Origin of the sequence: Bradyrhizobium sp. BR 10289 (assembly GCF_019455385.1) — a bacterium.
GTDB lineage: Bacteria > Pseudomonadota > Alphaproteobacteria > Rhizobiales > Xanthobacteraceae > Bradyrhizobium.
The window spans coordinates 1-47,581 of sequence record NZ_JACOFR010000040.1 but is presented as its reverse complement, the minus strand read 5'-3'; the positions used below and the strand labels follow the sequence as shown (position 1 = coordinate 47,581).

Sequence of the window (47,581 nt, the reverse complement as noted above, 5' to 3'; positions counted from 1 at the left end):
AAATTTACTTGTTTGTCCGCTTCGGGACGCGGCCGGAGTCTGCTTCTGGCCCATCGCTGCCGCAGCCCAAGCCCAAGGATATGTCGGCAGACGGAGGTAGACCGGACCTAACTTAAACCGGGCCCGACCGTCGCGATTGACCCAGAGCAGTCATTCGCTCTCTGAGCCCCGATGCCTCTTAGCAATCTATTCATGTTACGAGAGCATCCGTTTGGTCCGTGGGCACCCAAAATGGAACGAAAGTATGTTGGGCATCGCTGATCTGAAAACAGTGCTTCTGCTTGCAGCAGCCGTCTCGATCGCAAACGCTTCGCATGCTCTTGCGGCGAGTGAAGCTGCCAAAAAGGCGGCCGAGGGTGCACGAAACACACTTGGGGCGAAGGCTGGAGCGGCTTTCTTGGATTGCTTGCTCATCCAAGTGGAAAAAGCGAAGCAGATCAATCTGTCGGAGACCGAATTTAGGAAGATACTCGCCAGTGCTTGCCCGGAGGAGGCGCAAAAAGCCCGCCAAGCGGTCATAGAAACTATGCGCGGCGCGAACCCGAACAAGCAGTGGAGCGCCGAGGATGAGAGGGCCGTAGAATATGGCGTTTCCCTCATGCGGGTGCGCGCTTATCAGATCTTGACCGGCGTGGCCAAAGTTCAGAAGGACGCGAAATGATTAGGGCTTTCGCACTCACGGCGATCCGTGCCGTAATCGGCCGACTTCCGCTCTTGCCTTGAGCTGTCTTTGGACGCCGTCCCGGTCAAAGTCCGCTTCTGGCCCATCTCGGAAGTCCGACAACGTCCGCCTTCGCGCCGCTGCTGGAGGACAAGCGGACATCAGGTACGCCTACTCTCAGCGGCAGATTTTATGAGTACGCACCCTAGGATTCAGACACGGTGGCAAACATCGTGGACGCTGCCACCTCAGCGGCCGCGGAGACGCTCAGGCCAGATCCGGCAGCGGTCGCAGCAACAACAAACGAGCAGGTCTACCTACCAGAAGCCACGGGCGCAGCGGCCCGTCCGATTCCACTTAGGCGAACCAAACGCGGTCCTGCCCCTCTAAGAGTCAACAAGAGAGTGTCGGCAAGGGCCAGGAAGGGAGCATCCCCCTCCCAAAATGCTGCCAAGCGACGTGCGAAGGCCCCGAAGAAGACCGCGAAAAAAGCCGCTCCAAAAAAGTCGGCTAAGCGTGCGCAGTCCGCAAAGAAGGCTGCAAGAAAGACGCCCGCGAAGACGGGCAAGAAATCGATGCGTTAGTTGCCGCCGCTTTGAAATTCAGCGCTCTTCTCTTTCGAAGTGCGTATTCTCGCGAAGAAAGTAGAAGGGCCGAGGTGGCAACTGCCTCCGGTCCATCAACTGTCATTGCGAGCAACGCGAAGAAACCCTCCGCGGAAAGATCTCTGGATTGCTTCGCTGCGCTCGCAATGACGGTGTGGAGAGAGCGCGCCTCGATTTTCCGGTGCGTGCCCCGGACGCTGCGCAGCAGCGTTGCCGGACGATGCTACGCATCGCCTAGGCTGCAGCGCGTCCGGGACACGGAAGGCGCCGAACTATTCCTGGTCGACGAGATCGTCTTCGAGGATCGCCATCTGGAACTGGAACGAGCGATCATCGTCCTCGTCGTCGACGAACAGAACGCCGATGAACTCCTCGCCGATATAGACCTCGGCGGAATCATCCTTCTTCGGCCGCGGCACGACGCGGATCTTGGGATTGCCGAATACGCGCTTCAGATACGCGTCCAGCTTTCTGACTTCTTTGACGTCCACGGCAAGTCTCCGATCGAAATTGGCTGGCGGGCTTTTAGGACGAGACGCGGCGAACCGCCAGCATGAATTGCCAAAGAATTTGGGGACGAACAGGGCCGGAGAATCCGGCCCTTAAAGCGCGATGAGATTGGGAAGAATCGTCATCGCGCTTTAGGTTGTTGTTTGCGCATGATCTTTCCGGAAAACCGCTTCGCACTTTTCCGGATCATGCGCGAGCTCAAAGCCCCATGGCGTTGATCATCTGATCCATGGTGCGCGACGGCTCGGCGCAGCCGGCCTCGCCGACGATCTTGGCGGGCACGCCGGCGACCGTGACGTTGTGTGGCACGGGCTTGACCACGACCGAGCCGGCTGCGATGCGCGCGCAATGGCCGATCTCGATATTGCCGAGGATCTTTGCACCGGCGCCGATCAGCACGCCGTGGCGAATCTTCGGATGACGGTCCTCGTTCTCCTTGCCGGTGCCCCCTAACGTGACGCCGTGCAGGATCGAGACGTCGTCCTCGATCACGGCCGTCTCGCCGCAGACGAAGCCGGTGGCATGGTCGAGGAAGATGCCGCGGCCGATGCGCGCGGCAGGATTGATGTCGGTCTGGAACACCGCCGACGCCCGGCTCTGCAGGTAATACGCAAAGTCCTTGCGGCCCTTGAGGTAGAGCCAGTGCGCGAGGCGATGGGTCTGGATGGCGTGAAAACCCTTGAAGTAGAGCAAGGGATCGATGAAGCGCGAGGTCGCGGGATCGCGGTCGTAGACGGCGACGAGATCGGCGCGGAAGGCGTTGCCGAGGTCGGGATCGTCGCGCAGCGCCTCGTCATAGGTCTGGCGCACCAGATCGCCCGACAGCGCGGAATGATCGAGCCGGTCGGCGACGCGATGCACCACCGAATCTTCCAGGCGGCTGTGATGCAGCACCGTCGAATAGATGAAGGTCGCAAGCTCGGGCTCGCGATGGACGATGTCCTCCGCTTCGCCGCGGATCCGATCCCAGATCGGGTCGAGCGTTGCGAGCTTTCCTCCCGGATTGACCTGATGCACTGCCATGGATTTTCTCTCTGGGATCTGCTCTTCGAATGGGCCGGTTTTGTTGGCTCTATAACACAGTCTAGGCGACAAAGTCCTGACGGGCTTGCCTGAGAGTGAACAGGGCCTTGCCCCGCGAAAGCAAGCCAACGCGTTGAAACACAACGGTTTCCCAGGACGCCCCCAGACGGCAAGGTTGGCTAAAAGTGGTCAGGGTTTTGGCAAATTCAAGCCGGACCGCGTCAAACTATTGGTGAATTCTCTGCCGACCCTTATTGCGGGCATGGTCGCGAGCGACGACGGAGCGGATTTGACCACCACCACGGACCATTTGCGCGTGCGCGCCGCGGAGAGCTTCTGGCTGTGGCTCGCCGCTCTCACCCTGCCCCTCCTGATGATCGCGCCGGCGCTCTGGAACGGCTATCCGCTGTTGCAATGGGATACCGGGGGCTATCTGGCGCGCTGGTACGAGGGCTATCTCGTCCCCAGCCGCTCCACCGTGTTCGGCCTCTATCTGCACTATGGCGAGGCTTTCGGCTTCTGGATCAACATCGCGGCGCAGTCGCTGGTGACGCTGTGGCTGCTGCAGCTGACCTTGCGCGTGCTCGGCCTGATGCAGACGTCCCGCTTCGTCGCCATCAGCCTGGTCCTGATCGTGTCGACCGCGCTGCCCTGGCTCGCGAGCATGCTGCTCACCGACATTTTTGCCGGGCTCTCGATCCTGTCGCTGTTCCTGCTGGTCGTCGGCGGGCAGCGAATTTCGACGCTTGAAAAGATCTCGCTGTTCGTCTTCACCGCCTTTGCCGCTGCGACCCACAGCGCCACGCTTGGCGTGCTGTTCGGGCTCTGCGTTGCCGGCTGGATGATGCGGCCGTTGCTCGGACCTCGCCTGCCCCTCGCCGGATTGACGCAGGCGAGCCTGACCATCGTCGCCGGTGGGCTGATGCTGGTGTCAGCGAACCACGCGCTGTCGGGCCAATGGGCCTGGACGCCAGGCGGCACTGGCGTCGCCTTCGGCCGCATGATGCAGGACGGCATCGTCGCGCGCTTCCTCAACGACCACTGCCCGCGCGAAAACCTCAAGCTCTGCCCCTATCGCGACGAATTGCCGGCGACCGCCGACGAATTTTTGTGGGGCCACAGCATGTTCAACACGCTCGGCCGGTTCGATGGCATGAACGACGAGATGGGCACCATCGTGGTGCAATCGCTCAAAGACTATCCGGCCTGGCAGGCTGGCGCGGCGCTGAGGGCCATGGGCCAGCAATTGCTGCGTGTGGCGACCGGCGAAGGCACCAATGGCTGGATTCCGCACACCCGCGGCATCATCGAGCGCTATATCCCGGCCCAAGCCGCGCCGATGCGGGCGGCGCGGCAGCAGAACTGGCAGCTCGACTTCACCGTCATCAACTGGCTGCACGTGCCGGTCGCGCTCGCCTCGCTGCTGGCGCTGGTCGCGGTGCTCGGCCATGCGCTGGCAAAGCGCCGACTGGACGATCTGACGCTGCTGGCGGCGACCGTGACGCTGGCGCTGCTCGGCAACGCCTTCATCTGCGCCGTCATCTCCGGCCCGCACGATCGCTATGGCGCGCGCATGGTGTGGGTCGCGACATTTGTGGTGCTGATGGCGCTGGCGCGGCGGTTTGGGGAGGACGGCAAAGCGCGATGAGACTGGGATGAAAAGTCAGCCTGACGGGGGTGATGAATGCGAAACGCGACAGTCGCTGCGCTCATATACGAGTTCCTGTTCGACGTTTACCAGAAGATGGACCATGATCGACGGCAAGGTTGGAGCCAATCTTCTCCCGACAAGAGCAACTCGCCGCGTGAGGTGTTTGACCATGACTTTATGGGAGGTCGGGAATGGACCAGTGGCGTGTTGGAGAGCGTCGGTGTCCTTGAAGCCCTCAGGCCGGATTCCGGCTATCGGGGCGCTTTTCATCCGTTGATTACGTTGGACGAATGTGCCGCTGCGGATTTCTCCAAGTTCGAGTCGTTCGACAACTATTGCGTTGCGATGTTTTCCTTCGAGTATCAATTCGTGGACGCAGTGAAGATCAATCCCAGCATGTTGTCGCCTCGCTTTGTGGACGCGATCGCGCTCCAGGATGACATCTTCTTCATCAAAGAAGACGGCAATGTCGTCTTCGACAAATCCCGTTTCGAAGAAAAAGTGATGGCGCGTTGGCGGAGCATGGATGTTCGCGTCATTCATCCCAAAGAAGGATGAAACGTCAGCCACGGCGCGACAGAAACTCCAGCACTCCCGTGTTGTAGACCTTGTCGCCAACGGCGCGCATGTGGTCGCGGTTCGAAATGTCGAGCACTTCAGCTCGGTAGCGAAACTCATCAATCCGTCCGCTGACAACGAAGCATGATGGGTTTCGCAAGGGCTCAACCCATCCTACGCGCTGCCGGTCCGCACGTGTGCTCGTGATCCTCGATGCGTTCACGTCGGCTTGGCGAGCGCGATCAGCCGGAAATCCTCCAGCGCCGCGTGCCGATGCGGCGCGACTTCGCGCCGGTAAGTTTCGGTCTCGACGATCGAGCGGAAGGTGGCGAAATCGCCGTATTCATTGATTGCCGCTTCGTCCCAGCGTTCGCCTGGCGAGCCGACGACGCTCGCAAGCACCGGCACGGAAAACATCCGCACGAGCGGCTTACCGGCCGCGAGACGCCGGAATGCCGGCCTATACCGCTCATTGAAGGCTTCGCGGCCCGAGCAGGGCGCGGCGTCGAATCCGTCCTCGTAATGCGCAGACGTGCGGTAGCGCAGCAGGTTGAGCATATAAATCGGCTGCCCGGGAGGGATCGCGCGCTCGGCGGCGTCGAGGGCTTGCAGGGTGATTTCGATGGGGTTCATGGGACTTCCAGCTTTTCCAGCGCCGCAGAATGCGCGCTGACGCTGCCTGTCTAGCCGTTCGGAAATTGCCCTTGTAGTGACTGCACAGCCATGATGATGTGGACTGCATGTCCACAACGGCTTTACCTCCCGACCTCTCGCGTCTCCTCGCCTTCGTCCGCGTCGTCGAGGCGGGCTCCTTTGCCGAAGCGGCGCGGCGGGCGGGGACGACCACATCGGCGATGTCCAAGGCGGTCGCCCGCTTCGAAAAGGCTCGCGGGTTGCGGCTTCTACATCGCTCCACCCATTCGCTGGCTCTGACCGAAGAGGGCGACAGGCTGATGGTGGCGGGACGCGCGTTGGTCGAAAGTCTCGCCCGAGTCGAATCCGCGCTCGGCGAAGTCGCGGGCGACGATGGCGGACGGGTGCGCGTGACCGCCCCCGCCTCGTTCGCGCACGCCTGCATCCTGCCGCGGCTGCCCGCTTTCCTGCGGGAACGGCCGGAAATCGAGATCGAGGTCAAATTCCGCAACGAGATTCTCGATCTCGCGGCGGAAGGCGTCGACATCGCGATCCGCTCAGGGCCCCTCGATCGCGTCCCCGGCCATCAGGCACGGCGGCTTTGCAAGTTCTCCTGGATCGCTTGCGCCTCGCCTGCCTATCTGAAAGCGCGCGGCGCGCCGGCGACTCCCTTTGAGCTTTCTGCGCACGACCACGTCGGCTTCCGGAATCCCGCGAACGGTCAGATCCTGACCTGGCGTTTCGCCGACCCGCGCGGCAAAGAGTCCATTCGCGTCACGCCGAAGCCCAAGCACATTTGCGACGACGCGCACGCCTCGCTCGCTTTGGTCGCGAATGGGTTTGGGATCGGCTGGGGGCCGGCATGGCTCATCCACGAAGACCTTCGCGCCGGCCGGCTGGTCGAAGTGCTTGCGCCCTGGCGCACCTCCGGTGAACCCCTGTGGATGCTGCGCACCTCCGACCGCCGCCCGCCCCTGCGCGTACAGCGCGTCATGTCGTTCCTCAGCACGCTTACCGCCGCGTTCAGCGACAAGGCGGTGTGACGCATCGGTGATGATCGCCTCGAGCGCCCGAGGCAACCTCGCCTCAGCCGCGGCGTGAGAGGAAGTCGAGCACGCCTGTTTTGTAGACCTTGTCCCCGACCGCTCGCATGTGGTCGCGGTTCGGAATGTCGAGCACTTCCGAGCCCGGAATGATCGCGCCGAGCGCGCTGGCGGAGCCCGCGACATCGTCGGTCGAGCCGACCGCGATCAGCACGGGCACGTCGATGCGCGCGGCCTCTTCCCGCGTCATGAGATCGCGCGTGCCGCGCAGGCACGCGGCGAGCGCGACGCGGTCCGAGCGGGTTTGATCCGCAAATGCACGAAAGGTGCGGCCGACGGGATCGGTGACGTCGTCGAGCGAGGGCGCCTCCAGCGCCTTGGCGACGTTCTCGCCGGGGCCGGTGCCCTCGATCAGGCCCCCGATGCCGATGCCGCCGAGGATGGCCGAGCGCAGCCGCTGCGGCTCGTTGAGGCCGAGCCAGGCCGTCATCCGGCCGCCCATCGAATAGCCCATGATGTCGGCCTGCGGGATGGCGAGATGGTCCATCAGCGCGAGCACGTCGCCGGCCATGGTGGGGATGGAGTATTGAGCAGGCTCGTAGAGTTTTGCGCTGTCGCCATGGCCGCGATTGTCGAGCGCAATGACGCGGCGGCCGTTCTTGCGCAGTTCCGAGACCCAGGTCGGATAGACCCAGTTCACGTTCTTGCTGGAGGCAAAGCCGTGCACCAGGATGATCGGGTCGCCCTCGCCTTCGTCGAGATAGGCAATTTCAACGGCGCCGTTGTGAAAGCTCGGCATCAGCGGTTCCGGAAGTCGTTGTGGGGGAAGGTTTGACCTTAGAGCACGATCAGCAAAATTGTGCAGCGCTTTTCCGGCAAGATCGTGCCCAAACAATAGCCCAAGGCGCGGCGCGCTTCAGGCGGCGGCCGGGTTCGCCAGGGCCGCCTCGGCTGCAATCCGGGCTCGGCGCAGCCGCCGCACCCGCCTGCGATCGCACCAAGCCTGGGTCAGCCGCTCGGTCGTCGCCTTGATCGAGGACAGCAGGCCGAACAGCGTGAGCGCCGCGCCGAACAGCCACATTGCGAGATCGAACGCGCCGCCGATCAGCAGCAGCGCGCCGCGGCCGAGCAGCTTCATGATCGCACGGGTCTTGCTGCCCTGCGCCTCCGCAAGCCGCGCGGCGCGCGCGACATCCTTCGGACCTTCGGCGATCCGCAGCGTATCCATGGCGCCGCGCGTGCCGGTCTTCTCCGCGACGCGGGTGACGTCCTTGCCGAGCCGGACCAGCGCGCCGGCCTTCTCGGCGCGGAACGCGGCCTTGATCGCACTGACGGTCTCGCCGGGGCGAAACACCGAGCCCTTGGCGACCGCGTTCTGCAGCATCGGTGCATCGACCACCTCGCGCGCGGACCGGCCGGCCCATTTCGCGAGGCCCTCGCCGAGCCGCCCGACTTTCCTGGCATCCTTCACCAGCGTCAGCCCGGCGCGCACCGGCGCAGCACCGCCGACGGAGACGTAGGTTGCCGCCGTCACCGCAAGACCGGCGGTCGCAAGGCCGAGCACCAGATGGTCGGTGTCCTCGCCCATCGCGAGATGCTTGCCCTCGCGCACGACGTCCCTGACATCGCCGATCACGAAGAGATCGCCGGCGACCGTTCCCGAGAGGCTCGCGACATCATCGGCGGTGCCGGTGACGAGGCCGGTGGCGAAGCGCTTGGCGAAGTGTGACGTGGAGTTTTCGTCCTTCACCGCATCGCTGACGCGATTGAGCAGATCGTCGGGCAGCGCGATGTTGCGGTCGCGCGCCAGCGCAACGAAACTGTCGGCGAGGTCGGCGTCGCCGGACGCAAGCGCGGCCTCGATATTGTCCTGGACCACGCGGTCGTTCTGCCGCAACAGCCCATCGAGCTTGAGTTCGGACAGCGCGGCCGGATCGTCCTGGGCCGCAAAGATCGCACCGGCTTCACGGGCCTGCGGTACAATCTGCGCGAGCACAAAGCTGCATGCAGCAATGCCCGTCAACGCCGTGGTGATTCGCAGCCACTTCATGCTCAAAGTCCGGACGATCCTGAGATCATTTGCCTGATGATTCGTCTTTCGTCGCAAATGCGCGCGTCCAAAGACATAGTATGCCAAAATTGCGACACAACGTCCCCGACGAAAGAAGGGCTTCTCTCAGGCCGCAAGATTGTGTCGAATTTGCATGAGCAAATGAGCATGGGGCAATGCGGACCTTTCGGTTCCGCTGGACTAGCAATCATCCGTACCCCCCAGTATGGTCCGACGCGTCTCAAAAGATACCGCGTCAGCGTTGATTGTGTCTGCCGCCATTGCCACTCCAGGATGAACTACGATGTCCGACCATGTCGTCCCGCACTTCCATAACGATGCCGGTGTTCCCGTCATCGAGATCGGCTCGCAAGAGTTCATGTGCGTGGGCGCCAACCCTCCGTTCGATCATCCGCACGTCTTCCTCGACCTCGGCAACGACAACGAGATCATCTGCCCCTACTGCTCGACGCTGTACCGCCTGGCGGCGGACCTGAAGGCCGGCGAAGCCCGCCCGCCGGAATGCGTCCTGAAGGACAAGGTGGCCTGACCGCGTCCATCGGTCAGGGGTGGCGCTCTCCCGAACGATTGTCATTGCCGGCGCCGGCATCGGTGGACTGACCGCCGCGCTGGCGCTCGCCGCCCGCGGCTTCCGCATCGTCGTGCTGGAAAAGGCCGAGCGGCTCGAGGAGGTCGGCGCCGGCCTGCAGCTCTCCCCCAATGCCAGCCGCGTGCTGGTCGATCTCGGCCTTGCCGACCGCCTCAGGCTGCGCGCCGTCGTCCCCGAGGCGGTCTCGATCATGAGTGCGCGCGCCGGCGGCGAGCTCGTGCGCATGCCGCTCGGCGACGCCGCCGCGACGCGGGCCGGCGCCCCCTATTGGGTGGTGCACCGGGCCGACCTGCAAACCGCGCTGGCCGGCGCGGTCGCCGACCATCCCGATATCGACCTGAAGCTGGGGGCGACCTTCGAAGACGTCGCACCGCATGCCAAGGGACTGACCGTGGTCCATCGCAGCGGCACGATCCGCCGCAGCGATCTCGCCAGCGCCCTGATCGGCGCCGACGGCGTCTGGTCGACGGTGCGCCAGCATCTGTTTCCGGAGGTGCAGCCGCGCTTCTCCGGATTGATCGCCTGGCGCGGCACGCTGGATGCCACGCAGCTACCGAAGGATTTGACCGCGGGGCGGGTGCAGCTGTGGATGGGCGCGAACGCCCATCTGGTCGCCTATCCCATTGCCGGCGGCCGCCAGATCAATTTGGTCGCGGTGCTGCCGGGGAGCTGGAACAGGCCGGGCTGGAGCACATCAGGCGATGCCCGCGAGGTGATGGAGGCCTTCGCCGCGCCGCGCTGGCCGCCGGCGGCGCGGATGATGCTGGCCCCCGTCGACAACTGGCGGAAATGGGCGCTGTTCGGCGTGCCTGACGGCTGCCCCTGGAGCAACGGCCCGGTGGCGCTGCTCGGCGATGCCGTGCACGCGATGCTGCCCTTCGCCGCGCAGGGCGCCGGCATGGCGATCGAGGATGCCGCCGTGCTCGCGCAGCTCTTGAGCCCCGAGACCGCCGAGAGCACCGCCGGCATCAGCGCAGCGCTGAAGCAATATGGCCGTGCGCGCCAGGCGCGGGTGCGGCGGGTGCAGCGGACGGCGCGGCAGCAGGGCCGCATCTATCATCTCACTGGCCCGCTCGCGATCGCGCGCGACCTTGCGATCCGCGCGCTCGGCCCGGACCGCATGCTGGCGCGGCAGGACTGGATCTACGCCTGGCGGCCCTGACGCGGACCCATCGGCATTCAGCGCTTCGGCGCCGGCTTGATGTCCGGTCGCTGCGGCCCGGAGGTCACCGGCGCGGCATTCGGCGGCGTCTCCCGGCACCTGTTACGGCGCCATGCGTCGTCAGCGAGCTGCGCCCGCCCGCGCACCGCGACATAGTCGTTGCGATAGGCGAGCTCGGACACCACGGCGCCGCCGGTCCCGGTCTCCGCCTTCTCCATCAGCTTCTGCAACTCGGCGGTGCGGGCGGCGAGCTGCTTGCGCTCGGTCTCGAGCTGCTTGCAATCGTACAATTCAAAGGCCGCGGGATCGGCAAAGGCGGGGGCGATCGTCTCGCTCACGCCGGCGCAGCCGGACAGCGCGGCGCCCGCGAGCAGCACGAGGAGCGCGCCGCAGCAGCGCAGGCGGTGGATAAGCGAAGCAGCCATGCCGGATGAATAGTCCCCGTGGATTGAGAATGCCTAAAGCAGCAACAGATGTCCGGATTGAGGCTTTGCCTTGTGCGGCCGGCTCGCTTAAGGAAGAACGACCCACCCGGCCCGCGAAGCGCCAATTCCAGACGGCCGGGGTGCGGTTTAAGTGTTTGATCTCGTTGGATCAAGCGGGCATGGCGGAATTGGTAGACGCAAGGGACTTAAAATCCCTCGGTGCGCAAGCGCTGTGCCGGTTCGACCCCGGCTGCCCGCACCAATGGAGTTGACGGCACCCGGTATCGCAGCGGGATGCGGGTGCAGGTTCGTTGCCTGCTACGCGCATTGCTCGCGCAATCATTCGTTTACCAACACGCCGCCCCACTTGAGGAACCCTCACGTAGCGCCCAACCTTTACTCCACCTTAGATCGTCCTCCCCTAAAGCAACCGAGGTCCAGCGCCCCTCGCCGCTGACCGCTGGCAAACGCGGACCCCGGACCGACCTTGCTTCGATGGTGAGAGCTCTCATGGACGCGCGCGAGAATTGGTCCCGTTCCGGGATTGGCGGGGCGCCCGCGGCGTTCGGACGCCTCGTGCACGGGCGCGAGGTCTACCTGTTCCTGATCGCGTTCCTGTCCGTGTTCTATCTGTCGAACGGGCCGATCCAGCTCAGCCATTACGATCTCGGCTGGCACATCGCCGCCGGCGATCTGATCCGGGAGCGCGGCGGGGTTCCTTATCAGGACCCGTGGGCGTTCACGCTCGGCGACAAGCGCTGGTACAATCTGTCGTGGCTCTGGGACGTGATCGCCAGCGTGCTGTATCAGCACACAGGCTTTGCCGGGATCGTCCTGCTGGTCGTCGCCTGCGGCGCGATCATCGTCGGATATCTGACGTTCGCGGCCTTGCGCAGCGGCGCGTCGGCCGCGGCGGTCGGCATCACCGTGTTCGCCACCTGTCTGCTGTACCCTTGCTACGAGGCGGCGCCCAACACGTATCTGGCGGCTTCACCCAACATCGCGACCATGCTGTTCGCTGTCGTCTTCTACGGCGAATGCCTGCGGCGGCGCCGATGGTTTTTGCTGCCCGTGATGATGGTACTGTGGGTCAATCTGCATGGCGGCTTCGTGCTCGCCTTCCCGATCATCGGAATCTTCGCCGGGGTCGCCCTGCTCCGCCGCGACTGGACGAGCTTCACGAAGTATTGCCTTGCGGGCATCGGATGCTTCGCCGCGATCTTCGTCAATCCGCTGGGCTGGCACATCTATGACGGCGTGATGGCGACGATGGGCCATTTCATCCAGGCCAATATCGGCGAATGGAAGCCTTATTTCCACAACATGGAGCTGCCGGGCAGCATCCCCGGCATGACCTATGCGCTGGCGTTCGTTGCGCTCGAGCTGCGATATCGTAACTCAAGGCCCATTCCATTGCAGCCGCGCCTGCTCGCATGGCTGTTCCTGGCGCTCGGCCTCTACCAGTTCAGATACGCCGCGTTCTTCTTCATCTTCTCGACGGTCCCGATGGCGCTGCACATCGACCGCCTGTTGCCCGAACGCCTGTCGCGGCCCGATATCCGGCGCGCGATGATGGCGGCCGGTCTCGTCGGCGTGCTGGTGCTGCCGCTCGCCTTCATCCATGTGCGGCCGGCGCTGGCGCTGCCGGAGATGCTGTCGGAGGAGGACGCCGGTTACCTGCTGGCGCATTCCACGCATTCGCGCGTGCTGAACCACTGGAATTCCGGCGGCCTCCTGATCTTCCGGACGCATGGAGCGGTGCCGATGTTCGTCGACGGACGGGCGGCGACCGCCTATCCGGACGAGCTGCTGCGCGATTATCTCAAGCTGGTGCGCTGGGAGATCGATGAGGCCGCCTGGGACAATGTCATCGGCAAATACAAGGTCGACGCGGTGCTCTGGATCAGAGGGCACGAACAGCTGAGGCACTTCCTCGTCAGCCAACGCGGCTGGAAAGAGGACTATACCGGCACCTATATGAGCCTCTACACCGCGCCGCAGGCAGCCGCGAAATAGGGTCAAGTCGGCTGCGATGCAGCCTCGCCCGAGGGCTCGCGCGGCAGCAGCAGCCAGAAGCAGATCAGCGCGATCGCAAGCTGGCCGAAGCCGCCCAGGAATGCGCCGCCCAGGATCGACGCCAGCGCCGGAATGGCGACCGCAATCGCGAGCACCGCCGCCATCGTCGCCGCCGGCAGATTGACCACGAGAACGGCGGCGTAGAGCGCCAGCTCGAAGAAGGCGTATTCCTTCAGCCGGGGCGCGCAGAGATAGAGCGCGTACATCGCGAGCACGGTGATGCGCATCGCGGCCTCGGGATAATGGATCAGCCAGTCGTCGAACGCCTGAAGCAGCGAGACCTTGGCGGCCGGGCGCTCCGCGCCGATCATGCGCCATACGGAGATCGCGAGCGGCGCCAGCACGAGCGCAATGGCGATGAGACCGTAGAGCACGGCGACGACCGGCTTGCTTGCAGCGAGCCCGAAATGATCGGCGAGCATCAGCGACAGGAACAGCAGCGACGGATTGACCTCGTTCCCGGGGTAATGCTGGTCGGGAATCTGACCGGAGAGCGCGGCGAGCCAGCTCTTGAACAGGTCCGGATAGATCATCAGCGAGCCCAGGATCGGCAGCGCGAACATGCTTGACGCCACCGCGAGCAGGATCAGCTTGCGGGCCCTCGGCAGCGGCAGGAGATAGAGTGCGGCAAGGACCGGGAAGAACACCAGCTTGAACGAGGTGACGAGACCGAGCAGTGCGGCACCCGCGAGCTGCGGCGTGACGCTCGCCGACTGCGCGGGGCGCAGCAGCAAAGCGAGCGATGCGGCCGTCAACAACCCGCTCAGGATCGCGAAATTGCCGGTCGCGATGATCCAGTCGAAGCCGAGGAAGCCGCCGAGCGCGAACACGAGGCGCAGCGCGACATCCTGCCAGTCGCGGCGCGCCGTGCCCGGAACCGGCAGCAGCAGCGCGCAGATCACCGCCAGGACCAGAAAGATCGGCTTGTAATGCGCGACGAGAAAGCCGCCGGCGCAGAGCGGCCGAAAGGCGTCGAGGGTGACGGGAAGATAGGGATAGGACAGCTTGGTGTCCTTCAGGTTCTTGACGTAATAGGGATCGAGCCCGGCGACGTGGGCCTCCACCGCAGCGCAGTTCACCCGCGCATCCCAGCCGAAGGTCTCGTCGGCGCAGAGATCGATGGCGACGGCCGTTGCGACCAAAATGGCGACGGCGAGGATGAAGCGGGTCAACCACGTCTTCCCTGACGCCTCCGCAGCAAGCGAGCTTTGTTGTCCGGCATCTGCGGAGCTAGCGAGACTTGTCATGAATGGACGCCTTCAGCTTGTTACGTCCGGACCTGGCGCGAAAATCGAGCAGCAGGATCCAGAAGCATGTCAGTGAAACGATGAGGAGAGTGAAGGTGCCTTCGATCGCATGCCCCGTCATCGAGATCACCGCGGGCGCGAGCAGCGCGACGGCGAGAAAGGCGGCGAGCGCAAGGACAGGAAGATCGACCACGAGAATAGCAGCGTAGAGCGCAAGCTCGAAGAAGGCATATTCCTTCAGGCGCGGCGAAGAGAGATAGAGGGCAAACATGGCCAGCACCGTGACGCGCATAGCCGTGCGGGGGTGATCGATCAACCAGCGATCGAGCCGCGCCAGCAGCGAGCCCCCTGCCCGGGCCGGTTCGCTCCCGACAGCCCGCAGCACGGACAGGGCGAACGGCACCAGCAAGAGCGCGAGGACTGCGAGCGCATCGATCGCGAACATGAGCGGCTTGCTGTCACCAAGGCCCATATGCTCCATGAAGCTCCGCGCCAGCAGCAACAGCGAGGGGTTGGTCTCGACGAGGTCGACGGTGTGCTGGCCCGGAATTCGTCCTGAAATCGCAAGCTGCCAGCTGGAGAACAGATCGGGATAGAACAGCCGCGAGATCAGGATCGGCAATGCGAAGCTGAATGCCGCCGCGGCGATCAGTGTCAGTTTTCGCGCGCGCGGCAGCGGAAGGAAATAGAGCGCCGCCAGCACGGGACAGAACACCAGCTTGAACGAGGTCACGAGGCCGAGCAGCGCAGCACCGACGACGCGCAGGGAAAAGCTCTCGTCGTCCCATGCGTCAGGTGTCGGCGGACGAAGCAGGAGATTGAGCGCGATTGCAGTCGCGATCCCGTTCAGGATCGCGAAATTCCCGGAGGCAGCGACCCATTCGAAACCCACGAACGCGCCGACCGCGCAGAGCACCTTAAGCCCGACATCGCGCGCGCTCGCGCGTGACCTGGCGAGGCCGGGCAACATCAGGCCGCAGAGCACGGCGAGGACGAGGTAGATGCCTCTGTAATGATCGACGACAAAGCTGCCCGCGCAGACGGGACGAAAGACATCCAGCGTCACCGGCAGATAGGGATAGGAGAGCCTCGTACCCTTCAAATTCCGAACGAAGTAGGGATCGAGCCCGTCGGCATGCGCCTCGACCGCCGCGCAATTGACGCGGATGTCCCAGCCGTATTTCACGTCGAGCGTGGCGTCGGTAACCAGATTGGCGAGCACCAGCAACGCGGTCAGCGCGATCAGGCCGGCAAGCCAAATGTTGCCCCTCACGGCCATACCGCCCGAGGGTCCCAACCATCGTGCTGTACCGGTGACGTCGGACACCGCAAAATACCTTGTTGCCCTGGTTGCCGTTCCGGGTTGTCGGCATCCCGCGCTGCGCAGCGCCGGGTCGGGCCACCATGGACAGGATGGGTTGCGGATTCATCTCCCTGGCGCAGTTCCCGCAATCTTATGGTGAACAGCTGGTTGCCGGCGGGTCACCACGGCGGAAAACCCCGCCGTCGTGCCCCCCAGGACAACGCGCCTAGCGCGGCGCGCGGGCGGCCAGCCAGGCATCGAGCGCCTCGCGCGTATCCGGCGTCGCGGCCATGCGCGCGAACTGCTCGCTCTCGATGGCGAGGCCCTCCGCGATCGAGACGTTGAGGCCTCGCGTGGCCGCCGCAATGACGCGCGCGACCGCGAGCTGCGAATGCCGCGTGATACGATCGGCCATGGCAAAGGCTGCGTCGAGGAGCTGCGTGTGCGGCACGATGCGGTTGACCAGGCCCATATCGAGGGCTCGCTGGGGTGAAAAGGTATCGCCGGTCAGCAGGTACTCCAGCGCGCGCTTGCGGCCGGCGAGCCGCGGCAGGTGCTGCGTGCCGCCGAAGATCGGGGTGATGCCGATGGCGATCTCGGGTTTTGCGAAACTCGCCTGCTCGCTCGCGATCGCCAGATGCACGGCAACAGCCCAAAGTAGAAATTGCGTGTAAATCTTCCTCGACATGATATGATGAACAACGGCCGTTATCCTATAACTGGCGCTACAGAACGGGCTCGCGCGACCAAAGCAGCACAAACAATAGGCGCGATCGCAAAATATTCCAGTTTCGTATTTTCCGGAGAAAGATTTTATGCCGTTATCCGATTATCATGTCATCGAGGCAATCAAGAAGACGAATTCGGAAGATATTGAAAAAAGAGTCTACGACAAAATCAAAGGCGACTTGCTCAAACTGAAATTTGCGGGCGGCATCGGAGCAATCGTCATTCTGTTGTTTGGTCTGTTTCATCAAGCTGTATTCAAACTAGTCGTTGAGCAAGGCAGTGACGGACTTAAGAAGGAGATCAAGACCACCGTCGATCAGGACCTCAAGAGACTCGATGAACTTCGCATGAAGATAACCGCAATGACTGAGATCACGCACAGAGATATGGACACTATCTTGGTCAGCGTCGCGAAACATCACAGCGATGTAGTAGCGATCGAGGATCGTTGGAAGAACAAGGTCGACGACACAAACAATTTGGTAGATCTACTAACAAAAAGGGCGATTGAATTCGCAGAGAGAACTAAAGTTCTCGACGAGAGAATAAAGACGGCTCAATCAACAGCCGAAACTTTGGAAAGCAGCTATAAACCGGTCATTGAAGCACTGACCAGGAACCAAGATGAAATATTCAAGAATCAGAAGGCGGCGACGACACAGCTAAAGACTTCAATTTTGCCCGTTCCACCGATCGAAACATCAAAGAAGGGCATCGTCTATTTTCAGTTCGCTGGCTACACCAAGGATGACGTAGAGGAAGTTCGAAAACGGATCAGTGACGCCAAATGGATTGTTCCTGGCACCGAAAACGTTCAAAAAAATAGCTCAACCGAGATTCGCTACAATCCCGCGGACGAAGCGAAAGCCACAGCCCTCAAAGCTGATGTAAAAGATGCTTTGCGGAAGCTTGGAATAACTGACTTACCGCTGAGCAAAGAGCCGTTGGTGAAGCCCGGCATACTTGAGCTGTGGATTGCCAAAATCACGGGCTAGCCGTGTATTCCATCGGCTTGTCTCCCAACCGTTGTTTCGGGGCTGCTTGGGACTGCGGGTTAGTTTCGTCTACTTCATCGAAGTAGATTCGGGCTGTCTCACCATACCATCGACGCGGCGTTGCTGATGCAACGCCCCCTTGCGCACAGCTCCAGCTCGACGGCCGGGCAATTGGCCTCCGCCCAGTCGAGGCCGCCCAGAAGACCGGCCGCGCTTAAGCTGCAATTAACCGTCTCCGCCTGCCAGCCATCCCGAAACATGGGTTGTGCGACGCAGCATGGGCGATAGATAAAGCCTCTCAATGTCAGAGGTGAGCTGCTTGTCCGACGTCAATGCCGACGATTGGGTGTCCTCGGGACACCGCCCCATGGGTTTTCCCGAATTCGTCATCGTGATCGCGTCCATCATGGCGCTAAATCCGCTTGCGATGGACATGATGCTGCCGGCGCTGCCCAATATCGGGGCGGCCTTCAAGATTCCCGTCGCCAACCATCTCCAGCTGGTGCTGTCGACCTTCCTGATCGGCTTCGGTGCCGGCCAGTTCATCATGGGGCCGCTGTCGGACCGATTCGGCCGGCGTCCCGTGCTGCTCGGCGGCATGACCGTCTACGCAGTCGCGAGCGTGCTGGCGATTGCCGCGCCATCGTTCGAGACGCTGCTGCTGGCACGCGCGCTCCAGGGCTTCGGCACCTCGGCGACGCGCGTGATCGCCACCTCGATCGTGCGCGACTGCTATGTCGGCCGCCGCATGGCGAGCGTGATGTCGCTGGCGATGATGATCTTCATCGCCGTCCCCGTGGTCGCGCCCTCGTTCGGACAGGCGGTGCTGCTGGTGACGACGCAGTGGCGCGGGATCTTCGTCGTGCTGATGCTCTACGGCCTGCTCGCGCTGGCGTGGTCCGTGCTGCGGCTGCCGGAGACCCTGCCCGAGAGCGAGCGCAGGTCGCTTGCGCCGCGTGACGTCCTCTCGGGCTACTGGCAGACCGTGACCCATCGCCAGACCATCGGCTACGCCCTGGCCGCCGGCGCCGTGATGGGCGCACTGTTCGCCTACGTGTTCCTGGCCCAGCAGGTTTTTGTCGGCATCTATCACCTCGGCCATTACTTCCCGCTTGCCTTCGCCGCGATCGCGGCCGGCACCGCCGTTGCCGGATTCCTCAACGCCAGATTCGTCGGGACGCTCGGCATGCGCGTGATCTCGCACGGTGCGCTGACACTCTACGCGGTGGTGGCGGGCGTGATGCTGCTGACGGAGAGCCTCGGCATGCTGCCGCTTCCCCTGTTCATGGTGCTCTCGGCGCTGATGATGTTCTCGTTCGGGATGATGGTGGCGAACTTCACCGCGCTCGCCATGGAGCCGCTGGGCCACATCGCCGGCACCGCCTCCTCGCTCTACGGCTCGATCACGACGCTGATCGGCATCGTGGTCGGCATGGCGATCGGCCAGAGCTTCGACGGCACGCTACTGCCGTTCTCGGTCGGCTTCTTCGCATCGACGCTCGCGGCGCTCGCGATCGTGCTGGTGGTGGAAAAGGGACGGCTGTTCAAGCCGCATCATCGCCCGATCGCGTGAGGAACTTCCCAGGGGCCGCGATGTTGTATTGCAGCAATTCGAGAGGTCGCTGCCATGGAACTGGAACTCCGCGAAGACCACCGTGCCCCGGAGCCGACGGACCCGAAGCGTCCCGAGCCGGATGCGGATCAGGCCACGTTCACCCCGCCTTTTGCGAGCGAAGGCCTCGAGCGCGTGCGCGACAGCCATTGCTGAGGACTGGTGCTACTCTGTCGGCCTTTTGCTGGCGCTGAAATCCTCGGCTTCGCTCTCCGGCGTCGCATCTCGTCCGCCCGGCGGCACGATCAGGACGATCACATCTCGCCTCAAGCCGGGCTGGCCCCATAGCTTTGCCTGCACGGTGAACTCGCGCTTGACGAAATGCTCGGCGCGCGAGGACACCCATTCCATCCAACGGCTGCAATAGTCCTGGCCGCGGAAACACAGCGCGGCCCAGCCGCGCTCGAGCGTCGTCTTGCGCGGCAGGCCCCAAGTGTATTGGTATTCGAACGGCCGCGCATAATTCGGGTGATCCGGGCTGTAGAACGCCGTCGCGAACGCCAGCGAGTCATCGCCGCTCACGGCGGTGAGCGGCTCGTTCGTCAACTCGTGCCACTGGCGCGTCAATTCGATAGCCGCCTGCGCGTAGAAATTCCGGCCCTCTTCATAGCCATGCTTGTTGCGATAGACGGCATGGATCGGCGCGACCACCACGACGGCCGCGAGCGCGACGACGGCCACGATGACCGTGACGTTGACGGTGTGGAAGCGCTCGAGCGGATATCGTGTGCCGCAGACGATGAGAATCGCGAACAGGAACAGCCCCTGCAACGCCCACAGCGAGGGCAGATCGGTTCCCATCACCAGCGACGTCAGGACCGGCAGCACGATCGTGCCGATCGCAACATAGAACAGAAGCCGCAAGCCCGGATTCATGGCGGCGAAGTCGGCCGGAAAATGCCTGAGCCGCGTGCCGGCGATGAGCACCCAGAGCACGGCCGACACGCTCATCGCCGCTGCCAGCCCCAGCAGAAAATTCTTCACCTCCCCGAGCGAGCTCGCGGCGTTGCCGTTGGCGTGCGCCAGCGCATAGGTGAAGGCCGATGCCCCCGTCGTCGCCAGCCACCAGACATGCGGCGACAGCACCGCGAGCCCTGAGACGGTCGAGATCCAGGGCGACGCGGAGGTGAAATAGGCCCGCCGCGCCGGATGCGCCAGCGCGGCAAGAACAAAGCTCGTGACCAGGAAGATCGAGTAATACTTGCCGACCATCGCCAACGCGGTCGCGCATCCCGCCGCAACCGCCCACGACGCACGGCGCGTCTCGAACGCGCGCAGGAAGCACCAGGTTGCAAGCGGCCAGGTCGCCAGCAGCACCGCATTGGCGTTGAAGCGCTGGGCATGGAATTGATAGGCCGGCGTCAGCATCAACAGCAGCAGCACCAGGACGCGCTTGTGCCCGGTCACGAACTGACGCGAGATCAGATCGACGAAGAACAGCGCGAGCCCGGCATTGACCATCGCCATCAGCTGGAGCGACCAGTCGCTCAGCGGAAACAGCGAGGTCCAGCTCGCGGCGACCCAACCCATCAGCGGCGGATGCTTGTGATAGCCGAAGGCGAATGTCCGTCCCAGCGTCCAGGCCTCGAGGGTATCGGGATGCAGGCCGGCGCCAGCATAGGCGATGATCAGATACAGCGTCCAGATCGCAACGAAGCAGACAATGAGAAGCGGCACCGCCCAGCCCGCCTCGATGCCGTCGAGCCAGCGCAGAAACGGACGGCGCCATCGCGCCGGGGCGCGATCGGACCGCTCGGCCATCGCCTGAAGTGCAAAATCGAAAGCCACGGGAATCAAAGGGAGAAAGGGAAACTGATGCGCGAAGACAAACCATCTATTTCAGATTGGAAATAAATAGCAATGATTGGAAGCTGGAAGAGTTAAAAGCTCCCCGACATTCGCTGAAGCAGAGACGCAAAAGACAACGGCGCCGCTGATGACTACCGCGCCGTGTGGTGATGGGGTGCGGAACGCACCCTTCGCTTGTTCAGACCGACCTACTCGGTCTTGTCGATATTCCAGAACACCGGGGTCGCCGGGCCGTCGAGCACACCGGTCAGCGACTTGCGCCAGGCGCTGGGCACCTGATACTGGCCGAGCGGCATGTACAGCACCTGATCGTAGGCTTCCTTCTGGATCTCGGTCGCGATCTTCTTCTGCTCGTCGAGCGAGATTGCGTGAACGAAATCGTCCTTGAGCTTCTCGATCCTGGCGTCCTCCGGCCAGCCGAACCAACCGCCCTTCTTGCCCTGCCCGCCGACGGCGACGTTGGAGATCGGGTTCGACGCGTCGGCGCTGACCCAGTTGGTGATGAACATGTTCCAGCCGCCCTCCTTCGGGGGCTTCATGCTGGCGCGCCGGCTCACCACGGTCTGCCAGTCGGTGGCCTGCAGGTCGACCTTGAAGCCGGCGTCGCGCAGCTGCTGGGCCACCACGATCGGCTGCGCCTTCAGCGTCAGCACGTCGCCCGGCGCCATCAGCACGACGGGCGTGCCGTCGTAACCGGATTCGGCGAGCGCCTTCCTGGCCGCAGCGATGTCGCCGCCCTTCGCTAGCGTCTCGCCGCCGACCTCCGTCGCGAACGGGGTGTCGCAGATGAAGGCCGCCGCGCAGGTCTTGTAGTATTTGGGATTGCCGATCATCGCATCGAGCACGTCCTTCTGCTTCATCGCCAGGAAGGCCGCGCGGCGGACCTTGACGTTGTCGAAGGGCGGATGAAGGAAGTTCATCCGTGCGCCGGTCTGGAATCCGAACTTGTTCAGGATCTCGACCTTGAGCTCCTTGTCGGCTTCGATGGCGGGCAACATCTCGATGGCGGGATTTTCCATGAAGTCGACATCGCCCGACTGCAGCGCGTTCAACGCCGTCTGCGCGTCCGGCATGGTGATCCATTCGACACGGTCGACCTTCACCACCTTGCCGCCGGCGGTCCAGCTCGCCGGCTCCTTGCGCGGCACGTAGTCGGTGTTCTTGACGTAGATCGACTTCACCCCGGGCTGGAACTCAGCCTGCACGAACTTGAACGGGCCGGAGCCGATCTGCTCGGGGATCTGCTTTTCCACCGGCGTCTCGGCGAGACGCTTCGGCATCATGAAGGGCACACGCGAGGACGGCTTGCCGATCGAGTCCAGCACGAGCGCGTAGGGCTCCTTCAGCTTCAACGTGATGGTCCTGGGGTCGGTCGCTTCGAGGCTCGCGGTGAACAGCATCATCTGCTGCCCCATGCCGTCGACGGCGGCCCAGCGCTTCAGGGAGGCAACGCAATCTTCCGCGGTGACGGGCGTGCCGTCATGCCATTTCAGGCCGTCGCGCAGCGTGAAGGTGTAGGTCAGCTTGTCGTCTGAGATTGTCCAGTCCGCCATCTGCGGCTGGACCTTGAAGTTCGAATCCGTCGCAAGGAGCGTGTCGTAGACCATGTAGCCATGGTCACGCGAGATATAGGCGCTGGTGAAGATCGGATCGAGGACGCGCAGATCGGAATGCATCACCGCGGTGATGGTCTTGCCGGCGGCGAGAACCGGCGAGGCCGGAGCGGAAAAGACCAGGGGCGAAAGCACCAGGATCGAAAGCGCAAATCTGGAGGCGAACGCACGACGCACGAATGGGAACATCGAAGCTCTCCTGCTGAAGGTCGCCTGCCAAAACCCTGTTGCGGGCGGCGCCGCTGACGACAGCGGCGCCGCGAGATGATCGAGACGAAAGGCGCGGGACGCGCGCCCTTCCGTCACTCCGACTTGTCGACGTTCCAGAACAGCGGCGTTGCGGGGCCGTCGAGCACGCCGGTCAGCGATTTGCGCCAGCCGCTCGGCAGCAGATACTGCCCCAGCGGAATGTAGAGCACCTGATCGTAGGCTTCCTTCTGGATCTCGGTCGCGATCTTCTTCTGCTCGTCGAGCGAGGCAGCGCGGACGAAGTCGTCCTTGAGCTTCTCGATCTTGGCGTCTTCCGCCCAGCCGAACCAGCCGCCCTTCTTCCCCTGCCCGCCGATCGACAGGTTGGCGATCGGGTTGGAGACGTCGGCCGCGACCCAGTTGGTGAAGAACATGTTCCAGCCGCCCTCCTTCGGCGGCTTCTGGCTGGCTCTACGGCTCACCACCGTCTGCCAATCGGTCGCCTGCAGGTCGACCTTGAAGCCGGCTTCGCGCAGCAACTGGGCCGAAACGATCGGCTGAGCCTTGAGCGTGGTGACGTCGCCGGGCGCCATGATCGCAATCGGCGTACCGTCATAGCCGGACTCGGCGAGCGCCTTCTTGGCTTCCGCCATGCCACCGCCCTTCACCAGGGTCTCGGCGCCGACTTCGGTCGCGAATGGCGTGTCGCAGACGAAGAACGCGCCGCAGATCTTCTGATATTTCGCGTTGCCGACCAGCGCGTCGAGCACGTCCTTCTGATTCAGCGCCAGGAAGGCGGCACGGCGCACCTTCGGGTTGTCGAACGGCGGATAAAGGAAGTTCATCCGGCCGAGCGTCTGGTAGCCGAACTTGTTCAGGACCTCGATCGTGAGATCCTTGTTCGCTTCCAGCAGCGGTAGCATGTCGTACGGCAGGTTCTCCATGAAGTCGATGTCGCCCGACTGCAGCGCGTTCACCGCGGTCTGCGAGTCCGGCATGGTGATCCATTCGACGCGATCGACCTTCACCACCTTGCCGCCCGAGGTCCAGTTCGCCGGCTCCTTGCGCGGCACGTAGTCGGTGTTCTTGACGTAGACCGCCTTCACGCCGGGCTGGAATTCGCCCTGCACGAACTTGAAAGGACCGGAGCCGATCTGCTCCGGGATCTGCTTGTCCGGCGGCGTTTCGGCGAGGCGCTTCGGCATCATGAAGGCGACGCGCGACGACGGCTTGCCGATGGAGTCGAGCACGAGGCCGTAGGGCTCCTTCAGCTTCAACGTGATGGTCTTGGCGTCGGTCGCCTCGAGGCTCGCGGTGAAGTCCATGAGCTTCTGGCCCATGCCGTCGACCGCGGCCCAGCGCTTCAGCGAGGCGACGCAGTCCTCCGCCGTCACCGGCGTGCCGTCATGCCACTTCAGGCCGTCACGCAGCGTGAAGGTGTAGGTGAGCTTGTCGTCGGAAATCTTCCAGTCCGCCATCTGCGGCTGGATCTTGAAGTTCGAATCGGGAGCAAGCAGCGTGTCGTAGACCATGTAGCCATGGTCACGGGTGATGTAGGCCGTGGTGAAGATCGGATCGATGATGCGCAGATCCGAATGCATCACTGCCGTGATGGTCTTGCCGGCCGCGAGCACGGGCGAAGCCAGTGCGGTCGAAAGCGCGACGACCGACAGCGCAAGTTTGGAGGCGAACGCGCGACGCCCCCGGCGCATTAAGCTCAACATTAAAGTTTCTCCTGACGTGAAACTGGTCAAAGGCGGGTTATTGGTTGAGCATCCGGTTCGTTCTTTAGGCGACCTAAGCTCATGCAATGCCTTTATCTTTTCGAGACTTGCAGACAGTCTTGAGCGCGTCAATCCGGTTTCGGTGCAGCCCATGGCATCGCGCGCACGGGCTCCACAAAGATCGGTTTGGCTCTACAACGCTCTCCGCTCGTCCTGTCCGCGCCAATGCAATGCGCGTTCCACCTTTCGCAGCTTGAGAGACATTGAGATGAATCCAGCCAACCTTCCCTTCGATTCCGAGGCCATGCTTGAAGGCCTGCGCACCTGGGTGGAATGCGAAAGCCCGACCTGGGACGCGGGTGCCGTGGACCGCATGCTCGATATCGCAGCGCGGGACATGGCGATCATGGGTGCGACCATCGAGCGCATCGCCGGTCGCCAGGGCTTTGGCGGCGTCATCCGCGCGCGTTTCCCGCATCCGAAGCAAGGCGAGCCGGGCATCCTGATCGCCGGGCACATGGATACCGTCCACCCGGTCGGCACCATCGAGAAGTTGAAGTGGCGCCGCGAAGGCAACCGTTGCTACGGCCCCGGCATCTACGACATGAAGGGCGGCAATTACCTCTCGCTGGAGGCGATCCGGCAGCTGGCGCGCGCGTCCTTCACGACGCCGCTGCCGATCACCATCCTGTTCACGCCGGACGAGGAAGTCGGCACGCCCTCGACGCGCGACATCATCGAGGCGGAAGCGGCGCGCAACAAATACGTGCTGGTGCCCGAGCCCGGCCGCGCCGACAACGGCGTCACCACCGGACGCTACGCGATCGCGCGCTTCAATCTCGAAGCGACGGGCCGGCCGAGCCATGCCGGCGCAACGCTGTCGGCGGGACGCTCGGCGATCCGCGAGATGGCGCGGCAGATTCTTGCGATCGACGCGATGACGACGGAGGACTGCACCTTCTCGGTCGGCGTCGTGCATGGCGGCCAATGGGTCAATTGCGTTGCCACCACTGCCACCGGCGAGGCGCTGTCGATGGCCAAGCGCCAGGCCGATCTCGACCGCGGCGTCGAGCGGATGCTGGCGCTGTCGGGCACGGCGAACGACGTGACTTTCAAGGTGACGCGCGGCGTGACACGGCCGGTGTGGGAGCCGGATGCCGGCACCATGGCGCTGTATGAGAAGGCGCGCGGCATCGCCAAATCTCTCGGCGCGGAATTACCGCACGCGAGCTCCGGCGGCGGATCCGACGGCAACTTTACCGGCGCGATGGGCATTCCGACTCTCGACGGCCTCGGCGTGCGCGGCGGCAACGGCCACACGCTCGAGGAGTTCATCGAGGTCGAGAGCCTGGTCGAGCGCGGCCGGCTGATGGCGGGACTGCTGGCGACGCTGGACTAATTTGAATCAATTTCGCACTGCACAATACGTCGGCAGAAGCGGTCGAAATTTAGCCTTGTCTAAAAATGAGGCGCATCGTACTGCTCGCTGGTCCACGCGACGATGCGGGAGAGATCGCAACGAGGGTTTTGGCCCTCTTTGCGGCGCCGACGGAGCAACCGCCCCGGAAACTCTCAGGCAAAAGGACTGTATCGTCAGGACGATCTGGAGAGAGACGGCACGAGCTGAAGGTCGTGACGTCCACCGAAGGGGATAGTCCGAAGGCTGACCTCCCGAGGTCCGCAGCGGATCAAGCTCTCAGGTAACCGTGACAGATGGGGCGCCGCCAACGGCCATGTGGCCGGCGGTCAGCCGTCTCTAACTCACGGGAGCCCCGAAAGTCTCATGACCCATATCGCCATCATCGGCGCCGGCATCACCGGCGTGACGACTGCCTATGCCCTACTCGAACGCGGCTTCGAAGTGACGGTGCTCGACAAGCACCGCTACGCCGCGATGGAGACTTCCTTCGCCAATGGCGGACAACTCTCCGCCAGCAATGCCGAGGTGTGGAACTCGACCGCGACGATCCTCAAAGGCCTGCGCTGGATGTTCCGGCGCGATGCGCCGCTCCTGATGAACCCGCGGCCGAACTGGCACAAATATTCGTGGATGAGCGAGTTCGTCGCCAATATCGGCAATTACCGCGCCAACACAGTCGAGACGACGCGCCTTGCGATCGAAGCCCGCAAATATCTGTTCGAGATCGCGGAGCGCGAAGGCATCGACTTCGATCTCGAACGCCGCGGCATCCTCCACATCTATCACGACAAGAAGGGTTTTGACTCCGGCCTGCGCGTCAACGCGCTGTTGCAGGAGGGCGGTCTCGATCGCCGTCCGGTGACGCCGGACGAGATCCGCAGCATCGAGCCGACACTGCGCAAGGATTATTACGGCGGCTTCTATACGCCCTCGGATGCGACCGGCGATATCCACAAGTTCACGCGCGGGCTGGCGGAGGCCTGCAAGCGCCGCGGCGCAACCTTCATCCACGACGCCAACATCGATTCCATCGCGCAGGCCAGCGGCGGCTTCGTGCTTGGCTGGACGGATCTTGCCGCCAGCGATGCCGCAGCGTCCGCGCGCGGCACGCTGAAGGCGGATGGCGTCGTCGTCTGCGCCGGCGTTGCCAGCCGCCACTTTGCGGCGATGCTCGGCGAGCGCGTCAATGTCTATCCGGTGAAGGGCTATTCGATCACCGTGCAGCTCGACACGGACGCGAGCCGCAACGCGACGCCGACCGTCAGCCTGCTCGACGAGGCCGCCAAGATCGTCACCAGCCGGCTCGGCGCGGATCGCTTTCGTGTTGCCGGCACCGCCGAGTTCAACGACTTCAACCGCGACATCCGCGCCGACCGCGTGCAGCCGCTGGTCGACTGGGTGCGCAGCAATTTTCCTTCCGTCGAAACCTCGCGCGTCATTCCGTGGGCCGGACTGCGTCCGATGATGCCGAACATGATGCCGGTGGTGCGCGCAGGCCGGATGCCGGGCGTGTTCTTCAACACCGGTCACGGCCATCTCGGCTGGACCCTGTCGGCCGCAACCGCTCAGATGATTGCGGGAACCGTCGACGGCTGGCGCGGGCTCAACGCGCCGCCGACAGCACCTTCACTCAGGGTTGAGCGCGAGTACCGACATGCATCCTGAGTGGCCGATGCCAACGCCGGGCGGCCCCTTGCGACTGCCCCGGCCTTGGCACACTATTTGCCCCGAAAAGCCGGCATCTCCGGCCGGCTTTCCCTGCCCGAATGACAGGCGCGCATGATAGACACGATCGAATCCACGGGCGCCTTGCGGCGCCACATAGTCCGCAGCCGGAGATAGGTGCATGCTAGGTTATCTCATTCGACGCGTTCTGGCCGCGGTGCCCGTGATGGGCGTCGTCGCGCTGTTCGTGTTCCTGCTGCTGCGGCTGACGCCGGGCGATCCCGCCGCGATCCTCGCCGGCGACAACGCGACGCCGGAACGGCTGGAGCGCATCCGCGAGTCGCTCGGCCTCAACGAGCCCCTGATCGTGCAGTTCATCACGTGGGTGAACAAGCTGCTGCACGGCGATCTCGGGACGTCGCTGATCTCCAACCTGCCGGTCATCAAGATGATCGGCCAGCGCGTCGAGCCCTCGATCTCGATCGCGCTGTGCACCATCATCCTCGCCGTCATCGTCGCGGTGCCGCTCGGCGTCATCGCGGCATGGAAGCACGGCACCTGGATCGACCGCTTCGTGATGGGCCTCTCCGTGCTCGGCTTCTCGGTGCCGGTGTTCGTGGTCGGCTACATCCTGATCGAGATTTTCGCGATCGATTTGCGCTGGGTGCCGGTGCAGGGCTTCCGCAGCATCTTCAACGGCTTTGGCCCGTTCTTCGAGCGCATCATCCTGCCGACCTGCGCGCTCTCCTTCATCTATATCGCGCTGATCGCGCGCATGACGCGCGCGGCCATGCTCGACGTGCTGGGCGAAGACTACGTCCGAACCGCGCGTGCGAAGGGCATCAACGAGGTCGCGGTGATGATGCGGCACGCACTGCGCAACGCCGCCGTGCCCGTGATCACCGTGATCGGCACCGGCTTTGCGCTGCTGATCTCCGGCGTCGTCGTCACCGAGAGCGTGTTCAACATCCCCGGCATCGGCCGCCTCACCGTGGATGCGGTGCTTGCGCGCGACTATCCGGTGATCCAGGCGATGATCCTTTTGACCTCGCTGATCTATGTCGTCGTCAATCTCCTGATCGACGTCGCCTACACGCTGCTCGATCCCCGCATCAGGTACTGAGGCAAGGATAACAAGAATGTCGGTCGATAGCCTCCCCCAGTCCTCGATTCCGATCACGTCGCCGCTGCGGCCGCGTTTCGGCTTCCTCACTTCGACGCCGATCATCGCGGCGGCCACGATCCTGCTCACGCTGATCGTGCTGATCTCGCTGCTGGCGCCGCTGATCGCGCCGCATGATCCGGTCCAGCTCGCGCCCTCGCAGCGGCTCAAGCCGGCGTCGGCGCAATTTCTGCTCGGCACCGATGCCTACGGCCGCGACCTGCTGTCGCGCGTCATCTATGGCGGCCGCATCTCGCTGCTGGTCGGCATCGGCTCGGCGATCCTCTCGATCGCCATCGGGCTCGCAATCGGCCTCGTCTCCGGTTTCTTCAAGCTGGTCGACTCGGTCCTGATGCGTGTCATGGACGGCCTGATGGCCATGCCGAGCATCCTGCTCGCGATCGCCGTGGTGTCCTTGTCCGGCGCCAGCATCTGGACCGTGATGGTGGCGATCACCATCCCAGAAATCCCGCGCGTGGCGCGGCTGGTACGCTCCGTCGTGCTGTCCGCGCGCGAGGAGCCCTATGTGGAAGCTGCGATCTCGGTCGGCTCGTCCCTCCCCAAGATCATGTGGCGGCACCTGATGCCGAACACGATCGCGCCGCTGATCGTCCAGGGCACCTATGTCTGCGCCTCCGCGATCCTCACCGAGGCCATCCTCTCCTTCCTCGGCGCCGGCATCTCGCCGGAGACGCCGACCTGGGGCAACATCATGGCCGAAGGCCGCCAGTATTTTCAGCTCAAGCCGACGCTGATCTTCTGGCCGGGCCTCTTGCTCTCGATCGCCATCCTCAGCATCAACCTGATCGGCGACGCCGCCCGCGACGCTCTCGATCCGCGCATGAAGCAGCGGGAGGGCAAGTGATGAGCGATCAAATGACGGCCAAGAACATCGTCCTCGACATCAACAACCTCGTCGTCGGCGTCGGCAAGAAGCCGGGCGGCTCGAAAATCATCGACGGCATCTCGATCCAGGTGCGCGAAGGCGAGACGCTGTGTCTCGTCGGCGAAAGCGGCTCGGGCAAGTCGGTGACCTCGCTCACCACGATGGGCCTGCTGCCGAAGGGGACGCTGGTGCCGTCAGGCGGCAGCGTCAAACTGGTCGGCGAGGAAATCCTCACCGCGACCGACCGCCGCCTGCGCCAGCTGCGCGCAACCAAGATGGCGATGATCTTTCAGGAGCCGATGACCGCGCTCAATCCGGTCGTGCATGTCGGCCGCCAGATCGACGAGGTGCTGCGCGCCCATACCAATCTCGACGCAAGAGCACGCAAGAAGCGCATCCTCGACATGATGGAGCAGGTCCGCCTGCCCCAGGTCGAGCGCATCTTCGCGTCCTACCCGCACCGTCTCTCCGGCGGTCAGCGCCAGCGCATCATGATCGCGATGGCGCTGGTGCTGGAGCCGAAGCTCTTGATCGCGGATGAACCGACCACCGCGCTCGACGTCACCACGCAGAAGCAGATCCTGACCCTGATCCGCGACCTCCAGCGCGATCACGGCACCGCCGTGCTGTTCATCACCCATGACATGGGCGTGGTCGCGGAGATCGCCGACCGCGTCGCCGTGATGCGCCAGGGCCGTCTGGTCGAGACCGGTCCGCTCGAGACGGTGCTGCGCAATCCAACCATGGAGTACACGCGCAACCTGCTCGCGTCGGTCCCGAGCCTGGTGCCGCGGCCCGCGCGCGAGGAGACCCGCGAGCCGGTGGTGCTGGAAGCCAACGACCTCAGCAAGGTCTACAAGGAGCGCGCGTTTTTCGGCAAAGGCCGCGAGGTCGTTGCCGCCGACAAGGTCACGCTGACCTTGCGCAAGGGCCGCACGCTCGGCATCGTCGGCGAGAGCGGCTCGGGCAAATCCACGGTGGCGCGCTGCATCGTGCGCCTGATCGATCCGACCTCGGGCGGGGTCCGCCTCGCCGGCCGCGAGATCTCCGATCTCTCGCGCCGCCTGCTGCAGCCGCACCGGCAGAAGATCCAGATCGTGTTCCAGGATCCCTACCGCTCGCTCAACCCGCGCATCACCGTCGGCGAGAGCATCGCCGAAGGCCCGATCAATTATGGCAAATCCCACACCGACGCGATGAAGCGCGCCCGCGAATTGCTCGAGCTGGTCGGCCTGCCCGCCGACGCCGTGTCGCGCTATCCGCACCAGTTCTCCGGCGGCCAGCGCCAGCGCATTGCCATTGCGCGTGCGCTCGCCCTCGATCCTGACGTGCTGGTCGCCGACGAAGCGGTCTCCGCGCTCGACGTCTCCGTGCAGGCGCAGGTGCTGGAGCTGCTCGACGAGATCCAGAAGCGGCTCGGCATCGCCATCCTGTTCATTACCCACGATCTGCGCGTCGCCGCGCAAATCTGCGACGAGGTCGTGGTGATGCAGCACGGCCGCGTCGTCGAACAGGGCCCGGCCGCCGAAGTGCTCACGCATCCAAAGGAGGCCTACACCAAGGCACTGCTGGATGCCGCTCCCGGCCGCAACTGGGATTTTGCCAACTTCCGCCCGGTGTCGGAAGGCGTGGCGGCCAGCGCGTAGTCTCTCCGCTCGTCATTCCGGGGCATCGCGAAGCGATGAGCCCGGAATCCATCTGGCCGCGGACTCTGTCGCACAATGGATTCCGGGTTCGCGCCCAAGCGGGCGCGCCCCGGAATGACGACGGAGGATGGATCGCATCCACACCATTCCCAAAACAGCTTGACCCTATGCATGGCGCGATTGCTTCCCACCTTGCTCTCCTCGCAAGGCCAAGGCTAACGTCCCAGCCTCTTTGCGCACCGGACCAGAATTGATGACACGTATCGCCGTCGGCGGCTTCCTGCACGAGACCAACACCTTCGCTCCTACCAAGGCAACATTCGCCGACTTCCAGCATGGCGGCGGCTGGCCGGCGATGACGCAAGGCGCCGACGTGCTCAAGGTGATGCGGCGCATCAATGTCGGCCTTGCCGGTTTCGTCGACAGCGCCGAGGCCAATGGCTGGGAGCTGGTTCCGACCATCGCCTGCGGCGCGAGCCCCTCCGCGCATGTCACGGAAGACGCCTTCGAGCGTATCGTGAAGGTGATGGTGGACGGCATCGCCAATGCCGGCCCGCTCGACGCGGTCTATCTCGACCTGCACGGCGCGATGGTGACCGAGCATCTCGACGACGGCGAAGGCGAGATTCTGGCGCGCGTACGCCGCGTCATCGGCAAGGATGTTCCGCTGGTGGCGAGCCTCGACCTGCACGCCAACGTCACGCCCGCGATGATGGAGCACGCGGACGCGCTGATCGCCTACCGCACCTATCCGCATGTCGACATGGCCGAGACCGGTCGCGCCTGCGCAAGACATCTCGCCTTGCTCCTGAAGACGAAGCAGCGCTTCGCAAAATCGTTCCGGCAATTGCCGTTCCTGATCGCGATCAGCTGGCAGTGCACCAACGACTTCCCCACCAAGGGCATCTACCAACAGCTCGCCGCGCTGGAGAGCGATGCGGTTCCGACGCTCTCCTTCGCGCCCGGCTTCCCCGCCGCCGATTTCCGCGATTGCGGCCCGAGCGTGTTCGCCTATGGCAAGACGCAAGCGGATGCCGATCGTGCTGCCGATGCCATCGTCAAACTGATCGAAAGCCACGAGGACGATTTCGACGGCAAGATCTGGACGCCCGACGAGGGCGTACGCCACGCCATGGAACTTGCGAAGAACGCCAGCAAGCCTGTTATCATCGCCGACACCCAGGACAATCCCGGCGCCGGCGGCGATTCCGACACCACGGGCATGCTGCGAGCCCTGGTCCGCAACAAGGCGAGCGCCGCGACCGGCGCGATCTACGATCCGGAGTCTGCAAAGGCCGCACATGCAGCCGGCGTCGGCGCGACCGTGACGCTGTCGCTCGGCGGCAAGTCCGGCATTCCCGGCGACGAGCCCTATACCGAGACCTTCGTCGTCGAAAAGCTTTCCGACGGCCGCTTCATCGCGCCCGGCCCCTATTTTGGCGGCCGCGAGATGGAGATGGGCCCTTCCGCAGCCTTGCGCATCGGCGACGTTCGGATCGTCGTCTCCTCGCACAAGGCGCAACTCGCCGACCAGGCGATGTACCGCTATGTCGGCATCGAGCCGACGCAGGAGAAGATCCTGGTCAACAAGAGCTCGGTGCATTTCCGCGCCGATTTCGAGCCGATCGCCGAAAAGCTGATGATCTGCGCGGCGCCCGGCGCGATGCCCGCGGATACCGCATCGCTGCCCTGGACGCGCCTGCGCCCCGGCATCCGCATCAAGCCGAACGGCCCCGCTTTCACGCCCTCCTCACGCTAACCGGACAGGACATATGCCCACCATCGACCGTATCGACGGCTATGCCGACGAACTCACCGCCATCCGCCGCGACCTCCACGCCCATCCCGAGATCGGCTTCGAGGAAGTGCGCACCTCCGGCATCGTCGCCGACAAGCTGAAGAGCTGGGGCATCGAGGTGCATCGCGGCATCGGCGGCACCGGCGTGATCGGCGTCATCAAAGGCAAGGGCTCGGGCGGCAAGCGCATTGGACTTCGCGCCGACATGGACGCGCTGCCGATGGAAGAGAACACCAACCTGAAATGGAGCTCGAAAATCCCCGGCCGCTTCCACGGCTGCGGCCATGACGGCCACACCACCATGTTGCTCGGCACCGCGCGCTACCTCGCCGAGACCCGGAATTTCGACGGCACCGTGCACCTGATCTTCCAGCCGGCCGAAGAAGGCCTCGGCGGCGCCCGCGCCATGATCAAGGACGGGTTGTTCGAGAAGTTTCCGTGCGACGAGCTCTACGGCCTGCACAACGCGCCTGATCTGAACCACGGCGAGATCGCAATCCTGCCCGGCCCGGCCATGGCCAGCGCCGACTTCTTCGACCTCCGCATCACCGGCTACGGTGCGCATGGCGCGATGCCCGAGCGTTCCAAGGACGCGGTGATCATCGCGACCACGCTGGCGCAGGCGATCCAGACCATCGTCAGCCGCAACGTCGAGCCTTTGCAGGCCGCCGTCATCTCGATCACGCAGATCCACGCCGGCTCGGCCTACAACGTCATCCCCGGCGACGCGCATCTGTGCGGCACCATCCGCACCTTCTCCAAGGAAGTCCGCACCCTGATCGCCGAGCGCATCCGCACCATTTGCGCCGGTATCGCAAGCGCCTACAGTTGCGTGATCGACGTCGATATCCGGGACACCTTCGACGTGCTGGTCAACCAGGTCGAGCAGTCCAAGGTGGTCGAGGAGGTCGCGCGCACGATCGTCGATCCCGCCAACGTGATCACCCGCGCCCAGCCCAAAATGGGCAGCGAGGATTTCGCCGACATGCTGCAAACCATCCCCGGCGCCTATTTCTGGGTCGGTCACGACGGCTCGGTGCCCGTGCACAATCCCGGCTTCGTGCTCGACGACAAGATCCTGCCGATCGGCGCCAGCATGTTCGCGCGCATCATCGAAACCCGCATGCCGGTGGGCTAGCGATGAAGAAGAGCGTCGACGATGCCGTGACCTCGCTGCACGATCTCTCCGCGGTCGATCTGATCGCGGGCTATCGTGCCAAGCAGTTCTCGCCGAGCGAGGTGCTGGAGGACGTGCTCGCGCATGTCGCCGCGTGGGAGCCGCATCTGAAGGCGCTCTATGCCTTCGACCCCGACAGCGCGCGCGAGGCCGCAAAGGCCTCGACGGCGCGCTGGAACGGCGGTGAACCATCAGGCGCGCTCGACGGCGTCCCTGTCACGGTGAAGGACAACATCGCGACCAAGGGCGTGCCGGTGCCGCTCGGCGCGGCCAGCGTCAAGCTCGTGCCGGCCGAGAAGGACGCACCGCCCGCCGCGCGGCTGCGCGAGGCCGGCGCGGTGATCTTCGCCAAGACCACCATGCCCGATTACGGCATGCTCTCGTCCGGGCTCTCCTCTTTCCACGCGCTGGCGCGCAATCCGTGGGATCTCTCCAAGAATCCCGGCGGCTCCAGCGCGGGCGCAGGCGCAGCCGCGGCGGCCGGCTATGGCCCGCTGCATCTCGGCACCGATATCGGCGGCTCGGTGCGCCTGCCCGCCGCCTGGTGTGGCCTCGTCGGACTGAAGCCGAGCTTCGGCCGCGTGCCGATCGACCCTGCCTATGTCGGCCGCGTCGCCGGCCCGATGACCCGCACGGTCGACGATTGCGCGCTGATGATGAGCGTGATCGCCAAACCCGACCGGCGCGATGGCATGAGCCTGCCCGCCGAGCCGCTCAACTGGAAGGGGCTTGAAAAATCTCCGCGCAAACTGCGCATCGGCCTGATGCTCGATGCCGGCGTCGGCCTGCCGGCAGAAAGGGCTGTCCGTGACGTTGCGGTGAAGGCCGCAAAGGCGTTCGAATCCGCCGGCAGCGTCATCACCGAAGTCGACGGCATCCTCACCCGTGAGATGCTCGACGGCCTCGACAATTTCTGGCGGGCGCGGATGTGGGACGATCTGTCCAAACTGACGCCGGCCGAACAGGCCAAGGTGCTGCCCTACATCTTCAAATGGGGAGCGTCCGGCGCCAAGCTCTCGGGTGTCGACGTGATCCGCGGCTTCAACCAGACCATGGCAATCCGCGCGGCTGCGTCAAAACTGTTCTGCGAGCTCGACTATGTGATCTCGCCGACCGCTCCGAACGTGAACTATCCGGCGGACTGGGCCTCGCCCACCAACGACCCGATGCGGCCGTTCGAGCACATCGCCTATACCGTACCGTGGAATATGTCGGAGAACCCGGCGGTCTCCCTCAACGGCGGCTTCGACGACAGCGGCTTTCCCATCGGCGTGCAGATCGTCGGCCGCCGCTTCGACGATATCGGCGTGCTCGGCATGGCCAAGGCGTTCGAGGGCTTGCGCGGTCCGCAGAAGCCCTGGCCCAAGCCGCCCGCCAAGTAAACACACTCCCGTCATTCCGGGTTGCGCCCTCTTGGCGCAAGCCCGGAATCCATTCATCCGCACAATTAATGCGGAGGAATGGATTCCGGGCTCGCGCTTCGCGCGCCCCGGAATGACGTGCTAGAGAGACCGACAAAGAAACAAGGAAGGAAACCGCCATGGCGTATGAGACGATCAAATACGAGGTCGCTGAGCAGATCCTCACCATCACGCTGAACCGGCCGGACAAGCTCAACGCCTTCAACGCGCAGATGCAGGCTGAATTGATCGACGCGTTTGACGCCGCCGACAAGGACGACAATGTCCGCGCCATTATCGTGACAGGCGCCGGCCGCGGCTTTTGCGCGGGCGCCGATCTCTCCTCCGGCGCCGACACCTTCGATCGCGACGCGCGGCGCGGGCCCGTCAAGCGCTTCGCCGATGGCAAGGTCGATTACAGCGATCCGCAGGTGCGCGATGGCGGCGGCCAAGTCACCTTGCGCATCTTCAAGTGCCTCAAACCCGTGATCGCCGCGGTGAACGGACCTGCCGTCGGCATCGGCGTCACCATGCAGCTCGCGATGGACATCCGCATTGCCTCTGACGCCGCGCGCTTTGGCTTCGTGTTCTCCCAGCGCGGCATCGTGCCGGAGGCCGCGTCGAGCTGGTTCCTGCCGCGCATCGTCGGCATCTCGCAGGCCCTGGAATGGTGCTATTCCGGCCGCGTCTTCCCGGCGCAGGAAGCCCTCGCCGGTCGCCTCGTCAGCAAGGTGGTGCCTCCGGACGATCTTCTCCCGACCGCCCGCGCATTGGCAAAAGAGTTCGCGGCGAAGACCGCGCCGGTGTCGGTCGCGCTGATCCGCCAGATGATGTGGCGCATGATGGGCGCCGACGATCCCATGGAAGCGCACAAGGTCGACAGTCGCGGCATCTACGCCCGCGGCCGCTCCGAGGACGTGAAGGAAGGCGTGGTCTCGTTCCTGGAGAAGCGCCCGGCGCAGTTCAAGAACAAGGTGTCGAGCGATATGCCGGACTATTTCCCGTGGTGGACGGAGCGCGAGTACAAGTGAGGCTCTCGTAGGGTGGGCAAAGGCGCGCTTGCGCCGTGCCCACGATCTGTTGCCTTCGGAGACAGGTGGTGGGCACGCTTCGCTTTGCCCACCCTACGGCACCGTCACTCCATCACCAGCGCCACCCGCCCGATCGCCTTGCGGTCGAGCAGCAGCCGCATCGCCTTCGCATAATCCTCCAGCGGCAGGCGGTGCGAGATGTTCGGACGCAGCTTGCCCTCTTCCGCCCACTGCAAGAGCGCCTTCAGACGCACCTCGCCAAGGGCGGGATTTTTCCGCACCGCTTCCCCTGCGCGCACCCCTAATACGCTCGCGCCCTTGATCAGCAGCAGGTTGGTCTTGGCCAAGCCGATGCCGCCGGTAAAGCCGATCACGAGGAGCCGCGCGCCCCAGGCGATGCAGCGCATCGAGTCTTCAAAAACCTGGCCGCCGACGGGATCGAACACGACATCTGCGCCGCGGCCATCGGTGATGCGCTTGACGGCATCGCGAAACGGCTCACGGTCGTAGCGGACGACGTGATCGGCGCCGCGCGATTTCGCAATCGCGAGCTTCTCGTCGCTGGACGCCGTCGCAATCACGGTGGCCCCCAGCATCTTGCCGATCTCGACAGCGGCAAGGCCGACGCCGCCGCCGGCGCCGTGCACCAGCAGCACCTCCCCCGGCTCGACGCGGCCGCGATCGATCAGTCCATGATAGGCGGTGCCATGGCCGGCGAGATAGGTCGCGGCCTCCGCATAATCGAACGTGGAGGGCATCGGCGTGAGCTGCGGCGGCGTGACGACCGCCTCATCCGTGAACGCACCGTGGCGCATCTTCGCGATGACCTTGTCGCCAACGGCAACACCCCTCACCTCCGCGCCAACCTCCGTCACGTCGCCGGCGGCTTCCATGCCGGGCGTGAACGGCAGTTCCGGCTTGAGCTGATATTCGCCGGCGGCCATCAGCACGTCGGGAAAATTCAGCCCGGCAGCACGGATCGCGACACGCACCTCGCCCGGCTTCAGCGCGCGTGAGGGAAACTCCTCCAGCCGCAAGGTCTCGGGCGCGCCGAGCGCGCGGCAGACGACAGCCCGCACCATCAGGCTGCGCTCGCCTTGCTGCGCAACAGCGCTTCGCGGATCAGCGGCAGGCGGTCATTGCCGAAGTACATGTCGGTCTTGTTCACGAAAATGGTCGGCGAGCCGAAGCCGCCGCGCGCGACGACTTCTTCGGTGTTGGCCTTGAGCTGGTCCTTGATGGCCTGCTCGGAAATGCCGGCAAAGAATTTTTGCTCGTCAACACCGACCTTCCTGCAGATGTCGGCCAGCACCGCATCCTGCGAGATGTCCCTGTCGCTGCCCCAATAGGCCTCGAACACTGATGTCGCGAACGGCACCATCTCCTTGCCCAGCCAGATGCAGCCGCGCATCGCCTTGACGCTGTTCACCGGAAACACCGTCGGCGGCATCTTGATCGACAGCCCCGCCGAGCGCGCCCAGTCGGCGAGGTCTTTCTTCATGTAGCGGGCCTTCAAGGGCACCGGTTTCTCCCGCTGGGCGTAGACGCTTGGATTGACCGTGTTGAAGATGCCGCCGACCAGGATCGGCCGCCAGACGATCTCGGCACCGAGCTCTTTCGCCAGCGGCTGGATGTTGTGGAAGGCGAGATAGGTCCAGGGGCTGGAACAGTCGAAGAAGAATTCGATCATGGCGTTTCCTCAGCCGCGTCGCCGGTTGCGAGACGACTTTTGTTGTTCTGTACCTTGACGTTAAGACATGGCAGGAAGGGGCGCAACATAACCTGCCGGGAGAGCCGCCATGCTGTTTCCAACCACGATCGCCGGCTCCTTGCCGAAGCCGGAATGGCTCGCCGAGCCCAACATGCTCTGGGCGCCCTGGAAGTCCCAAGGCGATGAGCTCGCGCGCGCCAAGCGCGACGCCACCATGCTCGCGGTGAAGCTGCAGGAGGACGCCGGCATCGATATCGTCACCGAGGGCGAGCAGGCCCGGCAGCATTTCGTGCACGGTTTTCTGGAGAAGATCGAGGGCATCGATTTCGCCCACAAGGTCGAGATGGGCATCCGCAAGGACCGCTACAAGGCGATGGTGCCGCAGGTGGTCGCGCCGCTGCGGCTGAAGGGCCGCGTCCATGCCGACGAGGCGCGCGTGGCGCGCACGCATACCAAGAAGAAGCTGAAATTCACCCTGCCCGGCCCGATGACCATCATCGACACCATCGCCGATCGCTACTATGGCGACCGCGTCAAGATGGCCTTTGCCTTCGCCGAGCTGCTCAACGAGGAAGCCAAGGCGCTCCAGGCCGACGGCGTCGATCTCGTGCAGTTCGACGAGCCCGCCTTCAACGTCTACATGGACGAGGTCAACGATTGGGGCATCAACGCGCTGGAGCGCGCCGCGCAAGGGCTCACCTGCGCCACCGCCGTGCACATCTGCTACGGCTACGGCATCAAGGCCAACACCGACTGGAAGGAGACGCTTGGCGCGCAATGGCGGCAGTATGAGCAGATCTTTCCGGCGATCGATGCGAGCCCGATCCAGCAGGTCGCGATCGAGTGCCGCAATTCGAAGGTGCCGCTCGATCTGCTCGCGCTCCTGAAGACCAAGATCGTGCAGGCCGGCGTCATCGACGTCGCCAGCGACACGGTGGAAACCGCCGAGGACGTCGTCAAGGTGATCGATGCGGTGTCGAAATTCGTACCCAAGAGCAACATCATCGCCACCACCAATTGCGGCATGGCGCCGATGCGGCGCGAGATCGCCGAAGCCAAGCTGATGGCGCTCGGCGCCGGCGCCGCGCTGGCGCGGGAGAAGCTGGGGTGATGGCGGTGATCCCTCGGGTGATCATGGTCGCGACACTCGTCGCGGCCGCGGCGTCGGCGCGCGCGGAGGATCGCTCCGTGCTGCTGAGTTGCAAGGCGATGGTGGAGCGTGCATCGAAGGATGCCAATGCCGCGACCGAAGCCGAGCTGACCCGCTGCCGCCAAATCATCCGCGAATGGGCCCTGCGCGATGCGCGGACGACGGTGGATCAAGAAGGAAAACCGCTGCGCTAGCTGCGCGCGGTCGGATGCAGCGCCGGCTGATATCCGGCGATGATCGCGCGCAGCGTCGAGGGTGGCGTCAGCAACATCGGATCATCGGGGGCGTCGGCATGCGCGGTGTAGCCGGCGAACGACCACAACAGCGTCCTGCCCTGCACGACCAGAAAACTCTCGTCGCCCTGCTGCAACATCGCGCCGTTGGGCAATTCTGCCAACGGCATCGGCAGCGCGTGCAGCCGCTTCTTGGCGCGATCGAGGCGCTCGCGATGCAGCACGGCATCCATCGCCTTCGCACTGACGTCGCTCACACCGTTGCCTTTCTCCCACGCCGCGCGAAAGCGCTTGGCATCGTCGCGGCGGCAGAAGAAGCAGGGCCGGTGACCGGCCGCAAACGCGGTGGCTTCGTCGAGGAAGAACAGCTCGGTCCAGCTTCGGCGCGCCATCACCGGGCGCCGCCATCCGCGGAATTCGCACAGGCAGGTGATCCAGGCCGGCGATGACCAGCGCTTTTTCAGCAGGGTCTTGGTCGCGGGATCGTGGATGATGCCGCGATTGCCGGTGAACATGCCGCGATGTGGCGTGGCAATGATCTCGCCGGTGGGCGTGACGCGGTTTTGCAGGGGCATGGAGCCTCCGCCCATCATTGCGAGCGAAGCGAAGCAATCCAGACTATTTCCGCGGACACATTTCTGGATTGCTTCGCTTCGCTCGCAATGACGAACACCGTCACGCAGCCCCGTCGCGGAGCGGCGGGTGGTAGGACAGCGCGGTGTCCCAGGGGAAGAAGATCCAGGTGTCCTGCGACACTTCGGTGATGAAGGTGTCGACCAGCGGACGGCCCTTCGGCTTGGCGTAGACGGTGGCGAAATGCGCGTCCGGCAGCATCTCGCGCACCATTCTACCGGTCTTGCCGGTGTCGACGAGGTCGTCGACGATCAGCAGCCCCTTGCCGGTGCCGCCGCCGAGCTTCATCGCCTGCTCGGAAATGCCCTTGAGGACCTGGAGCTCACCCTGCTTGTTGTGGTCGTAGCTGGCGATACAGACCGTGTCGATCACACGCACCCCGAGCTCGCGCGCCACGATCGCGGCCGGCACCAGCCCGCCGCGCGTGATCGCGATCACCGCGTGAAACGGGCCGACCTCGTTGAGGCGCCAGGTCAGCGCCCGGCAATCCCGGTGGAACTGGTCCCAGGACACCGGAAAGGCCTTGCCGGCCCGCTCCTGCGCGCTCAATTCCGGTGCTTCACCGCCCATCGTCCTCTCCTGCCAATCATCGTCCGGCAACTTTCCTAGCTACCGGGTGATGTTCAAGCCCGCCAGCATTTCTTTCACCGCCGCCATCGCTGCTGCCAGCTTCTCCGGGTCGCGCGAGCGCACCACCAGATTGGTGTTGGGCTTCTGCTCCTCGTCGGTGAAGGGATAGCTGCCGATGATCGTGTCCGGGTGAGCCGCCGCAATCGCCCGCAGCGGGCCGCCGATGTCGCCTTCCCGCGCATTGGCGCGAACCGATTCGGACAGCATGCGCACGCCCGATTTCAGCTTGGGCGCGACGATGTCCATCATCGCCTGCATGATCGAGGGCACGCCGGCCATGACGATGACATTGCCGATCTTGAAGCCGGGCGCGAGGATGGTCGCGCTCTGGATCAGCTCGGCGCCGTCGGGGATGCGGGCCATGCGCAGGCGCGCCTCGTTGAGGTCCTGCTCGCTCCAGCGCTCCCTAAAACGGGCAACCACCTCGGGGTGGTGATCGATGCCAACTCCGAACGCCTTGGCGACGGCGTCGGCGGTGATGTCGTCATGGGTCGGCCCGATGCCGCCGGTGGTGAAGACATAGGTGTAGCGATGCCGCAGTGCATCCAACGCTGCGATGATGTCGGCCTCGTCGTCGGAGACGACCCGGACTTCCTTTAGGTCGATGCCGATATTGGTGAGGTATTCGGCGATGAAGCCGATGTTCTTGTCCTTGGTCCGGCCGGACAGGATTTCATCCCCGATGACCAGAATGCCCGCCGTAACGATCTCGCTCATGCCTTAAGTCCCTCACCTCTGTCCCGACTTTGCCGAGGTAACGCGTTGAAGTCACGCGGTTTTGCTGCCGAAATAAGCAGTCCTCAGCCATTTTTTCAGGCAAGCTGCCGGCCATCCCCGGTAAATCCTGCCAGTCCATGCTTATCGCGCTGGCCCGGCCCTTGCTACCACATGAAAGTCATGCACTCTTGCCGCATGGCCACAGGACGTTGCGGTCTGCACCTGGACCTCTCGGCCTGTCCATTGGCGCAACGCCTTGCGGAGACAAGTCGGGATCTATGGCAGTCGCGTTTGATGAAATGAATATTCCCGGCGGGGACCTTCGCCCCGCCTATCAGGAGCTGGCGCGCTGGCTCAAGGAGACGCCTCCCGAGGCGCTCGAATATCGCCGCCAGGAAGCCGAGCTGCTGTTTCGCCGGATCGGCATCACCTTCGCGGTCTACGGCGATTCCGAGTCCACCGAGCGCCTGATCCCGTTCGACGTGATCCCCCGGATCATGTCCGGCAAGGAATGGGCGCTGCTCGAAAAGGGGCTCAAGCAGCGCGTCAAGGCGCTGAACATGTTCCTGCGCGACGTCTATCACGGCCGCGACATCCTCCGCGCCGAGGTCGTGCCCGACGACCTGATCTTCCAGAACCCGGTGTTCCGGCCAGAGATGAACGGCCAGCAGGTGCCGCACGACGTCTACGTGCACATCGCCGGCATCGACATCATCCGGGTCGACGCCGACGACTTCATCGTGCTCGAGGACAACGCCCGCACCCCGTCGGGCGTGTCCTATATGCTGGAAAACCGCGAGATCATGATGCGGCTGTTTCCGGATCTGTTCGCCCGCCACAAGGTGGCGCCGGTCGAGCGCTATCCGGACGAGCTGCTTGCGGCCTTACGTTCGGTCGCGCCGCACAGCGCCTCCAGCGAGCCGACAGTCGCCCTGCTCACGCCGGGCGTCTACAACTCCGCCTATTACGAGCACTCCTTCCTCGCCGACAAGCTCGGCATCGAGTTGGTCGAGGGCCGCGACCTCATCGTCAAGAACAACGAAGTGTTCATGCGGACGACGGAAGGGGTGAAACGGGTCGACGTGATCTATCGCCGCCTCGACGACGACTTCCTCGATCCCCTCACCTTCCGTCCCGACTCGGCGCTGGGCGTGCCCGGGCTGATGTCGGCCTATGCCGCCGGCAACATCACGCTCGCCAACGCCGTCGGCACCGGCATCGCCGACGACAAGGCGATCTACTCCTATATGCCGGAAATCGTGAAATTCTACCTCGGCGAGGAGCCGATCCTGAAGAACGTGCAGACCTGGCGCTGCCGCGAACCGAAGGATCTGGCCTATGTGCTCGACCATCTCGGCGATCTCGTCGTCAAGGAAGTGCACGGCTCCGGCGGTTACGGCATGCTGATCGGCCCCGCCGCAACCAAGGCGACGATCGAGGCGTTCCGCGAAAAGCTCAAGCGCGAGCCGGAAGGTTTCATCGCCCAGCCGACGCTGGCGCTCTCGACCTGTCCGACCTGCACGGCGTCAGGCCTTGCGCCGCGCCACGTCGATCTTCGCCCCTTCGTGCTCACCGGTAGCAAGACCACGACGATCGTGCCGGGCGGATTGACCCGTGTCGCGCTGAAGGAAGGCTCCCTGGTGGTGAATTCGAGCCAGGGCGGCGGCACCAAAGACACCTGGATTCTGGACGAGTAGAGAGATGCTGTCGCGTACCGCCGAAAACCTCTACTGGCTCGCCCGCTACGTCGAACGGGCCGAGTATCTCGCACGCACCATCGATGCGACGCTGCGCGTCACCGCGCTTCCCGCCGCCTATATCGGCAAGACCAACGAATGGGACTCGGCGCTGCTCACCGCGGGCGTCGCCAGCAGCTTCTATCAGACCTATGAGGAAGCCAACGAACGCAACGTCGTCGACTATCTCTCCTTCTCGGCCGATAACCCCTCCTCGATCCGCAACTGCATCGAGGCGGCGCGGCTGAACTCGCGCTCGGTGCGCACCGCGCTCACCAGCGAGATGTGGGACACCATCAACTCGGCCTGGATCGAATTGCAGGAGGTCTGGAGCAAGGGGACATCCACGCGCGAGGACCTCGCAAAATTCCTGCGCTTCGTGCAGGAGACCTCGCTGCGCTTCGACGGCTCGGCCTACCGGACCATGCTGCGCAACGACGCCTATTGGTTCTCGCGGCTCGGCCTGCATCTGGAGCGCGCCGACAACACCGCGCGCATCCTCGACGTCAAGTATCATGTGCTGCTGCCCGAGGAAGAGCATGTCGGCGGGCCGCTCGACTTCTACCAGTGGAGCTCGATCCTGCGCTCGGTCTCGGCGCTCACGGCCTATCACTGGGTTTATCGCGAGACGCTGAAACCCTGGCTGGTCGCCGATCTCCTGATCCTCAACGGCACGCTGCCGCGCTCGCTGGCGAGCTGCTACGAGAATCTCACGCGCAATCTCGACCAGATCGGCGTCGCCTATGGCCGCCAGGGCCCGGCCCAGCGCCACGCCCGCGGCATCCGCAACCGGCTCGAACACAGCAATATGAACGACATTTTCCAGCATGGCGTGCATGAATTCATTCAGGAATTCATCGCGGACAATTCCAGGCTGGGCGAAATCATCACGAAGCAGTATTTGATCTGAGACACGCGGTCGTTCCGAGGCGCGCGCCGCGCGAACCCGGAACGACGGAATCAAAACACCATGCGCCTGCGAATCCAGCACACCACGACCTACCGCTACGAGCCGCCGGCCACCAGCGTGATCCAGATCCTGCGCATGACGCCAGGCAGCCATGACGGGCAATATGTGGCTGAGTGGCAGATCGACGTCTCCACCGACACCAAGCTCGACACCCATGAGGACGCCTTCGGCAACGTCACCCATGTGCTGTCCTGCGGCCCCGTCGCCGACATCAAGATCACCGCCGAAGGCCTGATCGAGACCCACGACACCGGTGGCGTGCTGCGCGGTGCCGACGAGCGTTTTCCCGCCGGCATGTTCCTGCGCGCCACCGACCTCACCACCGTCAATCCCGCGATGATGGCCGTTGCACGTCAGCTGCGCAGCGAGGCCGAGAACGACACGCTCGGCTTCCTACACACGCTGATGAGCGAGATCAGCGACCACATGACCTTCGACGAGGACCCGACCAACAGCGGCACGTCGGCGGCAGAGGCGTTCACGCTCAAGCGCGGCGTCTGCCAGGACTACGCGCATATCTTCATCGCCTGCGCCCGCACCGGCGGCGTGCCGGCGCGCTTCGTCTCCGGCCATTTCCTGCGCTCCGACGGCACGGTGCACCAGGACGCCGGCCATGCCTGGGCCGAAGCTTACGTGCCTGATCTCGGCTGGGTCGGCTTCGATCCCGCCAACTCCATCTGCGCCACCGATGCCCATGTCCGCGTCGCGATCGGACTCGACTATCTCGGCGCGGCCCCGGTGCGCGGCACCCGTTACGGCGGCGGCGCGGAGACGCTGACGGTTGCGGTCAAGGTCGACCAGGCCGGCCGCGGCGGGCAATCGCAGTCGCAATCCCAGCGGCAGAGCTAGCGTTACAGCCGTAGCCGACGACCGCCGCGCTGAAACCGCGCCGTAGCGCCGTCTCGTCAACCTCTCTCTTGCGATCCGTCTCCGCAACAGAGGTTGAGACCAATGCGGCTTCAAGAAAAAATCAGCAATCGTTCGCTGCCACTGCGTGATCCCCTCGAGGAGATTTTCGCGGGTATCAAGGAATTGGCTCCGGAGATCCAGGCCCGCGCCGCCGAGATCGAATCCGCGCGCCGCGTGCCGCCCGACCTTGTGGCGCGGCTGAGATATATCGGGCTATTTCGCATGTTCGTGCCGCGAAGCCATGGCGGGCTGGAGCTCGATTTTCCCGATGGCGTGGAGGTCATGAAGGCGATGACCCGCCTTGACGGCTCGATGGGCTGGATCTCGATCGTGGCCGGCGTCGGCAGCCTGATCGCTGCCGCGGTCCGCCCTGAATTGTACCAGCAGATCTATCAGTCCGGCCCGGACGTGGCGATTTGCGGCTCATCCCAGCCGGGAGGAACGGCAGAGCGTGTGGCGGACGGCTATCGCGTCAGGGGACGCTGGCCCTTCGCGAGCGGTTGCACGCATGCCGACTGGATGGGCGCCTTCTGCATTATCACCGAAAATGGCGAGCCGGTGCCCGGTCCGCAGGGCAAGCCTCAGATTTGCGCCGTCGTACTCCCGGCACGCGAGTGGGAGATCGAGGATACATGGTCCGCGGCGGGCCTCAAGGGCACCGGCAGCCATCACATCACACTGCAGGAACGGGTGGTTCCCGAGACCCACTTCTTCGATATCGATGCTGCTCCGCGCACGCCGGGTCCGCTCTATCAGGCATTGCGGCACTTGCCGCCAATCGTGCACGGGGCATTGTCGGTGGGCCTCGCCGAGGGCGCCGTCGATGACCTGCTCGCGCTCGCCCATACGGGAAGGCAGCAATTATATGCGGCGACACCGATGCGGGAGTCCGAGACGTTCCAGTACGAGCTCGGCCGGATTTCCGCCGATCTGGCGGCTGCGCAGGCCTATCACGAGACCCAGGTCGCCCATCACTGGCGCCGCGCGCTGGCCGGCACGCTGAATGACGAAGACCTCATGATCGAGGGCGCCCGTTCCGCGGTCTGGCTCGCCACGACCTGCGTCGGCATCGCCGATGCCTGTTTCCGTCTGGCCGGCAGCAGCGCGGTCTACGACAGCTCGCCGCTGCAGCGGCGGCTGCGCGACCTCCACGTCGGCGCCCAGCACGCCCACGCGCAGCAGCGGCATTATGTCGACGTCGGCAAACTCGCCTTGCGCCGCTCGGCTGGGGATGCCGGCTGAGCGCGCGAGCCATGCTACACTCGCGGGATCACACCCGACCCCCGCGAGGCTCCCATGGCGACCGTAAAACTGCTTTCGGACGATGAACTCTCCAGCGAGGCGCGCGCCGTCTTCGACGATATCCGCAAGGTCAGGAAGTCGGACTTCGTCAACAATTTTTGGCGCGCGCTGGCGCACGATCCGAAAACGCTGCGGCGGACCTGGGAGAGCATCAAGGAGGTGATGGCGCCGGGCGCGCTCGATCCCAAGGTCAAGGAGATGCTCTATGTCGCGGTGTCGATCGCGCATGGCTGCAGCTACTGCATCCACTCCCACACCGCCGCCGCACGCGCCAAGGGCATGAGCGAGGCTGAATATGGCGAGCTGCTCGCCATCGTCGGCATGGCCGCGGAGACCAACCGGCTGGTCACGGCGCTGGGCGTGCCGGTCGATCAGGCGTTTCTCGTCGATGCCGCGGATTGAGGTCCCGTCCCCCGGGAATCGGGGGTTGGAGTAGTCCCCGAAATTGGCTAGTAATTTCGCGCAAACGCGTTCGGGGACTGGAAATGACCTATTGTTGCGGAATCCTGGTTCGGGACGGTCTGGTGATGATCGCCGATACCCGCACCAATGCCGGCCTCGACAACGTCTCGACCTTCCGCAAGCTGCATATCTTCACCAAGCCCGGCGACCGTATCATGGCGATCGCCAGCGCCGGCAACCTCGCCATCAGCCAGTCGGTGCTCTCGACGCTGACCGAAGGCCTCGAGGACCCCAACACCGGCGAAATCGAGACGCTGATGAACGCGCCGACCATGTTCCAGGCGGCCCAGCGCATCGGCCGGGCGATCCGGGCGGTGCACGCGACCGAAGGACCGGCGCTGAAATCCGAGGACGTGTCGTTCGACGTCTCCTTCCTGTTCGGCGGCCAGATCAAGGGCGCGCGGATGCGCCTGTTCATGGTCTACACCGCCGGCAATTTCATCGAGTGCACCACCGACACGCCCTACCTGCAGATCGGCGAGCACAAATACGGCAAGCCGGTGCTCGACCGCGCCATGCATTACGACGTCGAGCTCTACGAGGCGCTGAAGACCGGGCTGATCTCGATGGACTCGACTATGCGCTCCAACCTTGGCGTCGGCCTTCCGATCGACGTGCTGGTGGTGCGCGCGGATGCCTGCGATGCCGATCTCAACCACCGCATCGAGGCGGGCGAGCCCTATTTCCACGATCTGCGCTCGCGCTGGTCGGCGGC

The 47,581-nt window shown here is 64.2% G+C and carries 43 protein-coding genes, 1 tRNA gene, 2 pseudogenes and 2 riboswitches; of the genes and pseudogenes, 28 read left to right on the top strand and 18 right to left on the bottom strand.

Annotation, left to right across the window (positions count from 1 at the left end; all coding sequences use genetic code 11):
- Nucleotides 1-244 precede the first annotated feature (244 nt).
- On the top strand, nucleotides 245-661 hold the full coding sequence (locus tag HYH08_RS36280; protein ID WP_220014609.1) for a hypothetical protein: 417 nt from the start codon (nucleotides 245-247) through the stop codon (nucleotides 659-661).
- Nucleotides 662-1,538: 877 nt separating this feature from the next.
- Here HYH08_RS36280 and HYH08_RS36275 read toward each other — a convergent pair.
- Together HYH08_RS36275 and cysE are read right to left on the bottom strand one after the other, a co-directional pair.
- Complete coding sequence (locus HYH08_RS36275; protein ID WP_007602550.1) at nucleotides 1,539-1,757, bottom strand: DUF3126 family protein; 219 nt, start codon at nucleotides 1,755-1,757, stop codon at nucleotides 1,539-1,541.
- 217 nt (nucleotides 1,758-1,974) lie between these two features.
- Nucleotides 1,975-2,799 (bottom strand): serine O-acetyltransferase, encoded by an 825-nt coding sequence (gene cysE, locus HYH08_RS36270; RefSeq protein WP_220014608.1) that lies wholly within the window; start codon nucleotides 2,797-2,799, stop codon nucleotides 1,975-1,977.
- Between the two features lie 289 nt (nucleotides 2,800-3,088).
- Here cysE and HYH08_RS36265 point away from each other — a divergent pair, with 289 nt between their 5' ends.
- Complete coding sequence (locus HYH08_RS36265) at nucleotides 3,089-4,447, top strand: hypothetical protein (RefSeq protein ID WP_220014607.1); 1,359 nt, start codon at nucleotides 3,089-3,091, stop codon at nucleotides 4,445-4,447.
- Nucleotides 4,448-4,483: 36 nt separating this feature from the next.
- A complete protein-coding gene (locus HYH08_RS36260) occupies nucleotides 4,484-5,008 on the top strand; it encodes a hypothetical protein (RefSeq protein WP_220014606.1) in 525 nt (174 codons plus the stop codon).
- Nucleotides 5,009-5,012: 4 nt separating this feature from the next.
- Here HYH08_RS36260 and HYH08_RS36255 read toward each other — a convergent pair.
- A pseudogene (locus HYH08_RS36255) lies at nucleotides 5,013-5,111 on the bottom strand (alpha/beta fold hydrolase); the annotation flags it as partial.
- A gap of 116 nt (nucleotides 5,112-5,227) precedes the next feature.
- A complete protein-coding gene (locus HYH08_RS36250; RefSeq protein ID WP_220014605.1) occupies nucleotides 5,228-5,641 on the bottom strand; it encodes a hypothetical protein in 414 nt (137 codons plus the stop codon).
- Between the two features lie 107 nt (nucleotides 5,642-5,748).
- Between HYH08_RS36250 and HYH08_RS36245 the strand changes: the two genes are divergently transcribed.
- A complete protein-coding gene (locus tag HYH08_RS36245) occupies nucleotides 5,749-6,684 on the top strand; it encodes a LysR family transcriptional regulator (RefSeq protein WP_220014604.1) in 936 nt (311 codons plus the stop codon).
- A 43-nt stretch (nucleotides 6,685-6,727) separates the two neighbouring features.
- Here the strand turns inward: HYH08_RS36245 and HYH08_RS36240 are convergent, their stop codons facing one another.
- Complete coding sequence (locus HYH08_RS36240) at nucleotides 6,728-7,483, bottom strand: alpha/beta fold hydrolase (RefSeq protein WP_220014603.1); 756 nt, start codon at nucleotides 7,481-7,483, stop codon at nucleotides 6,728-6,730.
- A gap of 117 nt (nucleotides 7,484-7,600) precedes the next feature.
- Complete coding sequence (locus HYH08_RS36235) at nucleotides 7,601-8,734, bottom strand: hypothetical protein (RefSeq protein ID WP_220014602.1); 1,134 nt, start codon at nucleotides 8,732-8,734, stop codon at nucleotides 7,601-7,603.
- A gap of 304 nt (nucleotides 8,735-9,038) precedes the next feature.
- Between HYH08_RS36235 and HYH08_RS36230 the strand changes: the two genes are divergently transcribed.
- Complete coding sequence (locus tag HYH08_RS36230; RefSeq protein ID WP_063703045.1) at nucleotides 9,039-9,284, top strand: zinc-finger domain-containing protein; 246 nt, start codon at nucleotides 9,039-9,041, stop codon at nucleotides 9,282-9,284.
- A 19-nt stretch (nucleotides 9,285-9,303) separates the two neighbouring features.
- The gene (locus HYH08_RS36225; protein WP_220014601.1) at nucleotides 9,304-10,506 is read left to right on the top strand and encodes an FAD-dependent monooxygenase; all 1,203 of its coding nucleotides are present in this window, start codon (nucleotides 9,304-9,306) and stop codon (nucleotides 10,504-10,506) included.
- 17 nt (nucleotides 10,507-10,523) lie between these two features.
- Here the strand turns inward: HYH08_RS36225 and HYH08_RS36220 are convergent, their stop codons facing one another.
- A complete protein-coding gene (locus HYH08_RS36220; RefSeq protein WP_220014600.1) occupies nucleotides 10,524-10,931 on the bottom strand; it encodes a twin-arginine translocation pathway signal in 408 nt (135 codons plus the stop codon).
- A gap of 173 nt (nucleotides 10,932-11,104) precedes the next feature.
- Between HYH08_RS36220 and HYH08_RS36215 the strand changes: the two genes are divergently transcribed.
- Both HYH08_RS36215 and HYH08_RS36210 read left to right on the top strand, forming a co-directional pair.
- Nucleotides 11,105-11,193 (top strand) — tRNA-Leu (locus HYH08_RS36215).
- Nucleotides 11,194-11,441: 248 nt separating this feature from the next.
- Nucleotides 11,442-12,947, top strand: coding sequence for a hypothetical protein (locus HYH08_RS36210; protein WP_220014599.1), 1,506 nt, complete (start codon nucleotides 11,442-11,444; stop codon nucleotides 12,945-12,947).
- 2 nt (nucleotides 12,948-12,949) lie between these two features.
- Here the strand turns inward: HYH08_RS36210 and HYH08_RS36205 are convergent, their stop codons facing one another.
- The 3 genes and pseudogenes from HYH08_RS36205 to HYH08_RS36195 all read right to left on the bottom strand — a co-directional run.
- Nucleotides 12,950-14,179 (bottom strand): glycosyltransferase 87 family protein, encoded by a 1,230-nt coding sequence (locus HYH08_RS36205; RefSeq protein WP_228748305.1) that lies wholly within the window; start codon nucleotides 14,177-14,179, stop codon nucleotides 12,950-12,952.
- A 58-nt stretch (nucleotides 14,180-14,237) separates the two neighbouring features.
- On the bottom strand, nucleotides 14,238-15,533 hold the full coding sequence (locus HYH08_RS36200; protein ID WP_220014597.1) for a hypothetical protein: 1,296 nt from the start codon (nucleotides 15,531-15,533) through the stop codon (nucleotides 14,238-14,240).
- Nucleotides 15,534-15,783: 250 nt separating this feature from the next.
- Nucleotides 15,784-16,203 (bottom strand): annotated as a pseudogene (locus tag HYH08_RS36195) (enoyl-CoA hydratase-related protein); the annotation flags it as partial.
- A gap of 169 nt (nucleotides 16,204-16,372) precedes the next feature.
- Here HYH08_RS36195 and HYH08_RS36190 point away from each other — a divergent pair.
- The 3 genes from HYH08_RS36190 (at nucleotide 16,373) to HYH08_RS36180 (ending at nucleotide 19,049) form a co-directional block, all read left to right on the top strand.
- Nucleotides 16,373-17,281, top strand: a complete 909-nt coding sequence (locus HYH08_RS36190; RefSeq protein ID WP_220014596.1) for a hypothetical protein — start codon at nucleotides 16,373-16,375, stop codon at nucleotides 17,279-17,281.
- Between the two features lie 319 nt (nucleotides 17,282-17,600).
- A complete protein-coding gene (locus HYH08_RS36185; RefSeq protein ID WP_220014595.1) occupies nucleotides 17,601-18,854 on the top strand; it encodes a multidrug effflux MFS transporter in 1,254 nt (417 codons plus the stop codon).
- Nucleotides 18,855-18,908: 54 nt separating this feature from the next.
- The gene (locus HYH08_RS36180; RefSeq protein WP_220014594.1) at nucleotides 18,909-19,049 is read left to right on the top strand and encodes a hypothetical protein; all 141 of its coding nucleotides are present in this window, start codon (nucleotides 18,909-18,911) and stop codon (nucleotides 19,047-19,049) included.
- Nucleotides 19,050-19,058: 9 nt separating this feature from the next.
- Here the strand turns inward: HYH08_RS36180 and HYH08_RS36175 are convergent, their stop codons facing one another.
- The 3 genes from HYH08_RS36175 to HYH08_RS36165 form a co-directional block, all read right to left on the bottom strand.
- Nucleotides 19,059-20,654, bottom strand: coding sequence for a glycosyltransferase family 39 protein (locus HYH08_RS36175; RefSeq protein ID WP_220014611.1), 1,596 nt, complete (start codon nucleotides 20,652-20,654; stop codon nucleotides 19,059-19,061).
- A gap of 236 nt (nucleotides 20,655-20,890) precedes the next feature.
- Nucleotides 20,891-22,504, bottom strand: coding sequence for an ABC transporter substrate-binding protein (locus tag HYH08_RS36170; protein ID WP_220014593.1), 1,614 nt, complete (start codon nucleotides 22,502-22,504; stop codon nucleotides 20,891-20,893).
- A 113-nt stretch (nucleotides 22,505-22,617) separates the two neighbouring features.
- A complete protein-coding gene (locus HYH08_RS36165) occupies nucleotides 22,618-24,228 on the bottom strand; it encodes an ABC transporter substrate-binding protein (protein WP_220014592.1) in 1,611 nt (536 codons plus the stop codon).
- 268 nt (nucleotides 24,229-24,496) lie between these two features.
- Between HYH08_RS36165 and HYH08_RS36160 the strand changes: the two genes are divergently transcribed.
- From HYH08_RS36160 to HYH08_RS36120, 9 genes are all read left to right on the top strand, one after another.
- Nucleotides 24,497-25,627 carry a M20/M25/M40 family metallo-hydrolase gene (locus tag HYH08_RS36160; protein WP_220014591.1) on the top strand — a complete coding sequence of 377 codons (1,131 nt, stop codon included), beginning with the start codon at nucleotides 24,497-24,499 and terminating at the stop codon, nucleotides 25,625-25,627.
- A gap of 95 nt (nucleotides 25,628-25,722) precedes the next feature.
- Nucleotides 25,723-25,826, top strand: a riboswitch (glycine riboswitch).
- Nucleotides 25,827-25,829: 3 nt separating this feature from the next.
- Nucleotides 25,830-25,943, top strand: a riboswitch (glycine riboswitch).
- A gap of 68 nt (nucleotides 25,944-26,011) precedes the next feature.
- A complete protein-coding gene (locus tag HYH08_RS36155) occupies nucleotides 26,012-27,313 on the top strand; it encodes a D-amino acid dehydrogenase (RefSeq protein ID WP_220014590.1) in 1,302 nt (433 codons plus the stop codon).
- Between the two features lie 181 nt (nucleotides 27,314-27,494).
- Entirely contained in the window at nucleotides 27,495-28,436 is a 942-nt protein-coding gene (locus HYH08_RS36150) for an ABC transporter permease (protein ID WP_220014589.1), read from the top strand.
- A gap of 16 nt (nucleotides 28,437-28,452) precedes the next feature.
- On the top strand, nucleotides 28,453-29,340 hold the full coding sequence (locus HYH08_RS36145; RefSeq protein WP_220014588.1) for an ABC transporter permease: 888 nt from the start codon (nucleotides 28,453-28,455) through the stop codon (nucleotides 29,338-29,340).
- Entirely contained in the window at nucleotides 29,340-31,007 is a 1,668-nt protein-coding gene (locus tag HYH08_RS36140; RefSeq protein WP_220014587.1) for an ABC transporter ATP-binding protein, read from the top strand. The genes HYH08_RS36145 and HYH08_RS36140 overlap by 1 nt, the downstream gene beginning before the upstream one ends.
- A 253-nt stretch (nucleotides 31,008-31,260) precedes the next feature.
- Nucleotides 31,261-32,766, top strand: coding sequence for a M81 family metallopeptidase (locus tag HYH08_RS36135; protein WP_220014586.1), 1,506 nt, complete (start codon nucleotides 31,261-31,263; stop codon nucleotides 32,764-32,766).
- Between the two features lie 13 nt (nucleotides 32,767-32,779).
- Nucleotides 32,780-33,943: a M20 aminoacylase family protein gene (locus HYH08_RS36130; RefSeq protein WP_220014585.1), complete on the top strand. Its 1,164-nt coding sequence runs from the start codon at nucleotides 32,780-32,782 to the stop codon at nucleotides 33,941-33,943.
- A gap of 2 nt (nucleotides 33,944-33,945) precedes the next feature.
- Nucleotides 33,946-35,364 (top strand): amidase, encoded by a 1,419-nt coding sequence (locus tag HYH08_RS36125; RefSeq protein ID WP_220014584.1) that lies wholly within the window; start codon nucleotides 33,946-33,948, stop codon nucleotides 35,362-35,364.
- Between the two features lie 158 nt (nucleotides 35,365-35,522).
- Nucleotides 35,523-36,413, top strand: a complete 891-nt coding sequence (locus HYH08_RS36120) for a crotonase/enoyl-CoA hydratase family protein (RefSeq protein ID WP_220014583.1) — start codon at nucleotides 35,523-35,525, stop codon at nucleotides 36,411-36,413.
- Nucleotides 36,414-36,517: 104 nt separating this feature from the next.
- Here the strand turns inward: HYH08_RS36120 and HYH08_RS36115 are convergent, their stop codons facing one another.
- The gene (locus HYH08_RS36115; RefSeq protein ID WP_220014582.1) at nucleotides 36,518-37,495 is read right to left on the bottom strand and encodes an NADPH:quinone oxidoreductase family protein; all 978 of its coding nucleotides are present in this window, start codon (nucleotides 37,493-37,495) and stop codon (nucleotides 36,518-36,520) included.
- Nucleotides 37,495-38,103 (bottom strand): 2-hydroxychromene-2-carboxylate isomerase, encoded by a 609-nt coding sequence (locus HYH08_RS36110; RefSeq protein WP_220014581.1) that lies wholly within the window; start codon nucleotides 38,101-38,103, stop codon nucleotides 37,495-37,497. The genes HYH08_RS36115 and HYH08_RS36110 overlap by 1 nt, the downstream gene beginning before the upstream one ends.
- A gap of 109 nt (nucleotides 38,104-38,212) precedes the next feature.
- Here HYH08_RS36110 and HYH08_RS36105 point away from each other — a divergent pair, with 109 nt between their 5' ends.
- Entirely contained in the window at nucleotides 38,213-39,235 is a 1,023-nt protein-coding gene (locus HYH08_RS36105) for a methionine synthase (protein WP_220014580.1), read from the top strand.
- Entirely contained in the window at nucleotides 39,235-39,468 is a 234-nt protein-coding gene (locus tag HYH08_RS36100) for a hypothetical protein (protein WP_228748306.1), read from the top strand. The genes HYH08_RS36105 and HYH08_RS36100 overlap by 1 nt, the downstream gene beginning before the upstream one ends.
- On the opposite strand, the gene HYH08_RS36095 is transcribed toward HYH08_RS36100, so the two are convergent.
- The 3 genes from HYH08_RS36095 to HYH08_RS36085 all read right to left on the bottom strand — a co-directional run bounded on the left by HYH08_RS36095 (nucleotide 39,465) and on the right by HYH08_RS36085 (nucleotide 41,487).
- A complete protein-coding gene (locus HYH08_RS36095) occupies nucleotides 39,465-40,082 on the bottom strand; it encodes a hypothetical protein (protein WP_220014579.1) in 618 nt (205 codons plus the stop codon). The two genes, HYH08_RS36100 and HYH08_RS36095, sit on opposite strands and share 4 nt — an antisense overlap.
- 100 nt (nucleotides 40,083-40,182) lie before the next feature.
- Nucleotides 40,183-40,710 carry a xanthine phosphoribosyltransferase gene (gene gpt / locus HYH08_RS36090; RefSeq protein ID WP_220014578.1) on the bottom strand — a complete coding sequence of 176 codons (528 nt, stop codon included), beginning with the start codon at nucleotides 40,708-40,710 and terminating at the stop codon, nucleotides 40,183-40,185.
- A 39-nt stretch (nucleotides 40,711-40,749) separates the two neighbouring features.
- A complete protein-coding gene (locus HYH08_RS36085; RefSeq protein WP_220014577.1) occupies nucleotides 40,750-41,487 on the bottom strand; it encodes a competence/damage-inducible protein A in 738 nt (245 codons plus the stop codon).
- 278 nt (nucleotides 41,488-41,765) lie between these two features.
- Here HYH08_RS36085 and HYH08_RS36080 point away from each other — a divergent pair, with 278 nt between their 5' ends.
- From HYH08_RS36080 to HYH08_RS36055, 6 genes are all read left to right on the top strand, one after another.
- Nucleotides 41,766-43,184, top strand: coding sequence for a circularly permuted type 2 ATP-grasp protein (locus HYH08_RS36080; protein ID WP_220014576.1), 1,419 nt, complete (start codon nucleotides 41,766-41,768; stop codon nucleotides 43,182-43,184).
- A 4-nt stretch (nucleotides 43,185-43,188) separates the two neighbouring features.
- Nucleotides 43,189-44,133 (top strand): alpha-E domain-containing protein, encoded by a 945-nt coding sequence (locus HYH08_RS36075; protein ID WP_220014575.1) that lies wholly within the window; start codon nucleotides 43,189-43,191, stop codon nucleotides 44,131-44,133.
- 60 nt (nucleotides 44,134-44,193) lie between these two features.
- Nucleotides 44,194-45,042 carry a transglutaminase family protein gene (locus HYH08_RS36070; RefSeq protein ID WP_220014574.1) on the top strand — a complete coding sequence of 283 codons (849 nt, stop codon included), beginning with the start codon at nucleotides 44,194-44,196 and terminating at the stop codon, nucleotides 45,040-45,042.
- Between the two features lie 102 nt (nucleotides 45,043-45,144).
- A complete protein-coding gene (locus HYH08_RS36065; RefSeq protein ID WP_220014573.1) occupies nucleotides 45,145-46,344 on the top strand; it encodes an acyl-CoA dehydrogenase family protein in 1,200 nt (399 codons plus the stop codon).
- Nucleotides 46,345-46,398: 54 nt separating this feature from the next.
- A complete protein-coding gene (locus HYH08_RS36060) occupies nucleotides 46,399-46,806 on the top strand; it encodes a carboxymuconolactone decarboxylase family protein (protein ID WP_220014572.1) in 408 nt (135 codons plus the stop codon).
- 83 nt (nucleotides 46,807-46,889) lie between these two features.
- Nucleotides 46,890-47,581 (top strand): proteasome-type protease (locus HYH08_RS36055; RefSeq protein WP_220014571.1); only part of this gene is annotated, 692 nt, incomplete at its 3' end.

Excerpts from the sequence above, each read along its gene's own strand:
- HYH08_RS36220 (WP_220014600.1), bottom strand. The coding sequence starts at position 10,931 with ATGGCTGCTTCGCTTATCCACCGCCTGCGCTGCTGCGGCGCGCTCCTC.
- cysE (WP_220014608.1), bottom strand. The coding sequence starts at position 2,799 with ATGGCAGTGCATCAGGTCAATCCGGGAGGAAAGCTCGCAACGCTCGAC.
- HYH08_RS36075 (WP_220014575.1), top strand. The coding sequence starts at position 43,189 with ATGCTGTCGCGTACCGCCGAAAACCTCTACTGGCTCGCCCGCTACGTC.
- HYH08_RS36160 (WP_220014591.1), top strand. The coding sequence starts at position 24,497 with ATGAATCCAGCCAACCTTCCCTTCGATTCCGAGGCCATGCTTGAAGGC.
- HYH08_RS36135 (WP_220014586.1), top strand. The coding sequence starts at position 31,261 with ATGACACGTATCGCCGTCGGCGGCTTCCTGCACGAGACCAACACCTTC.
- HYH08_RS36065 (WP_220014573.1), top strand. The coding sequence starts at position 45,145 with ATGCGGCTTCAAGAAAAAATCAGCAATCGTTCGCTGCCACTGCGTGAT.
- HYH08_RS36245 (WP_220014604.1), top strand. The coding sequence starts at position 5,749 with ATGTCCACAACGGCTTTACCTCCCGACCTCTCGCGTCTCCTCGCCTTC.
- HYH08_RS36210 (WP_220014599.1), top strand. The coding sequence starts at position 11,442 with ATGGACGCGCGCGAGAATTGGTCCCGTTCCGGGATTGGCGGGGCGCCC.
- HYH08_RS36070 (WP_220014574.1), top strand. The coding sequence starts at position 44,194 with ATGCGCCTGCGAATCCAGCACACCACGACCTACCGCTACGAGCCGCCG.
- HYH08_RS36125 (WP_220014584.1), top strand. The coding sequence starts at position 33,946 with ATGAAGAAGAGCGTCGACGATGCCGTGACCTCGCTGCACGATCTCTCC.
- HYH08_RS36250 (WP_220014605.1), bottom strand. The coding sequence starts at position 5,641 with ATGAACCCCATCGAAATCACCCTGCAAGCCCTCGACGCCGCCGAGCGC.
- HYH08_RS36235 (WP_220014602.1), bottom strand. The coding sequence starts at position 8,734 with ATGAAGTGGCTGCGAATCACCACGGCGTTGACGGGCATTGCTGCATGC.
- HYH08_RS36165 (WP_220014592.1), bottom strand. The coding sequence starts at position 24,228 with ATGTTGAGCTTAATGCGCCGGGGGCGTCGCGCGTTCGCCTCCAAACTT.
- gpt (WP_220014578.1), bottom strand. The coding sequence starts at position 40,710 with ATGGGCGGTGAAGCACCGGAATTGAGCGCGCAGGAGCGGGCCGGCAAG.
- HYH08_RS36280 (WP_220014609.1), top strand. The coding sequence starts at position 245 with ATGTTGGGCATCGCTGATCTGAAAACAGTGCTTCTGCTTGCAGCAGCC.
- HYH08_RS36120 (WP_220014583.1), top strand. The coding sequence starts at position 35,523 with ATGGCGTATGAGACGATCAAATACGAGGTCGCTGAGCAGATCCTCACC.
- HYH08_RS36170 (WP_220014593.1), bottom strand. The coding sequence starts at position 22,504 with ATGTTCCCATTCGTGCGTCGTGCGTTCGCCTCCAGATTTGCGCTTTCG.
- HYH08_RS36150 (WP_220014589.1), top strand. The coding sequence starts at position 27,495 with ATGCTAGGTTATCTCATTCGACGCGTTCTGGCCGCGGTGCCCGTGATG.
- HYH08_RS36085 (WP_220014577.1), bottom strand. The coding sequence starts at position 41,487 with ATGAGCGAGATCGTTACGGCGGGCATTCTGGTCATCGGGGATGAAATC.
- HYH08_RS36200 (WP_220014597.1), bottom strand. The coding sequence starts at position 15,533 with ATGGCCGTGAGGGGCAACATTTGGCTTGCCGGCCTGATCGCGCTGACC.
- HYH08_RS36095 (WP_220014579.1), bottom strand. The coding sequence starts at position 40,082 with ATGCCCCTGCAAAACCGCGTCACGCCCACCGGCGAGATCATTGCCACG.
- HYH08_RS36060 (WP_220014572.1), top strand. The coding sequence starts at position 46,399 with ATGGCGACCGTAAAACTGCTTTCGGACGATGAACTCTCCAGCGAGGCG.
- HYH08_RS36110 (WP_220014581.1), bottom strand. The coding sequence starts at position 38,103 with ATGATCGAATTCTTCTTCGACTGTTCCAGCCCCTGGACCTATCTCGCC.
- HYH08_RS36140 (WP_220014587.1), top strand. The coding sequence starts at position 29,340 with ATGAGCGATCAAATGACGGCCAAGAACATCGTCCTCGACATCAACAAC.
- HYH08_RS36260 (WP_220014606.1), top strand. The coding sequence starts at position 4,484 with ATGCGAAACGCGACAGTCGCTGCGCTCATATACGAGTTCCTGTTCGAC.
- HYH08_RS36145 (WP_220014588.1), top strand. The coding sequence starts at position 28,453 with ATGTCGGTCGATAGCCTCCCCCAGTCCTCGATTCCGATCACGTCGCCG.
- HYH08_RS36100 (WP_228748306.1), top strand. The coding sequence starts at position 39,235 with ATGGCGGTGATCCCTCGGGTGATCATGGTCGCGACACTCGTCGCGGCC.
- HYH08_RS36130 (WP_220014585.1), top strand. The coding sequence starts at position 32,780 with ATGCCCACCATCGACCGTATCGACGGCTATGCCGACGAACTCACCGCC.
- HYH08_RS36230 (WP_063703045.1), top strand. The coding sequence starts at position 9,039 with ATGTCCGACCATGTCGTCCCGCACTTCCATAACGATGCCGGTGTTCCC.
- HYH08_RS36175 (WP_220014611.1), bottom strand. The coding sequence starts at position 20,654 with ATGGCCGAGCGGTCCGATCGCGCCCCGGCGCGATGGCGCCGTCCGTTT.
- HYH08_RS36240 (WP_220014603.1), bottom strand. The coding sequence starts at position 7,483 with ATGCCGAGCTTTCACAACGGCGCCGTTGAAATTGCCTATCTCGACGAA.
- HYH08_RS36115 (WP_220014582.1), bottom strand. The coding sequence starts at position 37,495 with ATGGTGCGGGCTGTCGTCTGCCGCGCGCTCGGCGCGCCCGAGACCTTG.
- HYH08_RS36155 (WP_220014590.1), top strand. The coding sequence starts at position 26,012 with ATGACCCATATCGCCATCATCGGCGCCGGCATCACCGGCGTGACGACT.
- HYH08_RS36190 (WP_220014596.1), top strand. The coding sequence starts at position 16,373 with ATGCCGTTATCCGATTATCATGTCATCGAGGCAATCAAGAAGACGAAT.
- HYH08_RS36080 (WP_220014576.1), top strand. The coding sequence starts at position 41,766 with ATGGCAGTCGCGTTTGATGAAATGAATATTCCCGGCGGGGACCTTCGC.
- HYH08_RS36105 (WP_220014580.1), top strand. The coding sequence starts at position 38,213 with ATGCTGTTTCCAACCACGATCGCCGGCTCCTTGCCGAAGCCGGAATGG.
- HYH08_RS36180 (WP_220014594.1), top strand. The coding sequence starts at position 18,909 with ATGGAACTGGAACTCCGCGAAGACCACCGTGCCCCGGAGCCGACGGAC.